The organism is Bradyrhizobium sp. USDA 4452 (genome assembly GCF_054063575.1).
In genome coordinates this window covers 3,327,215-3,382,859 of record NZ_JBSSGK010000001.1, presented here as the reverse complement: position 1 = coordinate 3,382,859, position 55,645 = coordinate 3,327,215, and the positions used below count along the sequence as shown (strand labels likewise).

The 55,645-nt window shown below is 65.1% G+C and carries 53 protein-coding genes, 2 tRNA genes and 4 pseudogenes (2 of these 59 cut by a window edge); 35 read left to right on the top strand and 24 right to left on the bottom strand.

From position 1 onward, the window contains the following. The 3 genes from ACVISU_RS16315 to ACVISU_RS16305 form a co-directional block, all read right to left on the bottom strand. Window positions 1–1,896: the 5' portion of a methyl-accepting chemotaxis protein gene (locus tag ACVISU_RS16315; RefSeq protein ID WP_456707596.1), read on the bottom strand. It extends 249 nt beyond the left edge of the window; only the first 1,896 of its 2,145 coding nucleotides appear in the window; the start codon lies at window positions 1,894–1,896; the stop codon falls past the left edge of the window. Between the two features lie 236 nt (window positions 1,897–2,132). Further along, window positions 2,133–2,879, bottom strand: a complete 747-nt coding sequence (locus tag ACVISU_RS16310) for an outer membrane protein (protein WP_456707595.1) — start codon at window positions 2,877–2,879, stop codon at window positions 2,133–2,135. Between the two features lie 227 nt (window positions 2,880–3,106). Further along, entirely contained in the window at window positions 3,107–3,427 is a 321-nt protein-coding gene (locus ACVISU_RS16305) for a hypothetical protein (RefSeq protein ID WP_456707594.1), read from the bottom strand. A 99-nt stretch (window positions 3,428–3,526) separates the two neighbouring features. Here ACVISU_RS16305 and ACVISU_RS16300 point away from each other — a divergent pair, with 99 nt between their 5' ends. Beyond that, a complete protein-coding gene (locus ACVISU_RS16300; RefSeq protein ID WP_456707593.1) occupies window positions 3,527–3,652 on the top strand; it encodes a hypothetical protein in 126 nt (41 codons plus the stop codon). Between the two features lie 175 nt (window positions 3,653–3,827). Here ACVISU_RS16300 and ACVISU_RS16295 read toward each other — a convergent pair whose 3' ends face one another. Together ACVISU_RS16295 and ACVISU_RS16290 are read right to left on the bottom strand one after the other, a co-directional pair. Next, the gene (locus tag ACVISU_RS16295; RefSeq protein WP_456707592.1) at window positions 3,828–5,021 is read right to left on the bottom strand and encodes a hypothetical protein; all 1,194 of its coding nucleotides are present in this window, start codon (window positions 5,019–5,021) and stop codon (window positions 3,828–3,830) included. Window positions 5,022–5,340: 319 nt separating this feature from the next. Further along, window positions 5,341–5,415 (bottom strand) — tRNA-Thr (locus tag ACVISU_RS16290). 663 nt (window positions 5,416–6,078) lie between these two features. Here ACVISU_RS16290 and ACVISU_RS16285 point away from each other — a divergent pair. The 14 genes from ACVISU_RS16285 (at window position 6,079) to ACVISU_RS16220 (ending at window position 17,436) form a co-directional block, all read left to right on the top strand. After that, window positions 6,079–7,773, top strand: coding sequence for an FAD-dependent oxidoreductase (locus ACVISU_RS16285; protein WP_456707591.1), 1,695 nt, complete (start codon window positions 6,079–6,081; stop codon window positions 7,771–7,773). Window positions 7,774–7,919: 146 nt separating this feature from the next. Beyond that, on the top strand, window positions 7,920–8,228 hold the full coding sequence (locus ACVISU_RS16280) for a UBP-type zinc finger domain-containing protein (RefSeq protein WP_456707590.1): 309 nt from the start codon (window positions 7,920–7,922) through the stop codon (window positions 8,226–8,228). A 170-nt stretch (window positions 8,229–8,398) separates the two neighbouring features. Continuing rightward, a complete protein-coding gene (locus ACVISU_RS16275; RefSeq protein WP_050403362.1) occupies window positions 8,399–8,899 on the top strand; it encodes a hypothetical protein in 501 nt (166 codons plus the stop codon). Window positions 8,900–9,008: 109 nt separating this feature from the next. Further along, the gene (locus ACVISU_RS16270; RefSeq protein WP_050403363.1) at window positions 9,009–9,833 is read left to right on the top strand and encodes an alpha/beta fold hydrolase; all 825 of its coding nucleotides are present in this window, start codon (window positions 9,009–9,011) and stop codon (window positions 9,831–9,833) included. Window positions 9,834–10,263: 430 nt separating this feature from the next. Beyond that, on the top strand, window positions 10,264–10,692 hold the full coding sequence (locus ACVISU_RS16265) for a DUF2948 family protein (protein WP_050403364.1): 429 nt from the start codon (window positions 10,264–10,266) through the stop codon (window positions 10,690–10,692). A 122-nt stretch (window positions 10,693–10,814) separates the two neighbouring features. Continuing rightward, the gene (gene hisD / locus ACVISU_RS16260) at window positions 10,815–12,110 is read left to right on the top strand and encodes a histidinol dehydrogenase (protein WP_456707589.1); all 1,296 of its coding nucleotides are present in this window, start codon (window positions 10,815–10,817) and stop codon (window positions 12,108–12,110) included. After that, complete coding sequence (locus ACVISU_RS16255) at window positions 12,107–12,613, top strand: UPF0262 family protein (RefSeq protein WP_456707588.1); 507 nt, start codon at window positions 12,107–12,109, stop codon at window positions 12,611–12,613. Before hisD ends, ACVISU_RS16255 begins: the two co-directional genes overlap by 4 nt. Window positions 12,614–12,724: 111 nt before the next feature. Next, on the top strand, window positions 12,725–13,189 hold the full coding sequence (locus ACVISU_RS16250) for an arsenate-mycothiol transferase ArsC (RefSeq protein WP_050403367.1): 465 nt from the start codon (window positions 12,725–12,727) through the stop codon (window positions 13,187–13,189). Window positions 13,190–13,385: 196 nt separating this feature from the next. Next, window positions 13,386–14,015, top strand: a complete 630-nt coding sequence (locus tag ACVISU_RS16245) for a Maf-like protein (RefSeq protein ID WP_456707587.1) — start codon at window positions 13,386–13,388, stop codon at window positions 14,013–14,015. Between the two features lie 200 nt (window positions 14,016–14,215). Next, on the top strand, window positions 14,216–14,398 hold the full coding sequence (yacG, locus tag ACVISU_RS16240) for a DNA gyrase inhibitor YacG (RefSeq protein WP_050403369.1): 183 nt from the start codon (window positions 14,216–14,218) through the stop codon (window positions 14,396–14,398). A gap of 140 nt (window positions 14,399–14,538) precedes the next feature. Then, window positions 14,539–14,614 (top strand) — tRNA-Phe (locus ACVISU_RS16235). Window positions 14,615–14,793: 179 nt separating this feature from the next. Next, window positions 14,794–15,837 carry a tyrosine-type recombinase/integrase gene (locus ACVISU_RS16230; protein ID WP_456707586.1) on the top strand — a complete coding sequence of 348 codons (1,044 nt, stop codon included), beginning with the start codon at window positions 14,794–14,796 and terminating at the stop codon, window positions 15,835–15,837. Then, window positions 15,758–16,762 (top strand): hypothetical protein, encoded by a 1,005-nt coding sequence (locus ACVISU_RS16225; protein WP_456707585.1) that lies wholly within the window; start codon window positions 15,758–15,760, stop codon window positions 16,760–16,762. Before ACVISU_RS16230 ends, ACVISU_RS16225 begins: the two co-directional genes overlap by 80 nt. 263 nt (window positions 16,763–17,025) lie before the next feature. After that, complete coding sequence (locus ACVISU_RS16220; protein WP_456707584.1) at window positions 17,026–17,436, top strand: response regulator; 411 nt, start codon at window positions 17,026–17,028, stop codon at window positions 17,434–17,436. A gap of 87 nt (window positions 17,437–17,523) precedes the next feature. On the opposite strand, the pseudogene ligD reads toward ACVISU_RS16220, so the two are convergent. Continuing rightward, window positions 17,524–18,450 (bottom strand): annotated as a pseudogene (ligD, locus tag ACVISU_RS16215) (non-homologous end-joining DNA ligase). 2 nt (window positions 18,451–18,452) lie between these two features. Continuing rightward, a complete protein-coding gene (locus ACVISU_RS16210; RefSeq protein ID WP_050403373.1) occupies window positions 18,453–18,797 on the bottom strand; it encodes a hypothetical protein in 345 nt (114 codons plus the stop codon). A gap of 133 nt (window positions 18,798–18,930) precedes the next feature. On the opposite strand from ACVISU_RS16210, the gene ACVISU_RS16205 reads away from it, so the two are divergent. Beyond that, window positions 18,931–19,224 (top strand): hypothetical protein, encoded by a 294-nt coding sequence (locus ACVISU_RS16205; protein WP_083992219.1) that lies wholly within the window; start codon window positions 18,931–18,933, stop codon window positions 19,222–19,224. 19 nt (window positions 19,225–19,243) lie between these two features. Here ACVISU_RS16205 and ACVISU_RS16200 read toward each other — a convergent pair whose 3' ends face one another. Together ACVISU_RS16200 and ACVISU_RS16195 are read right to left on the bottom strand one after the other, a co-directional pair. Then, the gene (locus ACVISU_RS16200) at window positions 19,244–19,915 is read right to left on the bottom strand and encodes an SOS response-associated peptidase (RefSeq protein WP_456707583.1); all 672 of its coding nucleotides are present in this window, start codon (window positions 19,913–19,915) and stop codon (window positions 19,244–19,246) included. 184 nt (window positions 19,916–20,099) lie between these two features. Next, window positions 20,100–20,684, bottom strand: coding sequence for a hypothetical protein (locus tag ACVISU_RS16195; RefSeq protein ID WP_456707582.1), 585 nt, complete (start codon window positions 20,682–20,684; stop codon window positions 20,100–20,102). A gap of 226 nt (window positions 20,685–20,910) precedes the next feature. Here ACVISU_RS16195 and ACVISU_RS16190 point away from each other — a divergent pair. Next, a pseudogene (locus ACVISU_RS16190) lies at window positions 20,911–21,411 on the top strand (DUF488 domain-containing protein); the annotation flags it as partial. 38 nt (window positions 21,412–21,449) lie between these two features. Here the strand turns inward: ACVISU_RS16190 and ACVISU_RS16185 are convergent. Beyond that, complete coding sequence (locus ACVISU_RS16185) at window positions 21,450–22,607, bottom strand: caspase family protein (protein ID WP_456707581.1); 1,158 nt, start codon at window positions 22,605–22,607, stop codon at window positions 21,450–21,452. 74 nt (window positions 22,608–22,681) lie between these two features. After that, window positions 22,682–23,521: a hypothetical protein gene (locus ACVISU_RS16180; protein ID WP_456707580.1), complete on the bottom strand. Its 840-nt coding sequence runs from the start codon at window positions 23,519–23,521 to the stop codon at window positions 22,682–22,684. Between the two features lie 67 nt (window positions 23,522–23,588). On the opposite strand from ACVISU_RS16180, the pseudogene ACVISU_RS16175 reads away from it, so the two are divergent. Continuing rightward, window positions 23,589–23,858: pseudogene (locus ACVISU_RS16175) on the top strand (UDP-galactopyranose mutase); the annotation flags it as partial. Window positions 23,859–23,923: 65 nt separating this feature from the next. After that, window positions 23,924–25,195 carry a serine hydrolase domain-containing protein gene (locus ACVISU_RS16170; protein WP_456707579.1) on the top strand — a complete coding sequence of 424 codons (1,272 nt, stop codon included), beginning with the start codon at window positions 23,924–23,926 and terminating at the stop codon, window positions 25,193–25,195. A gap of 92 nt (window positions 25,196–25,287) precedes the next feature. Here the strand turns inward: ACVISU_RS16170 and ACVISU_RS16165 are convergent, their stop codons facing one another. Beyond that, window positions 25,288–25,578, bottom strand: coding sequence for a hypothetical protein (locus tag ACVISU_RS16165; protein WP_050403379.1), 291 nt, complete (start codon window positions 25,576–25,578; stop codon window positions 25,288–25,290). Between the two features lie 457 nt (window positions 25,579–26,035). On the opposite strand from ACVISU_RS16165, the gene ACVISU_RS16160 reads away from it, so the two are divergent. Next, window positions 26,036–27,337 (top strand): PQQ-dependent sugar dehydrogenase, encoded by a 1,302-nt coding sequence (locus ACVISU_RS16160; RefSeq protein ID WP_456707578.1) that lies wholly within the window; start codon window positions 26,036–26,038, stop codon window positions 27,335–27,337. A gap of 38 nt (window positions 27,338–27,375) precedes the next feature. On the opposite strand, the gene ACVISU_RS16155 is transcribed toward ACVISU_RS16160, so the two are convergent. The 3 genes from ACVISU_RS16155 to ACVISU_RS16145 form a co-directional block, all read right to left on the bottom strand. Next, window positions 27,376–28,848, bottom strand: a complete 1,473-nt coding sequence (locus tag ACVISU_RS16155) for a cytochrome-c peroxidase (RefSeq protein WP_456707577.1) — start codon at window positions 28,846–28,848, stop codon at window positions 27,376–27,378. A 103-nt stretch (window positions 28,849–28,951) separates the two neighbouring features. Continuing rightward, window positions 28,952–29,293, bottom strand: coding sequence for a hypothetical protein (locus ACVISU_RS16150; protein ID WP_456707576.1), 342 nt, complete (start codon window positions 29,291–29,293; stop codon window positions 28,952–28,954). Between the two features lie 157 nt (window positions 29,294–29,450). Further along, a complete protein-coding gene (locus tag ACVISU_RS16145) occupies window positions 29,451–29,900 on the bottom strand; it encodes a tautomerase family protein (RefSeq protein WP_456707575.1) in 450 nt (149 codons plus the stop codon). 68 nt (window positions 29,901–29,968) lie between these two features. Here ACVISU_RS16145 and ACVISU_RS16140 point away from each other — a divergent pair, with 68 nt between their 5' ends. The 7 genes from ACVISU_RS16140 (at window position 29,969) to ACVISU_RS16110 (ending at window position 37,160) form a co-directional block, all read left to right on the top strand. After that, complete coding sequence (locus ACVISU_RS16140; RefSeq protein WP_456707574.1) at window positions 29,969–30,151, top strand: hypothetical protein; 183 nt, start codon at window positions 29,969–29,971, stop codon at window positions 30,149–30,151. Window positions 30,152–30,332: 181 nt separating this feature from the next. After that, on the top strand, window positions 30,333–30,692 hold the full coding sequence (locus ACVISU_RS16135; protein WP_456707573.1) for a hypothetical protein: 360 nt from the start codon (window positions 30,333–30,335) through the stop codon (window positions 30,690–30,692). Window positions 30,693–31,234: 542 nt separating this feature from the next. Next, a complete protein-coding gene (locus tag ACVISU_RS16130; protein ID WP_456707572.1) occupies window positions 31,235–32,698 on the top strand; it encodes a phenylacetate--CoA ligase family protein in 1,464 nt (487 codons plus the stop codon). 24 nt (window positions 32,699–32,722) lie between these two features. Next, window positions 32,723–33,520 carry an ABC transporter permease gene (locus tag ACVISU_RS16125; RefSeq protein ID WP_456707571.1) on the top strand — a complete coding sequence of 266 codons (798 nt, stop codon included), beginning with the start codon at window positions 32,723–32,725 and terminating at the stop codon, window positions 33,518–33,520. A 12-nt stretch (window positions 33,521–33,532) separates the two neighbouring features. Then, on the top strand, window positions 33,533–34,357 hold the full coding sequence (locus ACVISU_RS16120) for an ABC transporter ATP-binding protein (RefSeq protein WP_456707570.1): 825 nt from the start codon (window positions 33,533–33,535) through the stop codon (window positions 34,355–34,357). Then, window positions 34,357–34,950: a GNAT family N-acetyltransferase gene (locus ACVISU_RS16115; RefSeq protein WP_456707569.1), complete on the top strand. Its 594-nt coding sequence runs from the start codon at window positions 34,357–34,359 to the stop codon at window positions 34,948–34,950. Before ACVISU_RS16120 ends, ACVISU_RS16115 begins: the two co-directional genes overlap by 1 nt. Before the next feature lie 158 nt (window positions 34,951–35,108). Further along, a complete protein-coding gene (locus ACVISU_RS16110; RefSeq protein WP_456707568.1) occupies window positions 35,109–37,160 on the top strand; it encodes a DEAD/DEAH box helicase in 2,052 nt (683 codons plus the stop codon). A gap of 252 nt (window positions 37,161–37,412) precedes the next feature. Here the strand turns inward: ACVISU_RS16110 and ACVISU_RS16105 are convergent, their stop codons facing one another. Next, the gene (locus ACVISU_RS16105; RefSeq protein ID WP_456707567.1) at window positions 37,413–38,906 is read right to left on the bottom strand and encodes a sensor domain-containing diguanylate cyclase; all 1,494 of its coding nucleotides are present in this window, start codon (window positions 38,904–38,906) and stop codon (window positions 37,413–37,415) included. Between the two features lie 122 nt (window positions 38,907–39,028). Here ACVISU_RS16105 and ACVISU_RS16100 point away from each other — a divergent pair, with 122 nt between their 5' ends. Continuing rightward, window positions 39,029–39,286, top strand: coding sequence for a DUF7662 domain-containing protein (locus ACVISU_RS16100; RefSeq protein ID WP_050403451.1), 258 nt, complete (start codon window positions 39,029–39,031; stop codon window positions 39,284–39,286). Here ACVISU_RS16100 and ACVISU_RS16095 read toward each other — a convergent pair. The 3 genes from ACVISU_RS16095 to metG all read right to left on the bottom strand — a co-directional run bounded on the left by ACVISU_RS16095 (window position 39,283) and on the right by metG (window position 45,027). Then, complete coding sequence (locus ACVISU_RS16095; protein WP_050403389.1) at window positions 39,283–42,159, bottom strand: EAL domain-containing protein; 2,877 nt, start codon at window positions 42,157–42,159, stop codon at window positions 39,283–39,285. The two genes, ACVISU_RS16100 and ACVISU_RS16095, sit on opposite strands and share 4 nt — an antisense overlap. A gap of 120 nt (window positions 42,160–42,279) precedes the next feature. After that, a complete protein-coding gene (locus tag ACVISU_RS16090) occupies window positions 42,280–43,278 on the bottom strand; it encodes an NAD(P)H-quinone oxidoreductase (RefSeq protein ID WP_456707566.1) in 999 nt (332 codons plus the stop codon). Between the two features lie 69 nt (window positions 43,279–43,347). Further along, window positions 43,348–45,027, bottom strand: a complete 1,680-nt coding sequence (gene metG, locus ACVISU_RS16085; RefSeq protein ID WP_456707565.1) for a methionine--tRNA ligase — start codon at window positions 45,025–45,027, stop codon at window positions 43,348–43,350. Between the two features lie 257 nt (window positions 45,028–45,284). Here metG and ACVISU_RS16080 point away from each other — a divergent pair, with 257 nt between their 5' ends. After that, complete coding sequence (locus tag ACVISU_RS16080; protein WP_050403392.1) at window positions 45,285–45,476, top strand: DUF1192 domain-containing protein; 192 nt, start codon at window positions 45,285–45,287, stop codon at window positions 45,474–45,476. A 599-nt stretch (window positions 45,477–46,075) separates the two neighbouring features. After that, complete coding sequence (gene rcdA / locus ACVISU_RS16075; protein ID WP_050403393.1) at window positions 46,076–46,588, top strand: protease adaptor protein RcdA; 513 nt, start codon at window positions 46,076–46,078, stop codon at window positions 46,586–46,588. Between the two features lie 15 nt (window positions 46,589–46,603). On the opposite strand, the gene ACVISU_RS16070 is transcribed toward rcdA, so the two are convergent. After that, on the bottom strand, window positions 46,604–46,924 hold the full coding sequence (locus tag ACVISU_RS16070) for a hypothetical protein (protein ID WP_456707564.1): 321 nt from the start codon (window positions 46,922–46,924) through the stop codon (window positions 46,604–46,606). A 59-nt stretch (window positions 46,925–46,983) separates the two neighbouring features. Here ACVISU_RS16070 and ACVISU_RS16065 point away from each other — a divergent pair, with 59 nt between their 5' ends. Then, window positions 46,984–47,610 carry an FMN-binding negative transcriptional regulator gene (locus tag ACVISU_RS16065; RefSeq protein WP_456707563.1) on the top strand — a complete coding sequence of 209 codons (627 nt, stop codon included), beginning with the start codon at window positions 46,984–46,986 and terminating at the stop codon, window positions 47,608–47,610. A gap of 143 nt (window positions 47,611–47,753) precedes the next feature. Continuing rightward, complete coding sequence (locus ACVISU_RS16060; RefSeq protein WP_456707562.1) at window positions 47,754–48,371, top strand: LysE family translocator; 618 nt, start codon at window positions 47,754–47,756, stop codon at window positions 48,369–48,371. Window positions 48,372–48,457: 86 nt separating this feature from the next. Here the strand turns inward: ACVISU_RS16060 and rpmE are convergent, their stop codons facing one another. Beyond that, the gene (gene rpmE / locus ACVISU_RS16055; protein WP_016845230.1) at window positions 48,458–48,685 is read right to left on the bottom strand and encodes a 50S ribosomal protein L31; all 228 of its coding nucleotides are present in this window, start codon (window positions 48,683–48,685) and stop codon (window positions 48,458–48,460) included. 197 nt (window positions 48,686–48,882) lie between these two features. Between rpmE and ACVISU_RS16050 the strand changes: the two genes are divergently transcribed. Further along, entirely contained in the window at window positions 48,883–50,739 is a 1,857-nt protein-coding gene (locus ACVISU_RS16050) for an ABC transporter ATP-binding protein/permease (protein ID WP_456707561.1), read from the top strand. A 70-nt stretch (window positions 50,740–50,809) separates the two neighbouring features. Here ACVISU_RS16050 and ACVISU_RS16045 read toward each other — a convergent pair whose 3' ends face one another. Continuing rightward, the gene (locus tag ACVISU_RS16045) at window positions 50,810–51,355 is read right to left on the bottom strand and encodes a hypothetical protein (protein WP_456707560.1); all 546 of its coding nucleotides are present in this window, start codon (window positions 51,353–51,355) and stop codon (window positions 50,810–50,812) included. A gap of 7 nt (window positions 51,356–51,362) precedes the next feature. Here ACVISU_RS16045 and ACVISU_RS16040 point away from each other — a divergent pair. Continuing rightward, window positions 51,363–51,719: pseudogene (locus ACVISU_RS16040) on the top strand (aldo/keto reductase); the annotation flags it as partial. Window positions 51,720–52,059: 340 nt separating this feature from the next. Here the strand turns inward: ACVISU_RS16040 and ACVISU_RS16035 are convergent. Continuing rightward, the gene (locus tag ACVISU_RS16035) at window positions 52,060–53,088 is read right to left on the bottom strand and encodes a peptidoglycan -binding protein (protein ID WP_050405728.1); all 1,029 of its coding nucleotides are present in this window, start codon (window positions 53,086–53,088) and stop codon (window positions 52,060–52,062) included. Window positions 53,089–53,115: 27 nt separating this feature from the next. Next, window positions 53,116–54,111: a hypothetical protein gene (locus ACVISU_RS16030; protein ID WP_050405729.1), complete on the bottom strand. Its 996-nt coding sequence runs from the start codon at window positions 54,109–54,111 to the stop codon at window positions 53,116–53,118. A 532-nt stretch (window positions 54,112–54,643) separates the two neighbouring features. Here ACVISU_RS16030 and ACVISU_RS16025 point away from each other — a divergent pair. Continuing rightward, window positions 54,644–55,645, top strand: the 5' portion of a protein-coding gene (locus tag ACVISU_RS16025) for an efflux RND transporter periplasmic adaptor subunit (RefSeq protein WP_456707559.1). 201 nt of this gene lie beyond the right edge of the window; 1,002 of the gene's 1,203 nt are visible here — the first part of the coding sequence; its start codon is at window positions 54,644–54,646; its stop codon lies off the right edge, out of view.

Below are 55,645 nucleotides of genomic sequence, written 5' to 3'. Positions count from 1 at the left end.
GTCGTTGATCTCGCCGATCGTGCTCGAGATGTTGCGGATCGCGGTGACTGCCGTCGTCGTCACCTCCTGCATGCTGACGATCTGCTGGCGGATCTCCTCGGTCGCCTTGGCGGTCTGGCTCGCGAGGTTCTTCACCTCGGAGGCGACCACCGCAAAGCCGCGGCCGGCCTCGCCGGCGCGCGCCGCCTCGATGGTGGCGTTGAGCGCCAAGAGGTTGGTCTGCGAGGCGATGGTCTGGATCAGGTCGACCACGACGCTGATTCGCGCGGCGTTGTCGGCAAGGCCCTGCATGGTGCTGTCGGTGGCGCTGGCTTCCTCGACCGCCTTGCGGGCGATCTCGGCCGAGGTGACGACCTGGCGGCCGATCTCGGAGATCGACGACGACAGCTCCTCGGTGCCGGCCGACACCGTCTGCACGTTGACCGAGGTTTCCTCGGCGGCCGAGGCGACCGCATTGACCAATGCGCTCGACTGGTCGGCGGTCGCCGACATGCTCTGCGCGGTCGCCTGCATCGAGTTCGCCGCGGTCTGCAGGCTGCCGAGCGCGCTGCGGACATTGGACTCGAACGCGACGATCTGGGTTTCCATGCGCGAGGCGCGCTCCGCCTTGGCGGTGCGGTCCTTGTTCTGGTTTTCGGCGAGCTCGCGGCTTTCGATCATGCTCTCGCGGAACACCTGCAGCGCGTCGGCCATGACCGCGATCTCGTCGCGCTGGCGGCTCTGCGGGATCTCGGTGTCGAGGTCGCCGTCGGACAGCAGCTGCATCGAGCGCTGCAGGCCGCGGATGCGGCGCAGGATGTTGCGCCCGACATAGAGCCAGACGAACAGGAACGAGCCGACCAAGGTCAGCGCGCCCAATCCGATCATCACCGTGGTCGCGAGCGAGATCTGCTGCCGCGCCTGGAAGGTCGCCGCGTCGGTATCCTTCTGCACGGCGTCGACCAGCTGCTGGACGCTGATGCCGAGCCCGACATTGAGCTTGCGGGTCTCCTCCAGGATGGTCTGGCCGTAATCGATCGAGTCGAGCTCCTTCTGGCGGACCTTGAACACGCCGGTCTTGCCTTCGCCGAGCACGAGCAGCCTCGAGGCGGTATCGCGCACGGCAACGATCGCCGGATTGTTCGGCAGGTCCTCGAGGTTGGACTTGACGCGCTCGCGGCCTTTCTTGAACTCCGCCTCGATCGCATCGAGCGTCTCGCTGGAATTGGCCGACAGCGCCGCGGTCATGTCGGCGGCCATCAGATTGCCGGCGGCGAGCACGTTGCTGATCTGGCCCACGGTTCGGGCCGCCTCGGTGGCAGCGTCGGCGGAGACATCGGCCGCGCCGAGGATGGCGTTGAGCCGGGTCTGCGCGTCGAGCATCGCGGGACCGGCGGCGGAGACGAAGGCGTCCTGCGCCTTGCGCAGCGCGTTGTACTGCTTGTCGTGCAGCGCGCCGACCTCGAGCCGCTCATGCGCCGCCGAGATCAGGCTCTTGGTCGCCTCGTCGGTGTTCTTGACGTTCTCCTGCAGCGCGCCGACGACGGATTTGTCGGCGCCGAGTTCGATGATCTCGCCAAGCTTGGCATTGGTCTGCTGCGCGACCTCCTGCACCTTCCTGGTGCGGTCGTTCAGCGCATCCTCGCTCGAGACGGCGAGCAGGCCGGGCCCCTGGGCTGCGAGCGAGGCGCTCTGCGCGGCAAGCTGCAGGCTCGCGGCCAGCCGCGGAATGTCGCGGCCGGAGAGATCGCTCATCGTGCCGCCGAGCTGATGCAGCACGATGCCAGCGCCTGCGCTGATCACCAGCGCCATGCCTGCGATCACGGCGAACGCCGCGAACAGGCTGCCCCTGACGCCCATCTGCGGCAGGCGGATGCGCTTGAGATTTGGTTTGCCGAGTTTGAACCGAAACGCCATTGCCCCGTGCCCCCTGGCCATACCCTTGGCCACTACTCTTGGATGTTTCCCCGGCGCGGGAGTATCGGTGCGGCGGGTTAACAAAATCGGGAAAATTGCGGCGATCCGCAGGATTTTTGAGGGGTGTCGCGCGCCGCACTGTTTTGGTCCGCTGTGCGGAATCGATGCGCGCGATCGGACGCAAAAAGGCCGGCGCGAGCCGGCCTTTCCACTCCTGGTTGTGGTGGTCCGTAACCTCAGTAGCGGCCGTAAGCGGGGCCGCCGAGGTTGCCGAGATTGAAGCGGTAGTTGAGGCCGGCCTTCACCGTGTGCTCGTCATTGTGGAAGCTGCCGACCGGCACCAGCGCGCCGGGCGCGGTGAAGCGGCTGTCGCCGAAGTCGTAGTACTGGTACTCGACCTTGGCCGACCAGTTCGGTGCGAACATGTATTCGGCGCCGCCGCCGATGGTCCAGCCGTTGCTGTGGTTGTCGCTGAGTGCGAAGGGGACCTGCGCGCCGCCTGATGTCACCGTTTCGTTGTTGTCGGAATAGGCGTAACCGCCCTTCACATAGATCAGGCCCGGGCCCCAGGTGTAGCCGACGCGGCCGGTGATCGAGGCTATGCCGCGCTGGTTGTTGTTGTAGACGTAACCGCCCGGGAAGATCGCGTTGAGCTGGTGGCCGCCGACCCAGGAATACTGGCCTTCGAGGCCGATCACCCACATCGGCGACAGCTGCCAGTCGTAACCGCCCTGCACGCCGCCCATGAAGCGGGCGCTGGAGTCCGACAGCGCGAGGCCGTTGAACGTGCTGTTCTGCGAGAACACGCCGCCGAGATGGCCGCCGAGATAGAAGCCGGTCCAGTTGTAGAGCGGCGCGGCGTAAACAGGCGCGGGCGCCTTCTGGTAATAGCCACGGGAGCCGAGGTCGGCGGCCTGGGCGGTCGCGCCAAAGGCAGCGACGGTAACAGCTGCGGCTGCGGTTGCGAGCAGGAACTTCTTCATGGGGCAGTCTCCGGACAAGTCATGAGGCGCAGCGTGAATGGCGCCATCCATGGCGATGCGTTAGACCGCATTTGAATAAAATGCTGTCACCGAATGACGACTTGGCGCGTTAAGTCGCACCCTTTGCGGTGAAACGTTTTGTTGTGCCTAACGAACGCTTAAGGGGGAATGACCGAAGGCTTAACGCACCGTGCGCGACGCGCTTGTTCCGTTAACCAGGCCCCCTGCTAGTCGAGCCGCTTGCGCACGTCCTCGCGCATCTGCGCGCGGAACGCTTCGCGGCGTGCGGCCCGATCCCCGACCGGAACGTCGTGGCGATCGAACACGTCGAATTTCTCGAGGATGGGATAATGCTCGCTCGCCATCGCCAGCACGCGCAGCAGGCCCGCGACCTTCGCCGTCGGGCCGGTGACTTCCCACTTGCGGAGTTTTTCGGCGCCGCCGTCAGCCGGCAGCCCGCACAGCTTCGCCATATCCGCCGCCGTCAGCTTGCGGCCGAGTGCCTCGCCGAGATGGTCGCGCAATTTTCTTAGTTCTGGGCCGGTCACTCTTGGGTCCGCTCCGCGGTGGCAAATGTGAAGTGAGTCACATGACGTGCTCGAGGCGAGGTCTATACGCCGAGCATGCGACTTCTCAAGGAAATCATCATGCACGGCATCATCGAAAGCCTGAGCCCCAAACACGCACAGATCGATTGGAAATGGGTCGGCAGTGTGTTCTTGGTCTACGTCGCGCTGACGATCGGCGGCGTCGGCCTGCTGCTCGCGCATTGATTCGCGGAAAGGGCAGGCGAGGGCGAATGGCCATCGTGGTGGCGCGGTCGCATCGTCGCGCAGGCCGGCCACGGCTGCGGGAACCAGATGGTTGCTTTTCTTTGCGTTCCCCGAGAGCCGGAAGCGATATCCCGCCGGCGCCTGCGTCCGGCGCCGACAGGATGGATTCAGGCCGTCAGCGGGAGGCGAGAGCGCCGGCCAGCCGCGCTGACTTACCGGTCGGCTTCGGCGTCGACCGTGCTGCCACCACAGGTCCCGATGGTGTCGCATTCGTCGGCCAGGCATCGGGGAACGGCGGAGCAAAATGGTGCGCCTTCAGAGCCGCGATGTCCCAGGAGTTCAGGCAGGTTTTCCCGCCATAATCAGTCGAATTGTAGAAGGCGTGAAACCCGATACCGAGAGCCGACGCGAAACGGTCGCCTTTGGTCGCTCCGTCCACATAAGCCCTCAGCTTCGCGCAGAACTTGGGCAGGTTGGCCGACCAGGGAGCATCGACCGCATTCTGGGCATTGTTGAACTGGTTTTGAAGCTCGCCGTACCGCTCGGTAAACGCTCCGTCGACCCCCGACCAGCCGTTCAGGCCGTCAATATCCAACCCGCTGCCATGGACGATCTTGTCGATCGAGATGACGGTGGTTCGGCCGCTCCGGTAGCTGATGTTGCTGGCGGTTGATCTGATCTCGTACTGCTTGGGATCGGGCGATTTGGTTTCGGCAAACGACTCCATGATCGAGTTCACACCGCTATTGAGCGTGGCGATGGCGTTGCTGTTCTTCTGCAGATAGGAGACGACGGGGACGATCGTCGCCCCAATACCCCCGGTGCCCGTGGCCAGCGATCCCAACGCGACGGCACTCGCGCCGACTGTCGTAATGCCGCTCACGAACTTCGTCGGGTCATTGAATCGAATGGTGTCCGACTGCTTGTACTCGAAGTGCATCCTTATTTTTGCGTTGGCAGGAACGTCGGTGATGATGGTGCCTTCGCAGTTCTGAATTTGGGTGTCGCCGAAGTTGGCCTTCGCGATGATCGGCACCTTGACCTGCTTGGTCTCGTTGCTCTTGGCGTTCGGGAAGGTCACCACGGCCGCGAGGGCGACAGACTTGTCGCGAATATTGAATCCATCCTGAAACATGTTGCCGGTTCGCTTCGCTCCGACCCAACCCGAAGCCACATTGTTCAGGCTCTGCGCATCGTCGCAGAGATTGCGGACCTTGAGATCGTACTGGAAAACGTCCTTGGGGCCGTCGAAGGGTCTTATGACCGGCGGCGAGCCGGAAGCACGCTCGACATCTGTCAAGTCAAAGCCGAATGCGGACGACGATGCCAACAGCGCAACAGCCGTCGGCAGCAAAATCTTGATGCGCACGTGATATCTCCCAATTCAATGTGTACTGCGGAGCTTTGAAAATTCGACAAGTAACCCTAGCTCCATAGAAGTATGGCTCTGGCCGAAAATCAACCAAAAGTAGATTATGCGATCAGGGGAAAATCAGGCCTTGGTCCGGCCCGTGACGAGACCGGCGGATGAAGCAGCCCGCGCGTGAGGGGCCAGGGGCCTGACGGTCAGGGTCACCGGAGCAGTCGCGGGCACTCGACGGTCGTCACCTCTGACGCTTCGCGCGAGCCGGCGACTGAATTGGCGGGGATGGCTGGTGCTTGGTCCAGTCGCTGTGCGACGAAGATCCTGGTGCTGCCAGACAGGATTGAACTGTCGACCTCTCCATTACCAATGGAGTGCTCTACCACTGAGCTACGGCAGCGTGCCCGGGAAAAATTGAATCGGCCCCAAGGCCCGTCCAAGCGGGCGGTTCTTGCCACAGGCCTCCCGTTGGCGCAAGGGAAACAGCGCCCCCGTTGCCGACGAAATCGGCAGAAACTGACCTTCCTCGCCGCCGATTCTGCCCAATCCGGCCGATTTCGGTCTGATTGGGTTCCGATCGTGGCAGGAAGCCGGATTTTGCCCCGCCGCCGAATCACGCCGCCTGGCGCAACTGGCCGACCGGGCAGGGTGCGCGGGCGGCGGCCTTTGGCTATGTTCGCTCTCGCGGAAGGCGCGACGGCGGTTCGAGAGTTTTGCAATGACAGGCGAGCAGGACAGAGGCGGCGGGCAGGCCGGAGCCCGCGGGAAGGATTCACGACAGGATCGTCTCAAGCTGGCGCTGCGCGAAAACCTGAAGCGGCGGAAATCGCAGGCGCGCGGTCGCGAGGATGTGGCTTCCCAACCAGCCCAGGGGTCACTAGAGGACGGCTCGCGAGATGACGCCGGCGGAAATGGGCCGGGCCGCTAGAGCCTTTCCCGCCAGGTGGACATCAGGTCGTGCAGAAAATCTGGCAAAACGACAAGCCGGGCCTGGCGTCTGGCTCTAATGAAAATCGAAACGCCAGCCGGGTGGCGTGCGTTGCAACGAAAGTGGGTCGCTGAGATGGCTGTAGAGACGACGATCGACCGGCTGAACGCCTCCGCCTATGCCTTCCCGCGTCATGAGCAGACCTTTCCGACACTGACGGCGCATGAGATCGAGCGGATGCGCCGCTTCGGCGAGCCGCGTGCGTACAAGGACGGCGAGGCGCTGTTCGAGACGGGCAAGCCGGGGCCCGGCATGTTCGTGGTGCTGTCGGGCTGCGTGGCGATCTCCCAGCGCGACGGCCTCGGCCGCGTCACGCCGGTCATAGATCAGGGGCCGGGGCAATTCCTTGCCGAGATCGGTCAGCTCTCGGGGCGCGCCGCGCTGGTCGACGGCCATGCCGAGGGCCCCGTCGAGACATTGCTGCTGCCGCCCGAGCGGCTGCGCGCGCTGCTGGTCGCCGAGGCCGATCTCGGCGAGCGCATCATGCGCGCGCTGATCCTGCGCCGCGTCAGCCTGATCCAGGGCGGCGCCGGTGGCCCGGTGCTGATCGGCTCCGCTTCGGTCGGCAACATGGCGCCGCTGCAGAACTTCCTGGCGCGCAACGGCCAGCCGCATCACGTTCTCGATCCAGAGACCGACACGGATGCCGCCGATCTCGTCGCACGCTATTCGCCCACCCGTGCCGAGCTGCCGCTGGTGGTCACCCCGAACGGCACCGTGCTGCGCAATCCGTCCGAGACCGCGCTTGCGATGGCGCTCGGCATGATCGGCGACAGCGCGCAAGACAAGCTCTACGATGTCGCGGTGGTCGGCAGCGGTCCGGCCGGGCTCTCCACCGCGGTTTATGCGGCCTCCGAAGGCCTGTCGGTCGCAGTGTTCGATTCCCGCGCCTTCGGCGGCCAGGCCGGCGCCAGCATGCGGATCGAGAACTATCTGGGATTCCCGACCGGCATCACCGGCCAGGCGCTGGCCGGGCGCGCCTTCAACCAGGCGCAGAAATTCGGCGCCGAGATGCTGATCCCGGTCTCGATCAAATCGCTGGACTGCTCGAAGGCGTCGGGCGCGTTCACGCTCGCCACCGGGTGTGGGCACACGCTGCGCGCCAAGTCGGTGGTGGTCGCGAGCGGCGCGCGCTATCGCCGGCCGGCGATCGACAATCTCGAGAATTATGAAGGCCGCGGCGTCTGGTACTGGGCCTCGCCGATCGAGGCGCGGCTCTGCGCCCAGCAGGATGTCGTGCTGGTCGGCGGCGGCAACTCGGCAGGCCAGGCGGCGGTGTACCTGTCGGCGCATGCGCGCAAGGTCAACATGATGATCCGCGGCGGCGGGCTCGGGGCCAGCATGTCGCGCTATCTGATCGAGCGTATCGAGGCGACGCCGAACATCGAATTGATGTTCAACACCGAGGTGACCGGGCTCGAAGGCGTGGAGACGCTGGAGCGCGTGCGCTGGCGCAGCCGGCTTGCGCCCGACGAGTTCACGATGGATATCCGCAATCTATTTTTGTTCGTCGGCGCCGATCCGGCGACCGGCTGGCTCGAGGGCTGCGGCGTGCAGGTCGACCGCGGCGGCTTCGTGATGACCGGCGTGCAGAACGGCGAGGGCGCACGCGCCGTGCCACAGCTCGAGACCACGGTGCCCGGCGTGTTCGCTGTCGGCGACGTCCGCTCCGGATCGGTCAAGCGCGTCGGCGGCGCGATCGGCGAGGGCGCCCAGGTGGTTGCGGCCCTGCACGGCTATCTCGCCGACGACGGCAGCCCGTCGCTGTAGCTTTTCCTCCGTCATCCTTGGGCCCGCGAAGCGGCGTGTCGAAGGATGAATCGGCCACCATGCGGGCCGTGCATCCTTCGAGGCTCGCTCCGCTCGCACCTCAAGGATGACGGTTCAAAAGAGCTCATTTCAGATGCGAGGCGCAAATGACAAAAGGCTGCACCCACGTCGCGGGTATCCAGGATGTCACGCCGAGTGCGCTCGGCTGCGAGGAATGCCTGAAGAGCGGCAGCCGCTGGCTGCATTTGCGGATCTGCCGGACCTGCGGCCATGTCGGCTGTTGCGACGACTCGCCGAACCGGCACGCGACCGCGCATTTCCACGCCACCAGCCATCCCGTGATCGAGGGCTATGATCCGCCGGAAGGCTGGGGCTGGTGCTATGTCGACGAGGTGCTGTTCGACCTGTCGAAACGCAAGACGCCGCATAACGGGCCGATCCCGCGCTATTATTGATTCAATGTCTCACGGGGCGCACGGGCGTATGACACGCGTGCGACCACTTTCGGCAAGTGCCGGCGCCGACGAATTTTCATGAGATGTCAGCCGTCCTGCCATCGAACCATGTAGCAATTTTCAAAACCGCATCGTAACGTGGTGCGGGTTCTCAACGGGGAGTGCGCCACATGACGACGCTGGTGCTTGTGCACGTCATTATCAGCCTGATCGCCATCGTCGCCGGCGTGATCGTGATGTTCGGCCTGCTCGGCTCGCGCGCGATGCCCGGGCTGACCGCGATCTTCCTCATCCTCACGATCCTGACCAACGCCACCGGCTTCGTGATCCCGCCGCTGGTGACCGAAAAACTGCTGCCGTCGCACGTCATCGGCGGCCTCTCGCTGGTGCTGCTCGCGATCGCCTGCATCGCGCTGTATGCGATGCAGCTCAAGGGCGCCTGGCGCCCGATCTATATCGTGACCGCGATGGTCTCGCTTTATCTCAACGTCTTCGTGCTCGTGATCCAGAGCTTCCTCAAGGTGCCTGCGCTGCAGGCGCTAGCGCCGGCGGTGCCGCCGAACCCGCCGTCCGGGCCGGTGTTTGCCACGGTGCAGGGCATCGTGCTGGTGTTCTTCGCCGTGGTGATCATCGGCGCCTGGCGCCGGTTCAGGCCGGTCACGTTCGCCTGATCCAGGGCGGGTGACATCATTCTGGGGCGCCGCGCAGCATAGAAGGTGACGTGCGCTGACGCGCGTGAGGTGCGTTCGCGCCTGAATATTCAACAAGAGGAGCAAGCCAATGCCCACCATCACCACCAAAGACGGCGTCGATATCTTCTACAAGGATTGGGGTTCGGGCCAGCCGATCGTGTTCAGCCATGGCTGGCCGCTGTCGTCGGACGACTGGGACGCCCAGATGCTGTTCTTCGTGGGCCACGGCTTTCGCGTCGTCGCCCACGACCGCCGCGGCCACGGCCGCTCCGCCCAGGTCGCCGACGGCCATGACATGGACCACTATGCCGACGACCTCGCGGCCGTCACTGCGCATCTCGATCTGAAGAACGCCGTTCATGTCGGCCATTCCACCGGGGGCGGCGAGGTGGTGCATTACATCGCCCGTCACGGCGAGAGCCGGGTCGCGAAGGCCGCGATCCTGAGCGCGGTGCCGCCCCTGATGGTGCAGACGGCGGCCAACCCCGGCGGTTTGCCGAAGTCGGTATTCGACGGTCTGCAGGCCCAGCTCGCGGCCAACCGCTCGCAGTTCTACCGCGATCTGCCGGCGGGGCCGTTCTACGGCTACAACCGGCCCGGCGCAAAACCGTCGGAAGCGGTGATCCAGAACTGGTGGCGGCAGGGCATGATGGGCGGCGCGAAAGCGCATTACGACGGCATCGTCGCGTTCTCGCAGACCGACTTCACAGAGGACCTGAAGAAGATCAACGTGCCGGTGCTGGTGATGCATGGCGACGACGACCAGATCGTGCCCTACGCCGACTCCGCGCCGCTCTCGGCCAAACTCTTGAAGAACGGCACGCTGAAGACCTACAAGGGCTTTCCGCACGGCATGCCGACGACGGAGGCCGAGACCATCAACAAGGATCTGCTGGCGTTCATCAAGGGGTGAGGGCCGGGGCTGTGTGCTTCGCACTTCGCAACGCCATCCAATGCGGACTTGGCAGGCTGTTGCGTAAGGGAATCACCGGCGGAAGGGTTCCCTCCCCCCTTGCGGGGGAGGGTTAGGGAGAGGGGTGGCCCACACGGCGCGCGCTCTCGAAATGCATTCCAATCCGCGCAATCAAGGTTGCGAAGCCGATCGCTTCATCGATTACCTCGCCCGAGGCTTACCCTCTCCCCGCCCTCCCCCAACGCAAGTCGGACCTGCCCGACTTGCGCAAATTTACAATGCGCAACCGGGGATCGGGTCATGCCGCTGGCGCCAGCTCCTTTGCATGGGGTTGTTTTCGATATTTTGCTCGGCGCCGCCGGTTCCCTCGATCGGGATTTCCTAGCGGCCGCTGGTACATCCCGGGCCGCAAGGCGTTATAACCCCCGTCATGTCCCCACCTGCTCCCCTGAAACTGATCGCCCTCGATGCCGATGACCTGGCGGTGATCTCCGCCCATGTGCAGGACGCCCGCGTCCACCCTGCCGACATCATCTGGCGGCAGGACCAGAAGCGCCTCGTGGTCGGCCTGAACCGCCTGGACTGGGAGCAGACCTTGTCGGGCGGCACCTGCTCGCGCCGGCTGATCGCCGCGCTCCGGTTCGACCGGGTGCTGGCATGCAAGTCGCGCAATATCGACCTGGAGGCCCCGGAGGCCACTCTGGAACTGCTCGGGATCGAATTCCACGCCTCCGACCCGCCGGGCGGCAGCGCGCTCCTGATGTTCGGCGAGGGCGGGGCGCTGCGGCTCGATGTCGAGTGCCTGGAGTGCGAATTGACCGATCTCGGGGAAGACGACCTCGGGGTGGCGCCGGGGTAATCATGCCGTCGTCCCGGCCTTCGCCGGACGAGGGCTGTGAGGTTGCGTGGCTGCCAAGGGTTGACGGCCATTATCCGCCGCGCCATTGAGCAGGGACCCGAACTCCTCTTCAGAAAGCCGCCATGCCCGTTCGCCTGGACCGACAGAGCGCCGATTTCGACCAGCGTTTCCGCGAATTCCTGGCGGCCAAGCGCGAGGTATCGGCCGACGTCGAGCGCGCCACCCGCGCCATCGTCGATGACGTGGCGGCCCGCGGCGACGCGGCGCTGCTCGAGGCGACCAAGAAGTTCGACCGGCTCGACGTCGACGCCGCCGGCCTGCGCGTCACCGCTGCCGAGGTCGACGCTGCGGTTGCGGCCTCCGACCCCAAGACCGTCGAGGCGCTGACATTCGCGCGCGACCGGATCGAGACCTTTCACCGCCGCCAGCTGCCCAAGGACGAGCGCTTCACCGACGCCGCCGGCGTCGAGCTCGGCTGGCGCTGGAGCGCGGTCGATGCGGTCGGGCTTTACGTGCCCGGCGGCACCGCGGCCTATCCGTCCTCGGTGCTGATGAACGCGGTGCCGGCGCGGGTCGCCGGGGTGCCGCGGGTCGTGATGGTGGTGCCGGCGCCGGACGGCAAGCTCAACCCGCTGGTGCTGGCGGCCGCCCATCTCGGCGGCGTCTCGGAAATCTACCGCGTCGGCGGCGCCCAGGCGGTCGCGGCTTTGGCCTACGGCACGGCAACGATCGCGCCAGTGGCAAAAATCGTCGGCCCCGGCAATGCCTATGTCGCCGCGGCCAAGCGGCTGGTGTTCGGCAAGGTCGGCATCGACATGATCGCCGGCCCCTCCGAGGTGCTGGTCATTGCCGACGACACCGGCAATGCCGACTGGATCGCGGCCGATCTGCTGGCGCAGGCCGAGCATGACGTCAGCGCGCAGTCGATCCTGATCACCGACAGCCCGCGGCTCGCGGCCGATGTCGAGCGCGCGGTCGAGGCGCAGCTTGCGACGCTGCCGCGTGCGACGATTGCGCGCGCCTCGTGGGATGACTTCGGCGCCGTGATCATGGTGGCGAAGCTCGACGACGCGGTCGAGCTCGCCAATGCGATCGCCGCGGAGCATCTGGAGATCATGACCGCGGACGCCGAGGCCCTGTCGAAACAGGTCCGCAACGCCGGGGCAATCTTCCTCGGGCCCCATACACCGGAGGCGATCGGCGACTATGTGGGCGGCTCCAACCACGTGCTGCCGACCGCCCGCTCGGCGCGGTTCTCGTCGGGTCTCGGGGTGCTTGACTTCATGAAGCGAACCTCGATCCTGCGGTGCGGGCCGGATCAGCTTCGTGCGCTCGGGCGCGCCGCGATGACGCTCGGCCAGGCCGAGGGTCTCGATGCCCATTCACGTTCCGTCGGATTGCGCCTCAACCTCTCATGAACAAGCCGCCAGACGACGAGGATTCCAACAATCGCATCGTCGCGGTGACGCTCGACGAGGAATCGATCGGCCGTTCCGGGCCCGACATCGAGCATGAGCGGGCGATCGCCATCTACGACCTGGTCGAGCAGAACCTGTTCGCGCCCGAAGGCGCGGCCGCCCCGGGACCCTACACCCTGCACATCGCGATCACCGGCAACCGGCTGATGTTCGATATCAGGAAGGAGGACGGCACGCCTGTGGTGGCGCATCTGTTGTCGCTGACGCCGTTCCGCCGTGTCGTGAAGGACTACTTCATGATCTGCGACAGCTACTATCAGGCGATCCGTACCGCGACGCCGGACAAGATCGAGGCGATCGACATGGGCCGCCGCGGCATCCATGACGAAGGCTCGCGCACGCTGCAGGAGCGGCTCAAGGGCAAGGTGCGCGTCGATTTCGAGACCGCGCGGCGGCTGTTCACGCTGATCACTGTGCTGCACTGGAAGGGTGAGGGCGCATGATCCCGAAAAGTGGGTACCGGTTTTCGGATCAGATCATGCGCGAAAGTGAGAGGCGCATGATCCTCGACATGACTGACGGGGGCGTACCCCGGTCGAGAAAAGCCTGATCGCATGGAAGCGCCGCGCGCGCGCACCCCGCAGGCCGTGCTGTTCGCATGCGGCCACAACGCCGTGCGCTCGCCGATGGCCGAAAGCCTGCTGCAGCAGATGTTTCCGCAAGGCGTCTATGTCCGCTCCGCCGGCGTGAAGAAGGGCGAGCTCGATCCGTTCGCGGTCGCCGTGATGGCCGAGTTCGGCCAGGACATCTCCGGTCACAAGCCGCAGACCTTCGAGGAGCTCGAGGACTGGGAGGGGCTGAACTTCGACCTCATCATCACGCTGTCGCCCGAGGCGCACCACAAGGCGCTGGATCTGACCCGGACGCTCGCCGCCGATGTCGAATACTGGCCGACCCCTGATCCGACCGGCACCAGCGGCAATCGCGAGCAGAAGCTCGCCGCCTATCGCGAGGTCTGCGATGGGCTCTTGATGCGGATCCGCCGCCGCTTCACCAAGGCCGGCGTGGCGAACCTGTGAGGCTCCACGCAGGGGGCCCGCGTGTTCCGATTCGCAAGGTCTGCCCCTTGTCGCCAGACTGACAAACAGCTGTGCTTATGGGGCCTTGTCGCCCACGGGGAAGCGCGATTCGCGGCCGGTTCCAAGGTTGTGCATCGATGCCCCATCCGATAGGTTCCGCCCGCGTCCGTCCCCCCGATCCAGCCCCAAAGCCCGCATGCTAGGCCGTCCCAAATTCGTTCTTGCTTCCGGTTCGCCGCGGCGGCTGGCCCTGCTCAACCAGGCCGGCATCGAGCCCGACGCGCTGCGTCCGGCCGATGTCGACGAGACCCCGCGCCGGGGCGAGTTGCCGCGCGCCTGCGCCAATCGCCTGGCGCGTGCGAAAGCGGACGCGGCGCTGAAGTCGGTGCAACTCGACGACGATCTGCGCGGCTCCTTCATCATCGCCGCCGACACGGTGGTCGCAGTCGGCCGCCGCATCCTGCCCAAGGCCAATCTGGTCGACGAGGCCGCGCAGTGCCTGCGGCTATTGTCGGGCCGCAACCACCGCGTCTACACCGCGATCTGCGTGGTGACGCCGCGCGAGGCGTTCCGCCAGCGCCTGGTCGAGACCCGGGTGCGCTTCAAGCGGCTCAGCGACGACGACATCCAGGCCTATATCGGCTCCGGCGAATGGCGCGGCAAAGCCGGCGGCTATGCCGTGCAGGGCATCGCCGGATCCTTCGTGGTCAAGATGGTCGGCTCCTATACCAACGTCGTCGGCCTGCCGCTCTACGAGACCGTGACCCTGCTCGGCGGCGAAGGCTTTCCGGTCCGCCACGGCTGGCTCAACGCCGTCGCGGTGTGAGGTATCCGGTTTCGCGCGGCGACGGCAGTCGATGGCCGGACGCGATAGCCCGTCCCAGAGGGCGCGCTGCCAAAATATCGAAAACAACCCCATGCACAGTAGCCGTCAACTGCCGGCGCTCGAAGACGCATATGCGATCGCCCTACCGGCAGGCGGGGGGGGCGGACCATACGCCAGATGATGTAAACTCCGGCCCAGCCATGACCGACCAAGCCCGAACACCCCCGGCCGCCGCGCGCCCCTGTCCGATCTGCGGCAAGCCCGCCCAGCAGGCCTTCCGCCCGTTCTGCTCGCCGCGCTGCCGCGACGTCGACCTCAACCGCTGGCTGACCGGCCGCTATGTCGTTCCCGGCCGCGATGACGACGTCGAGGACCCGGAATAACCAATGTTTCCCAACAAGTTGGGGAAAGAATGCCGGGCGGGCCGCGCCCGGCGAAGCGTTTGGCGAAGGCGGGTGGACACGGCGCCCCGACCTCTCTATAAACCGCCCGCTCGCTCCGGCCTTTTCGGCCCCGCGGGTATGCCCAGGTAGCTCAGTTGGTAGAGCATGCGACTGAAAATCGCAGTGTCGGTGGTTCGATCCCGCCCCTGGGCACCATTAGCTCATTCCCCCGCTTCCGCTACCCTCCGCAAAAATGCTAGAAGTGCTTGATTTGCAGTACTTTCTAGTGCGCTGACATTCGCGACCCTCCGCCTCCGGCCGGTGAATTTGTTGGTATCGCTGTTGGTATCGTGTCGGTCGTCCGTTGGTAGATTTAGCCCCGGGGGACCTATTCGATGCCACTGTCCGATGCTGCTTGCCGCGCCGCCAAATCAGCAGAAAAACCTTACAAAATCAGCGACGGTGGAGGCCTTCATCTGCTCGTTGAGAAGAACGGGTCGCGCCTTTGGCGGCAGGCGTATCGTTTCGACGGAAAGCAATGGTTGATCGCGCTCGGGGCGTACCCCGCCGTGAGCCTCGGCGACGCGCGTACCGCGCGCTATGCAAACAAGGCGCTCCTGGCGAAGGGCGTCGATCCATCGGCGCAACGTAAACTGGACCGCAGCGCGGCGCGGATAGCGCGGACGAATACGTTCCGGATAGTTGCAGATGAACTGATCGCGAAGTTCGAGGCAGAAGGCGACGACCCCAAGACGATCGAAAAGAAGAATTGGCTCATCGGCCTGCTTGCCGGTGACGTCGGTGACCGTCCGATCGCAGAAATAGCCGCGTCCGAATTACTGGATGCGCTCCGCAAGATCGAACGACGCGGCCGCTATCATACCGCAAGGCGCGCACGCAGCCTCGCCGGCCGTGTCTTTCGGTACGCAATCGCGACTGGTCGTGCTGAACGCGATCCGTCTGGCGATCTGGCCGGAGCGCTCATTTCTCCGAAGGTCCAGCACCGAGCGGCCATCACGGAGCCCAAGGCGGTCGGAGCGCTGATGCGCGCGATAGACGACATCGATGGGCAGGTCACGACGCGCGCGGCGTTGCAGCTGATCGCCCTTACATTTGTCCGGCCGGGCGAACTGCGGCACGCGGAATGGACGGAGTTCGATCTGCAAGGCGCCGTGTGGAGCATTCCGAAGGAGAAGATGAAGATGCCGCGGCCCCATAAGGTGCCTTTGTCGCGGCAGGCGATTGCGATCATTAAGGGCCTTTGCGAAGTGACTGGTACGTCGCGCTATCTCTTTCCGCAAATCCGGTCTTGGCATCGGCCGATTTCCGACGGCACCTTGAACGCTGCGCTGCGCCGGCTTGGGTATCCTCGCGCGCGATTTCGGCGCCGAGCCGCGCCGCGACCTGAAATCCAGAACGGTCACGCTCTGGGTACGTGAAAGCGACGGCCAGATCATTGGCGATCAGGATCGTGTCGATAGCGCCGATGGTGTTACCGGCCAATTCTTCGTGCCGGGCACAACGTTCCAGTGGAAATGCGCGCGTCGCCTTAAACCTCTTGCGCATCTTGCGGAGGGCCGATCGCCCGCGCCGTCGCTGTCTCGCCGCTCCGTCGTCGCGACTATGCTGGCTGGCCTTGCGCCGGCCGCGGGAGCGGCGTTGATCGTGCCGGCCGCCGAAGGCGCGGCCGCTCCGCCTTCGGCCACCACAGCGGCCGCAGCGGCCGTGGAGGACCCGGCGCTGCTTGCGCTTGGCGCCGAACTGGACGAACGGCAGGCCGCCTACAGGACCGCTCTGGCGCGTCTGGAGGAGGCTAGGGCGACCGCTACCGAACTCTGGCCCGAACTGCCGACATCGATCGTCATCGCATCGGCGGCCGACCGGCGCGCGTTCCATGGCTGCTTCGAGCGGGCCACGCGCCTCGGGGGAGAGCCGCTGGATCGCGCCATATGGCCAGACGTTCTCAAGTCCAATCGTCTGCGGCCGCTCCTCGCCGAGGTCCGGAAGTACCCGGAGGATTGGGGAAGCAGGAAGGCACGGCAACGGCTCGAAGCAGACCTGACCGCGCGCATCAACGCGGCCGAGCGATACGAGACTGCCTGCGCCATCGCGATCGATACGTCGGGTATCGCCACTGCCAAGGATGCCGTGCGGGATCGGGCGCGAGAAATCCATTCGCTGTTGTCCAAAATTCGGAAGCATCCGCCGTGCACGGTGGCCGGCGTACTAATCCTTGCGCGCGCCGTGGCGCTCTTCGAAGAGGTTCAGCGGAGCAACTACGATGGGGGCGAACAGGGGCGGGGATTGCTGCTTGGCCGTGAACTTGCCGACGCGGTGCTTCGCGTCGCGAACGTGACGGCATAGCCTCAACAGGCGGGCGGCGGCCGACGCCGCCGCCTGCTCTGCAGCTTGCTCTGTTTGATACACGATCTCGCGAGCCGCCTGTCTGCGCCGGTCGTGTCGAGCCTTCGGGAAGCTTCCGCCTGACAAATTGGCCGCTATTATGAGCGCAACCTCGGCCCCCGCTGAGTATAAATCGGAACTTCAGAGGAACCGGGGTTTGCTTTGTCAGGAACGGAAGGCGCGCGGTCGCTTTGACTTAGCACAGGCCGATTGGAGGGTGGACCATGACCCACCACGCTGTACCTTCCGTGCGACCTTGCCGCGTTCTCATCATTGAGGACGAATATTTCCTTGGCGATGATCTTGCTAAAGCACTGCGGGCCCGCGGCGTCGATGTGATCGGTCCTTTTGCAGAGCTTCCCGACGCAATGACGATCAAACACGACGGCTTCGACGTTGCCGTGATCGACATCAACTTGCGAAATGTCGCAGCTTATCCGCTCGCGGACGAACTCATCCGCGTTGGTAAGCCCTTTCTCTTCGCGACCGGATACGACGCCAACGCTATCCCTGAGCGCTTCCGCCATGTGCAGCGACTAGAGAAGCCATGCGATGTTGGAGCGGTCGCAACTGCGGTCATCACATTATGCCCGACCGAAAGATTCACGCCCGTCGAGTACGATCTGTCTTTGTAAGGTTGCGCGATAGGGCTGCGCCGCAGACTATGACTATTTCGGCGCAGCCTTTGCGCCGCGCCGGACTTGACGGGCAGGGCTCGCGATTTACCGCAAATCCTCCCGCACGCCGCGAAAGAATGGGTGCCGCACTTTACCTTCCGCGGACTTCGCGCGGTACTCGATCTCGGCTAGTACCGTTGGCTCAACCCAGATTGCCCGGTGAGAGATGCGCTTGGAATAAGGCTGCTGTGTCTTTCGGATCAACGGCTCAAGGCGCTTGCGTAGATCGGCGATCGAAGCCTTGTCGAAGCCATGGTCGACCTTGCCAGCGTAGATCAAGTCGTGGCCTTTGCGCCGACCGACATAAATGCCGTCCCACTTGTCACCGTCGAGCACGAAACCTGCAATTGGCAGCGTTTCCCGCTGCGCGCATGTTCGCTTGACCCAATCAGGACTACGGCCCATGGGATAGGCACTGTCGCGAACCTTCGACACTACGCCTTCAAGGCCGATCTTGCAGGCGTGAGCAAACATCTCAGGCCCGTCAACATCGAAGCTCTCGCTGAATTGGATGTCTGTGCCAGCAACGATCTTCTTTAAGGTCGTTTTTCGTTCATGTAGCGGCAGTTTACGCAGATCGCAGCCGTTGAGGTACAGCAGATCGAACGCGACGAGTACAATGCGTTTGGACGTGCCTTTCAACTCGTTTTGCAACATAGAGAAGTCGGTCGTCCCGTCTGGGCCGGGCACAACGATTTCGCCGTCGATGATCGCTCAGGCTGCCGACACGTGCCAAGTATCGTCGGCAACCTTCTTGAAGCGCTTCGTCCAATCGTTACCGCGTCGCGTGAAAACGGTCACCCGCTCATTGGCGAGATGAACTTGTACGCGATAGTCGTCGAATTTGATCTCGTGCACCCAACGAGCGCCGCGGGGAACCTTATCAATCGGCGACGCAAGGGCAGGGGCGATGAAGCCCGGGAAGAGCGCCTTCTTGCCGATCGCTTCTGGCTTCTTTCGTTGAAAGCCCACCGTCAAACCAGGGTGAGTTGACGCAGGTCGCGGACAGCGTGGCGATCGACAAAAGATGCCAAGTGGGATGGGACGTCGGTCAGTTGCAGATCGCATCGACGCTGAATTTCTTGCGCGACGTCTTTGGAAACATCTTGCGACCAGCGCTCCGCGGTGTTGAAGGCCACGACCCGTATCGGATCGGAGTATTCGCCAGTGAGCAGGTCTTGGATGACCGTTTCGAGGTCGGTCGCCTCAATATCGGCCTCGCGCCAAGCCTTTCCGATCCGACCGAAATCATCGGCGACAAGATAGACGGTTTGATCGTCATTGGGGACAATCGAGGGCGTCCAATTCGATCGACGCATCACAAGAACTCCACGCAACTAACTGTCGTTCAAGTGTGGCGGCAAAATTTCGTTCCGCAGTCGCGCTGAGATTTGGAACAAGCGTTTGGTCAGGAAGGTTGCGTTGGAGCGTACTTATTTGCGGGAGACACCGATGAAGCGCATTTTTCCGGTTGCGGCCATTTTCCTGCTGACCGCCTGCGCCGCATCGGCGCAACCAGCGGGCAGCCCGAGTGGTCGGGGTGCGGTCACCGGCGATCCCGCCGCCAGCTCGATGACGCCGAGCCGTGACCCCCAAGGCAGTACCGGCATGTCGCACAGCACGACAAGTGGAAGTGGCACATCGACGTCCGGTGGAAAGGATGCCACAGGCGATCAAGGTCGCGATGCCATGCCCAATAGCAACAAGACAGTGCGTCCGGAAAGCCAGCAACCTCGTAGGCCGTGAGGGCAGCCCATACCAGAGGCTACAAGCTCGCATCCGTTGCCCGGTCTTCCTTATCTGGACCGCGCATGACGATCTTCAATGCATCATCAGTCAACGGCCGCTGTAATGCCTTCGCTTCATCCCACGGCGCCCGCATCCAGACGTCACGTTCTTCGTCGGTAGTCAGGATGACCGGCGTCGCTTTGGGATGGATCGGTTCGACGACGGCGTTCGGCGCCGTCGTCAAGAAGCCGTAGACGTTGTGAGGCCCGGCGATCGGCTTCGACTTCGTGCCGCGGTCGCCCTTGAACACGGTCCAGATGCCGGCAAACGCCGTTAGCGGCCGGTCGTCGTTCAACGCGAACCAAACGACGTCCTTTTTCTTCGTCTCGGGGTTCGGCTCTGGCGCGTATTCGGCGAAGCTATTGAAGGGCACAAGGCAACGGTTTTCCGGCTTCAGCCAGCCGCGCCAGTGCGGGGACGTCGTGTTTCGGATGTTGGTCACCGGCGGCCCGCTGGTCCGCGGCGGTGGCGGCATGCCCCAGCGCATCAACGTGAGTTCGGTCCCGGCGTCGGTGTTGCGAACAACGGCCGCTGGGTAGTCCGGGAATACGCCCGGCATCGCCGCAAGGTTGCCGACGTAGCGATTGACAACGCGGAACAGGTTGATGATCGCGGCTTGGTTGGTCGTGATGGAGTAGAGATTGCACATTGAACTTCACGGCTGTCGTCAAAAATCGGCGACAATTAGGTGGACGGCTGCCAGCGCGCCAAGCGCGCTACCTCTGTTACAAGTCTCCGCTAGCCGTTTAGCGCGGCCCGGATGAATGAGATTTCGAAAATTCTGCGCAAGCCGCGCCTGAGTTACCGTGTTCGGCTTGATCAGATTTCGAATTTCAGCGGGCCGTGATGTAGTCTTCCAAAAACCATTCATCTGGCGATGCTTTGATGTTTTTGCGCATCTTCGGAATTGGAGAGGTGATGCCTACATCCAGGATTTTCGACAACAATAGTGCCTCCATGGCAGACCCGCTAAGAACGGTCGCGGCTTTGAAGTCATTGCGATGCAATGCATTGGTTGCGCTATCGATGTCTAGACGAATGCTGTCTGCCAGTTGCCGATCCGAAATGAAGCTAAGTGCCGTTGTTTGCGGCGACGGATTTTGATCCGGGCATTTCGATAGGGCTTCGCGAACGAGATACACGGGACTTTTGCCTTCGTGAGTTCGGGGCGGATCATCACCTCCACGATGGTTCCAGCGATCAATGGCCGCCTGCATTGCCTCCAAGCCGAAAACATAGCTCGCATACTCGTCCCCGCTCATTGTGAGCAATTCGATTGGAAGGTCGTCGGCGAGATCAATGATGGCACCTAGAACAGGGCTGTCGGCTGAATACACGGACATATTGGGGTTGGATTTGGCTGTCGGATAAATTCTGTCAATGAATGAAACGATCTGCGATGGAACTACCTTCGTCATTAAATCAATCCCATTTATTTTGGCTTCTGTGCGACAAATACTTAACGCTCTTCCGGCCACCAAGTGGACCGCGGATCGTCTGTTGAAATCTTGGTCGCACGCAGCGCGATCAGATGGCTGCGCTTAAACGGATACCCGCCCGGCCTGCAACCGGCATGCTCTTGGCTTCCGTTTTTCCCGTCAAACTCCGCCAGCCTCCACGAATTGTTGGTATCGCCGTTGGTAGGAATTCGTCGGCCTCCTTACCGCGGCCAGGATCGAGCGAGTCGTCGACGTCCGAACGGTACCGCGGTCCCGCACCAATCCGCAGTTCAACAAGGATACGCTCCCCACATCGCTTGAGGCCGCGGGCATTTCCTATGAGCATCTGGCGGATCTCGGCGGGCTACGCGGCAGGGCGCGAGGAGTGCCGCCTGCGGTCAACGGCTTCTGGAGTAACGAGAGCTTTCATAACTACGCGGACTACGCCCTGTCGGCGCAGTTTCATGCCGCCCTGCAACAGCTGCGCGACGAAGGGCACCGGCAACGCTGCGCGATCATGTGCTCGGAAGCCGTTTGGTGGCGCTGCCACCGCCGCATCGTCGCCGATTATCTCATCGCCTCCCGCGAGACCGTCGTGCACATCATGGGGAAGGGGCGACTGGAGCCCGCCCGCCTTGCCGAAAGCGCCGTGATCCAGAGCGACCGAACGGTGGTGTATCCGGGCACGGAGCAATTGGATTTATGATGGCGGCGCCGCTTGCGCTGCTGCATCGCCCGCAGGCCTCACTCCACGCTGCGTTTCCAATATCCGGTGCCGAGCTTGCCGGTGATCACCGCGATGCTGTCGTGTACTTCGTAGGAGCCGGCATCATGATAATTCCGCAGTCCCCTCAGCGCGTGCAGTGTCCAGCGGCCGTTGGCGAAGCTGACGGTGCCTTCGTGCGATTGTGCCGAGCGGAACGGCTCGGCGTGGAATTTGTAGGTGCCGTCGGCCAGGATCTGCCAGATCCAGCGCGACTGGCCGCGGCCGCTGACCACCATGATCTCCCAGGTGCCGACCAACGCGGGATCGATGGCGCCGGTCGAAGCCACGGGCGCTGTCGACAATGCGGGAGCTGCGGCCATTGGCGCTGCGTTCGCCTGTTTCGCCGCCTCGGCCGGCGGCGCGCCCGCCAGATAGATCGCCTTGCGCGACAGCGAGCCGTAGACGAAGGGCTGCTGCTCATTGCGCGTTGCCTCCATCACGTCGTCGCGGACGTTGCGGAACATGAAGGTGACCTCGACGCCCGGCGACTCGATGTTGCGGAGAAGCGCCGCGGCGAACGGGCTGTTGCGGCCGTCGCCGTCGAGCGCGGTGGTGCCGTCGCGCGCGGCGTAGGCGACCAGCACGTTGCCGACCGGCTCGATGCGGCCGAGCCCGTTGCTCGCGGCGGCGCGGGTCGCGAGCGAGCGGCTCATCTTCGCCGCGAACGGATTGTTGCGGCAGGCATCGAGGATGACGAGGCCGAGGCTTCCGGTGCTGGAGACCTGCAGCATCACGCTCTGCAGGCTGATCGCTTCATTGGCGGCATCGGTGTCACGCTTCAGCTCGGCATCGACGGGGATCAGCCAGTTGTCGCCGTTGATCTCCATGCCGTGGCCGGCGAAATACACCGCGGCCATGTCGGCGCCGGCGGCGTTGCGTCCGAACGCGATCAGGCCGCGCCGCATCTCGTCGAAGCTGCCATTGGTGATGAGGGTGACGGCGAAGCCGAGGCGCTTCAGCGCCGCGGCGATATCGCCGGCATCGTTCGGCGGATTTGATAGCGCCGGCACGCTTCTGTAGGCGCCGTTGCCGATCACCAGCGCCACCCGCCTGCCGTCGGCCGCGGCCGGCACCGGGGCGAGGCCCGCGAGTGCCGCGGCGATGGCCAGTCCCGAAACAAACGCGCGGCGGTTCATACTGGACCCGATCGGAGGTGACTGGTCCACGGTAGCGCAGCCGGCGCGAGGCGGCCATCGAAATGGCGGTGCGATCAGGCTGCCTGCTTCGGCGTCCAGACGCCGGCCGGCACCGGCTCGGCCGGCAACAGACCGGCGCCAGCGGCACCCGCGATCGACATCGTGATCTCGTGGATGTCCTGCACCGACCGCTGCATCGAGAAGCGCGGATAGAGCTCGGTCATGGTAGTGGCGGTCGCCGCCTGCGCCGTCGCGGGATCGGCCAGCAGCGCCTCGACGGCGGCGGCGACGCTGGTCGTGTCCTGGCCGAAGCTGTAGCGGCTAAGATGCGGCATCTCCGCGGCCGTGAAGCGGTTGGCGTCGAACACCGGCACGGTGCCGGCGCCGAGCGCGAAGAACACCCGGTCGTGCACCGACAGGTCGATACTGGGATTGAGCGAGACCGCGGCGAGATAGCTGCCGAGGCCTTCGCGCATCGCGTCGAAAGTCATCGCGCCGAGCACGCGGGCCGGACGTCCACTGACGTCGAGATCGCTCCAGCCACCGCCGATGAAATCGACCGGATAGTCGGCCAGCACCGCGCCGACCTCGCGGGTGCGTACGCCTCTGGTGTAGTTGTCGAGCCGCGTCAGGATCACGTTGAACAGGTCGCCGCCCGGCTTCAGATAGACGAGATGCTGCTCGGCGACATCGACGATGATCTTTGGAAACGCGCCGCAGGTCTTGCCGCGCGCCTCGGCGATCGCGTCGAACAGCAGCGCGAACAGTTTTGGCGGCATCGTCTTGCGCCAGCCACGCTCGAGCGCCAGCGGATTCCAGCCGGACTTGGCGAAGATCAGCCGGCCGTTGCGCTTCTCCGGCGGCGGGCCGCCGAAGAAGCCGGGATCGGGGATGCCCATATGGGTGGCGAACACGCTGCCGTTGCATCCCGAGCGAGCGCATGCCGGGGTGCGGACCACGATCTAATGCGAATACTCCCGCTTCGCCGGCCGCGCCGACGGGCCGTATTATCCGATCAACACGGCCGCCGACCGCGCCATGCTGGCGTCCTATCATGCCATGACGGCATCGCGTCCGAACGTGATCTTCGGCGGCCGGCTCGGCTCCTACAAATATCTCGACATGCACCAGGCGATCGGCGCCGCGCTGAAGACCTTCGAGCACGAGGTCGAGCCGTTCTTCGCGCGCGGAGACATGCGCCCCGGTAGCACCGCCGCGCGCCGCGACGCCTTGTCGGCTCTGCCGGCGTGATCTAATCCTGCCGGCGCGGGCAGCGAACCACACAACAATCGCCCGCGGTCCCCGGTGAGGAAACAATGCGAAAGATCGCCATTGCCACGGCAGCCGCCGCCATGTGTCTTGCCTTCAACGTCGCTCATGCGGCGCCGCCGCTGCCGGAAGCTTCGGCGCACCAGGCCGGTTTCTCGGAGCAGGGGTTGACTCGGCTCGACGACTTCTTCGCGCGCGAGATCGCGGCCAAGCGCGTGCCCGGCGCCGTGGTGGCGATCGCGCGGGACGGCAAGCTCGTGCACTACAAGGCCTATGGTCAGCTCGACCCGGTCAAGGGCACGCCGATGCCGATCGATGCGGTGTTCGCGCTGGCGTCGATGACCAAGCCGATGGCGGCGGTCGCGGGGCTGACGCTGATGGAGCAGGGCCGCTTGCCGCTGCAGGCCAAGGTCGCCGAGTTCTATCCGGGGTTTGCCGACATGAAGGTCGGCGTGCAGCAGGCTGACGGCTCGCTGACGATGGAGCCGCAGGCCCGGCCGATCTTCATCCACGATCTCTATCGCCACACCTCCGGCCTGATGTATGGCGGCCGGCCCGACAGCTCGAGCGCACTGGCGCGGCTCTATCCCGACGGCACGGCGCCGGCGGTCGAAGGCGACACGGCGGCCTTCATCGACCGCATGACCAAGCTGCCGCTGGTGCATCAGCCCGGCACCGAGTTCGAATACGGCTTCTCGATCGACGTGCTCGGCGCGATTGTCGAGAAGGTGTCCGGCCAGCGGCTCGGCGACTATCTCTCGGCCAATGTATGGAAGCCGCTGGGCATGAAGGAAGCAACGTTCCATCCGGCCGACGCGCAGCGCGCGCGCCTGGCGCGTCCGTTCTCCAACGATCCGCTCACCGGCAAGCCGCAAGCCATCAAGCTGCTCGACACGCCGACCAAATTCGATTGCGGCGGCGCCTGCTCGTTCGCAACCGTCGGCGACTATGTCCGCTTCGGACAGATGCTGCTCAATGGCGGCGAGCTCGACGGCAAGCGCATCCTTAGCCCTCAGACCGTGCACCTCATGACGTCGAACCATCTCGGGCCCGAGATCAAGAACAACGTCGCCGCGGTCGAGCCACATCGCGGCGGGTTCGGCTTTGGGCTCGCGGTCGCGGTGCGGACCAGCGAAGGACTGGCGTCGGTGCCGGGCAATCCCGGCGAGTTCACCTGGAACGGCGCCTATGGCACGCAGTTCTTCTGCGATCCGAAGGAGCGCCTCGTCGTGGTGGTCGGAACCGCAGCGCCCGGCGAACTGCGCAAATATTATCGCGAGAATGTGCAGGACATCGTCTACGGCGCGATGGTGAAGTGAGCCGTATCGCTGCGGCGCCGGTCATCGCATCTGACGGAAGCAAAAAAGGCCCATCGCTCAAGCCGGGCGATGGGCCTTCAAATTTGCGCGGGCTACCACTGCCGATAGACACCGGTCAGCGTGCCGTTGTTGTTCCCTTCTGGACCGACGTCACCCTGGGTCGAGCTCGGTGCCGGATGGTTGGCGCCGTTCATCGGGCCGTAGCCATACCAGCCCGGTTCCGCCGGTTGGTACATCACGTACGGCTGGGCCCCGTAGCGCGGACCACCGTAATATCGCGTGCCGGGACTCCCATACGGATAGTAGCCCTGCGCGAACGCGCCTGCGGTCGTTGCAATCAGGGACACTGCCGCAAGGGTCAGTATCTTGGTGTTCCGTTGCATGCGTACACTCCTTGCTGGTGTCGCGACCAACGACCGCCGCGGACCAGCGTTCCTGATGGGCCATGCAACGCACGAAGGCGAAGCTGCGCAGAGCTGGGATCAGGATCTGGTGAGGTGGGCTTGCGGCCGCATAGACCGGCGCCGTCGTTCTGCCCGGTCGAATGCATCCAGCGCCGAGCCGCTATGCGTTCCCGGCTATAACGCCCCGCAGCCGGCCGCGCCCGCAGTGCTTCGACAGGCCGGGCGTTTCGTAAAAGGAAGCCCGCCGACCGGGCGGGCAAGGTCTCAGGGAGGAAAACGCTCTGACAAGGGAGCGTATCGCCAGTTTCCTCGATTCGATGACGGCTGCGAAGATCGTATAACTACTGTCATCAGGGCCGGCATTATGCGAATGCTGCTGAGCCGCGGCCGGCCGGCAAGGCGCAATGACAAGGCGCGAATATAACAGGGGAAGTTCATGAGCACGTCTGGAGTTTTTGCCCGTGTCGTCGCGGCGATCGGGGCCGGCGCCGTGGCGTGGCGGCGGATGCAGGGCGCACAGCCGGCGCCCGCCTGGGGCAGCGCGCCGCAGATTCCGGCCGCGAAATCGCAGGGCGCGATCCCGACGCTGAAGATGCCGACGGCGCGCGGTTGGGACAAGGGTCAGCTTCCGACCGCGGCACCAGGGCTCAAGGTCAACGCCTTTGCCGCCGGGCTCGATCATCCGCGCTGGATCAACGTGCTGCCCAATGGCGATGTGCTGATCGCGGAGGCGACGCAAATCGCCGGCACGCCGCGCAGCGTCTTCCACTATGCGATGCAGGCGACGATGCGCCGCGCCGCCGCGCTCGGCGTCAGCGCCAACCGCATCACGCTGCTGCGCGACCGCGATGGCGACGGCGTCGCCGAAAGCCGTGGGGCGTTCATGGAAGGGCTGCGCCAGCCGTTCGGCATGGCGCTGATCGGCGACACCTTCTATGTCGGCAACACCGACGGCGTGGTCGCGTTTCCCTACACCGCGGGTGCCGACCGCATCACGGCGGAGGGACGCAAGCTCGTCGCCTTCAAACCCGACGGACACTGGACGCGCAGCCTGCTGCCGAGCGCCGACGGCAAGAAGCTCTATGCCGGCGTCGGCTCGCTCAGCAACATCGCCGAGAACGGCATGGAGGTCGAGCAAGGCCGTGCCGCAATCTACGAGCTCGATCTCGCAGCCGGCACCAGCCGCATCTTCGCCGGCGGCCTGCGCAATCCGGTCGGGCTCGCATGGGAGCCGACCACCAATGTGCTGTGGACCGTGGTCAACGAGCGCGACGGCATCGGCGACGAGACGCCGCCAGACTATCTCACGTCGGTGCGCGACGGCGGCTTCTATGGCTGGCCCTATTGCTACTGGGGCAAGACGGTGGACGATCGCGTGCCGCAGGATCCGGCGATGGTCGCCAAGGCGATCCAGCCGGACTACGCGCTCGGCGGCCACACTGCGTCGCTCGGCCTGTGCTGGATGCCCGCGGGCACGCTGCCGGGTTTCCCCGACGGCATGGTGATCGGCCAGCACGGCTCGTGGAATCGCTCGACGCTGTCAGGCTACAAGGTGGTGTTCGTGCCGTTTGCGAACGGCCGTCCCTCGGGGCCCGCGCGCGACATCCTGTCGGGCTTTCTTGCGCCCGACGAGAAGGTGTCCTACGGCCGCCCGGTCGGCGTCGCGCTCGGGCCCGACGGTTCTCTGCTGGTTGCCGACGATGTCGGCAACGTGATCTGGCGCGTTACGGGAGCGTAGATCAGAACCGAAATGCTCCAGGTGGCAGGCGAGCTCGTCTAGTTCTTGGCCGGCGTGTAGCCGTCGGTCAGGGTTTGCATGAACGCGACCAGCGCGTCTTCCTCCTGATCGGTGAGGCCGAGATGGCCGGTCTTGCTGGTGTTCATGTTGTCGGTGGTTTCCGGCGCAGGCCAGCAGCCGGTGCCTTCGCGCGGGTCGTGCGCGACGCAGCGCGGCAGCACGTCGCGCGTGTTGTAGAAGTGGACGATCTCCTTCAGGCTCTTGAAGTAGCCGTTATGGCCGTAGGCCTTGACGAAATCGGGCGACGGACGCTTGTCGACGTTGCGCAGTGTCGGCACCTGGAATCGGCCGCGGGTCTGCGACGCCAGCGGCTTCCAGCGCGCGTCGACGGCCGAGGGCTGACTGAGCGGATGGCCGCTTGCGAGGAAGGCGCCGACCCCGCCATCGACGAACGCGTTACCCTCCTTGTTCGCGACGTAACCGCGATCGTCCGGCACATTCTCCGTGTAGTAAGGCAGCTCCGGGTTGGCCGGCGTTCCGATATTGCTGGCGGTGAAGTCGGTGAACAGCGGATCTTCTCCAGGGCCGCCGTCGCGATGACATTCGTTGCAGCGGCCCTGGCCGCGGAAGACTTCGTATCCCTGCTGCTCCAGCGGCGCGAAGGTGGCCTTGCCGGCTTGCACGGCATCGTATTTCGAGGAGAACGCCGTGACCTCGTGCGAAGCCTCGTAGCCCGCGATCGATTGCGCCATCTGATCGAAGGTGGCTGCGGCGCGGCCGCGATCCGAATCGCTGAGATGCACAGGGAGTGGATCGCCGGCTGATGCTGGTCCCGGCGTGCTGCAGACAGTCTCGACATCGGCCGGCCAACCGATCGCGAACGCCTGCACGCCCCACACGGCTTCGAACAGGTTGCGGTAAGGGCGCTGCGAGGCGCGATATACCGCGCAGGCGATATCGGGCAGGCCCATCTCGACCGGATTGGTCGGCGGTCCCTCGGCCTGCTCGGCGGCGGGATTGCCGAGGCGGCGTCCGGTCGCGCGCATGTCCCAGAAATTGCCGCCCACCAGATCGCCCTGGCCTTCGTTGTAGTGCAGGACCGGCGACAGCGGCGCGTAGGTGTGGGTCTGCGGCTTGCGCTCGCTGAAGCGGGTGCGGACCGAGCCGGGATAGGAGCCGGTGGTCCGGTTGATCTCCGAGATCGGTCCGGTGAATCCGGTCTCCGGCATGTGGCAGAAGGCGCAGGCTTCGTTGCGGTTTACCGACAGATGCTTGTCGAACAGCAGCAGCTTGCCGAGCAGCTCGATCTGCTGCACCTGATTGTCAGGAGCAGTCGCCAGACGCGCCAACGTTTCGGCTTCGATCCGGTCGATCTCGACTTCCACGCGGGCGATCTCGGCCAGCACGGCCGGCGACAGCGGCCCTGCGCCGTCGCGCGCGAGCAGGATCGGCATCGCCGAGCATGTGACTGCGATCGCGACGGCGACGCCGGCCAAAATCCGAAATCTCATCTCGTCCCCGGACGCGGTCTTGGCGTTGCAAGCTGCCCGCGCGGTCGGCGGCAGGCCGGCAGCGTACTAGTCGCGCCTGCCGCACTCAATGGGTCCTGATCGGTTACTCGTAGTCCGACCGGGTCAGGACGTATCTGCTGCGCATCTTTGCGAAAGTCTGATGAAGACAACCGGATGCGGTACAGAGCCTCGGCTGGTTGGCGCATTGCAGGGCCGAATAGTCGAGGTGGATGACGGTGGCACTGTTGGCGAAGGTCGCGAAATAGTGACCGGCCTCGGGTCCTGCTGCGCATCGCGCGTGGACGGCATCTTGAACTTCGGCAGGCAGCCGTGCGATGCGCCCGGTGCTCCAGACCGGGTCGACAGCGGCGACCGCCGTTGCGTTCGTCGCGGGGACGCCTCCGGCGAGGAGCGCGCCCATCGCCAATGCCGGTAATGCTCTCATGGACTCCTCTCAAGGCCTGTAACGGCGTCGCGCCACTTGAACGCGCTTTCGATCGAGGAGCTAGTTTGACGAGCTGCGGAAAATTGGTTGGCCAGGACTGGATAGACTTTCCAGTCCGGCTTGAAAGTGCGAGTCAACGACAACCCGTCGGCGCGCTTCAGCGCCGCCTGGCGATCGACTGCATGAAGTCGCGGTCCGCTTCCGGCAGCGCGTCGGTCCAGGCCGGCTCGTCGCCGGGTTCGGGCAGTACATGGCCGAACTCGATCATCTGCCGCGGCTGCAACTCGTTGAGATAGACCCAGACCGTGCGCCTGGTGTCGGCATCGGCGGCCGCTCCCACCGCGTCCGCCATCAGCTTGATCACGCGCGTCTTGTCGACTGCGGCACGGCCGGAACGGATGTGGCCGTAGACGAAGATGTGGTCATGCGCGACCGGGACGCCGCCCATGAACCAGTTGCCGGGCGCCACCTCGCTGAAGATCACCTGCGCGAAATAGCTCGGTGCGCCCGTCACCTCGGCGTGGATCCGGGTGATCTCGCCCGCGATCCGGCCCTTCTGCTCCGCGCTGAGGCGGCCTTGCGCACTGGTGCAGGTATAGGTTGGCATCGGCGGGACCTCGGCTGGTTGTGGATCCAGCCGAGCTTCGGTACGTGCCCCGGCGCCGTCAAGCTGGATTGCTCAACATTGGCGCAGACCAGCCAGGGGCTCAGGAATTCGCGGACGGCTTGCGCGATCTCGGCGGCATGGGTCTCCAGCGCGAAGTGGCCGGTGTCGGGTTCCAAGAAGATGGCGACAATTGCGACAATGCCGCCGATCAACTGATCCGGCGCTGCCCGCCGAAGGGTAATGATCGCTGACGGATTTCGTGGCGGAGTGGAGGCCCAAAACCCCTCGACGGCCCGATCGCTCGGAAGCGCATAAAACCGGAATGAAATCCATAGCGGTTCTCAACCATGCTCCTTGAGCCTTCCTCAACTTCCCCGGCCGATGCTCTGCCCGCCGCACAGGACCGACCGGGGATCGACAAGGAGCTTGAGCATGCCGGCCAAGGCACGAACGACTGGACGAGCGACCGCGAGCAACGTCACCGCGCAATCGCGCGAGGATATCCTGAACGCGCGGGCGATCAGCACGCTGGGCGCCGGCGTCGTCAACGCGATGAGCGCGGTCGGCGCCGCCGTGATCAAGAAGCACAAGCCGGCGCTCGGCAAGAGTCCGGATTGGTTCTGGCACATGTTCGCGAAATGCGAGGCCAAGGCCGCACGCGTCGCCGAGCAGGCCGCGCGCGATCCGGAGGCTTGCGGCGACGCCACCTTCATCGAGGTCTATGCCGCGCAATTGCCGAAGCTGATGGCATCCGCGCTCGATAGCCACGACAACACGCTCAAGGCGAAGTGACGCCGCGCGAGGAAGAAGCTGACAACGGCGATCGTGACGTTGTCGTTCCCCCGATCTGTCTGCTGCGTCGCGGCGCAAAGCAGCCATGCACCTGAAACCCCAACCCCTCGCCGTTCGTATTCGACAGGTGGCAGAAGTCCGCACCCGCGGGCTTTGGATTTTTCAATCCGGGACGGTTGATGGTGAAGCACCTTGTTTCCAATGAAGAGAAGTGTGACGCGTGCAACGGGACAGGCTTTCCGGCGGTGAAGCAGCCGCGCGAGCCGGGACGGAAGATCTATCCCGAGCCTTGCAAGAAATGCGGCGGCAAGGGACGTGTCAGGAAGGCGACGTGGGGCAAGTAGCCGCGTAAAGCAAGCAGTTCTGTAGGGCGGGTGAGGCGAAGCCATAACCCGCCGGTGCTCCATCACATGGCGTTGCGGCAACCCGCCCTGCGTAGCGGAGTACGACGCCATGTGACGCGCGTCACGGCGGCAGCCGGCGCAGCGAGCCATTGATAGCGCCATGAACGGGCGGTCCTCCCGTCAATCATGGAGCTGAAGATGACGTCTTCCCTTGCAATCAGTGTTTCCGATGACGGCGTTGCTCTGGTGCCGGAGCATGATCAAGCTGCCGCGTCGCTCGTTCCCGCCGATGCGGCCGGCGCGCCGCAGCGCCAGTTCTGGGAGACCGAGCACACCCGCCCGGATTTTCAGCCCTCCAACGAGGCCGCGCCCGAGCTGGTCGCGGCCACCCAAAACTATCTCGGCGAATGCATGCGGCATCCCTATTTGCCGGTGTCCGAAATTCGCGCGCGGCAGTTCGCCCGGATCAAGGAACTGGTCGAGCTCGCCTACCGCGACATTCCGGTCTACCGCGCCAAGTATGATGCGGCCGGCTTCAAGCCGGAGCATCTGCGCGACTATGACGACATCCAGAAGATCCCGGTCATCACCAAGCCCGAGCTCGTCGCGGCCTTTCCGGACCAGTGCGTCAACAAGAAGTACAAGCCGGAGGATTTGTTTCCGACGCGCTCGTCGGGCTCGTCCGGCCAGACCTTGCTGATCCGTGTCGACTATGACGCGGTCATCACCGACACCATCCAGGGCGTCCGCCAGTTCGCGATGCAGAGCGGCGGCAACTACCACGCCGAGGACTTGCTCGCCCACGTCTACACCGTGCCGTGGTGGTTCGATTCGATCGGCGGCGACTATCCGACCGCCTTCATCTCGAACCTGATCCCGCCGGCGCGCGTCGCCCAGCATCTGCGCTATCTCGGGCCGAAGATCCTGTCGCTCTATCCGTCGAGCCTTGATGCGCTGATGCCGCATGTCGACGAGTTCCGCTCCTCGCTCAATCTCGCGGTGACGCATTCGGAATACTCCTCGCGCGCTGCGCGTCAGGAATGGTCGCGCCAGCTCGGCGTTCCCGTGCTCGACGAATATTCCTCCGAGGAGGCGACGCGGATCGCGCTCGAGATGCCCGATGGCAAGTATCACGTCTGCGAGGACACCGTGCATCTCGACGTGCTCGACCCCATCACGATGGAGCCGCAGGCGGCCGGCCAGTCCCGCATCGCCGTGATCACCAACCTGCTCAACGAGGCGATGCCGTTCATCCGCTATGTGCAGGGCGACTACATCACCCAGCCGGCCAATCCGGCGCCGTCAGATATCAACTGGTCGCAGATCGCCAGCATCGACGGCCGGCTCAACGACGCCTTCGTCAACCGTGACGGCCGCAAGGTTCCGGCCGGCAGCATCCTCGACGCGACCTATCGCTGGATGTTCGACTGCAACCTGCATCTGGCGCAGTTCGAGATCGTGCAGCGCGGCGTCGACCTCGTCGAGGCGCGCGTCGTGCTCGGCCAGGATACGCCGCTGTGCCGGCTGCATGGCTCGGTCGCGCATCTGGAGGATCTGCTCAAAGCCTGTCTCGAGCATCCGGTCCGGGTGCAGGCCAACGCACTGCTCGCGTTTCCGCCCAAGGTCGGCAAGCGCCGCCCGATCCGCCGCGAGTTCGATTGATCGCAGCAAACGGGAGCGCGTGCCATGGACTCGTCACTGAACCGCATCGCCGCCATGACGGCGCGCTACTACTACATCCTGCGCTCATCGTGGCTCCGGCTGCTCGAGATCGTCTACTGGCCGGCGATGCAGATGCTGGTGTGGGGTTTCCTCTACACCTACCTCTATCAAAGCAAGTCGGCGATGGCCTCCACCGCCGGCCTGCTGCTCGGCGCCGTCCTGCTCTGGGACGTGCTGTTTCGCGGCCAGCTCGGCTTCACCTTCACCTTCCTGGAGGAGATCTGGTCGCGCAATCTCGCCAATTTGATGATGAGCCCGTTGCAGCCTTTCGAGCTTGCGGCCTCGCTGATGCTGATGAGCCTGATCCGGCTCGTGATCGGCACCTTGCCGGTGATGCTGCTGACGCTGCTGCTGTTCAGCTTCAATGTCTTTGCGATGGGGCCGGGATTGATCGCGTTCTTCCTCAACCTCGTGCTGACCAGCTGGGCGATCGGGCTCGTCGTCGCCGGCCTCGTGATCCGCCAGGGCCTCGGCGCCGAAAGCCTCGCCTATTCGATCATGATCGTACTGCTGCCGCTGAGCTGCGTCTACTACCCGGTCGAGGCGCTGCCGCTCTGGCTGCACCCGGTCGCCTGGTCGTTGACCCCGACCTATGTGTTCGAGGGCATGCGCGCCGTGCTGCTCGACGGCACCCTCCGCACCGACCTGATGATCGAATGCCTCGCGCTCAATGCCGTCTATCTCGGCATTGGCTTCACCACGTTCGTCGTCCTGTTGCAGAGCGCCCGCCACAAGGGCGGCCTGCTCACCATGGGCGAGTAAGGGGAGACATCCATGAGCCGCATCGAACGCCTTTTGCCCCGCCGACATCTGACACCGGTGTCGCCAAACGCCACGCCGCACGACAACGCGCCTGTCAGCCTCGGTCGCGACGAGGCGCCAGCCATCGCGGTCGAGGATCTCTGCAAGAAGTACCGCAGCCATTGGGCCGTCGACGACGTGAACTTCAACGTGCCGAAGGGCTGGACCGTCGGCCTGCTCGGCGGCAACGGCGCCGGCAAGACCACCACCATCGCCATGATCATGGGCCTCGTGGTGCCGAGCTTCGGCCGCGCCATGGTGCTGGGCCACGACATGGCGACCGAGCGCCACAAGGTGCTGAGCCGAATGAATTTCGAAAGTCCCTATGTCGCGTTGCCGGGGCGGCTCACCGTGCGGCAGAACCTGACGGTGTTCGGCCGGCTCTATGGCGTCGCCAATCTGAAGGCGCGGATCGAGGAACTGATCGAGGATTTCGAGCTCGGCGACGTGCTCGACCGCGTCACCGGGCGGCTCTCGGCCGGGCAGAAGACCCGCGTCGCGGTCGCCAAGGCGCTGATCAACGATCCGGACGTGCTGCTGCTCGACGAGCCGACGGCATCGCTCGACCCCGACCGTGCCGAGTGGGTGCGTAGCCGGTTGCGAGCCTATCAGAAACGCCGCGGCGCCACCATCCTGTTGTCCTCGCACAACATGACCGAGGTCGAGCAGCTCTGCGACTTCGTCGTGATCATGAGCCGCGGCCGCATCGTCGCGATGGGACGTCCGGGCGAACTCGCCGAGCGCTTCAAGTGCCGGGATCTCGATGAGGTCTTCATCTATCTGGCGAGGGTCGCGTGATGTCCTCATTTGGTTTTCCGAACGACAAGCCGGTTGCGATCCATCAGGAACGCCGTTCGGACGTGGCGGCGCGAGAGGGTCTGCTCGACGCTGCATTCGGTCCTGGCCGCCTGGCCAAGACCTCGGAGCGGCTGCGCGAGGGCCGCAAGCCTGCGCGCGGCCTCGCGTTTGTCGCGCGCCGTGGCGGCCACTTGGTCGGCACATTGCGGCTGTGGACCGTCGTGACCGGCACCGGTCATGCCGGCCTGCTGCTCGGCCCGCTCGCAGTGGCGGAGGAGGTTCGATGTCTCGGCATCGGCGCGGCGCTGATGCGGCAGGCGTTGCAGCGGGCCGACCTGCTCGGCCACCGCGCCGTCATCCTGGTCGGCGATGCCGCCTATTACAGCCGCTTCGGTTTCTCGGCAGCGCAGACCGGCGCGCTCCGGATGCCCGGTCCATATCAGCGCGACCGTCTTCTGGCCTGCGAGCTGGCGCCCGGCGCCCTGCGAGGGGCGGGCGGCCTGATTGTCGCAGCCGGCCCGCTATCGTCGCGGCTGTCCGGATTGATCGACCGGATCGCCGGCAGCCAGGCCCCGATCGGGCAACCGGCCTGATTTACGCCGCCCTTTTCCGCCATGGGGGCATGGCGGTTTGGTTGTTCTTGGCGTAAAGCAGCCCAAATCGTCATGCGGCTGTGCCGCCTGCCGGGTACGCAGCTTCAGGTCGTCCCGCTCGACGTTCCGCGCCCGGATCAATCAAGGTTTCCCATCTCGTGCCCTTTCCGACCACAAGTCCGCCGCTCGCCCGTGCCTTGGCTGAGCGCAACTACGATCAACCGACCCCCGTCCAGCTTGCCGTGCTCGCGGACGATGCCATTGGCCGCGATCTGCTCGTTTCGGCCCAAACCGGCTCCGGCAAGACCGTTGCCTACGGATTGGCCATGGCAAAGGATCTGCTCGACGGGGCCGAGCGGTTCGAGCCGGCGGCGGCACCGCTGGCGCTGATCGTCGCGCCGACCCGCGAGCTTGCCCTTCAGGTTCAGCGTGAGCTCGCGTGGCTCTATGAACATGCCGATGGCCGCGTCGTCTCTTGCGTCGGCGGTATGGATCCGCGCCGTGAGCAGCGCGAGCTTGCCGCAGGCGCCCACATCGTGGTCGGCACGCCTGGCCGGTTGTGCGACCATTTGCGGCGCGGCCGTCTCGACATTTCGGGATTGCGGGTCGTCGTGCTCGACGAGGCCGATGAGATGCTCAATCTCGGCTTCCGCGAGGACATGGAATTCATCCTCGAGACGACGCCGGACACCCGCCGCACCCTGCTGTTCTCGGCGACGTTTCCGCGCGGCATCGTCGCGCTGGCCAGGCAGTATCAGCAGCAGGCGTTCCGGATCGAGGTCGCGGGCGACGAGGGCGGCCATGCCGATATCGAGTACCGAGCAATCCGGGTCGCCGCCGACGATGTCGAGCACGCGGTCGTCAACCTGCTGCGCTTCCATGAGGCACCGAGCGCGCTGGTGTTCTGCAATACGCGAGAGGCCGTCAGGCATTTGCAGGCTGCGCTGCTGGAGCGCGGATTCTCGGTGGCCGCGCTGTCGGGCGAAATGACCCAGAACGAGCGTACCCAGGCGCTGCAGGCGTTGCGCGACGGACGCTCCCGGGTCTGCGTCGCGACCGACGTCGCGGCGCGCGGCATCGATCTGCCGAGCCTCGATCTCGTCATTCATGCCGATCTGCCCAAAGACCCCGAGGTCATGCAGCATCGCTCGGGCCGCACCGGCCGCGCCGGCCGCAAGGGCGTCAGCATCCTGCTGGTGCCGCCGGCCCGGCGCCGCCGCGCCGAGTTGCTGCTGGATCACGCCGGCATCGATGTCGCCTGGGGCTCCGCGCCGCAGGCGGACGAAATCCGCAAGCTCGATCATGACCGGCTGTTGCAGGATGCGGTGTTCTCCGAGGAGGTGACCGCCGAGGATCAGGTGCTCGCGCAAGCCTTGCTTGCCGAACGCGCGCCCGAAGCGATCGCTGCGGCGCTGGCCCGGTTCTATCGCGCGCGGCTGCCTGCGCCCGAAGACATTCTCGATCCCGGCGAGGGACGCGGTCGCGACCGCGGCGATCGCGCCGCGCGCCGCGAGGAGCGTGCCTCAGGGCCGGGATCGAAGACCGGCAAATCTCCGCGCCATGGCATGGAGGAGGCCACGGTCTGGTTCCGCGCCGCCATCGGGCGCCGCAAGAATGCCGAAGCGCGCTGGCTGCTGCCGATGATCTGCCGCCGCGGCGGCATCGACAAGCGCGACATCGGCGCCATCAAGATCTCGGATACGACCACCGAGTTCGAGATCGCCGCACGGGTAGCGGATTCCTTCGCCGCCAAGATCAAGCGTCCCGATAAGGAAGACAGCATCCGCATCGAGCCGCTGGCGGACGCGCCGCAGCGAGAGGCGTACGTGGAAAAGCCGCCGCGCAAGCCCAGGAACGAGCCCAGACAGGACTCTTGGCGCGATCGGGACGACGGCGGATACAGCGCTCCGCGTGGCGAAGAGCCGCGTGATCACGCGGCCGCAAAGCGGCGCGGCAAGCCGGGTCGCGAGACGAGAGCGTTTTCGAGCGAAGGCGCAAGCGGTTCGCGAGAGGACTATGCGCCAAGGCGAGAATCGAGAGGGCCGTCCCGATACGATCGCGAAGGCAAAGGCGCGAGGCCGGCATCCGGCGATGAGCCGAGGTTCGGCAAGAAAAAGAAGCACCAGGGCAAGGCCGGACTGACGCAATGGCCGGACGTGTCGGCGAAGCCGAAGTTCGGCAAGAAGCCGAAGAAGAAGCGGCGGGGCTAAGTTGCAGTCAGCGGCGCAGCCGCGCGTTCAGAATGTCGATGCAAGAGTCTCGACAGCGCAACAAACTTCGCGTCGTCCCGGCGAAGGCCGGGATCCATTACCCCGGATGCTCATTGTTGTGTAATACTGGGGCCACAGCTCGCTTCAACAACACAAGCTTGCGGTTATGGGTCCCGGCCTTCGCCGGGACGACGATGTGAAGCGAGCTCCGTGTCGAAACTCGATTGCGAGTAGTCGCGGCATTTTTTGCCGCTACGCCACCAGCGCGATCTTCGGCACGGTGGCGAGCACCGACTGGTTGCGGCCGTTGGCTTTCGCGGCGTAGAGCGCCTTGTCGGCGGCTTCGATCAGGTCGGACCATTGCTGGCCGGCGAGCGGCCGCATGCTGGCGACGCCGATGCTCACGGTCGTGATCAACTCGCCCTCGCACCATTGCTGGACCTTGCCGCGAATGGTCTCGGCCAGGTTGAAGGCCTCGAGCGCGGTCATGTTGGGCAGCAGCACGGCAAATTCCTCGCCGCCGAAGCGCGCCGGACAATCGCCGGCGCGGCGCACCGCGTCCGAAATGCAGATCGCTATCCCGACCAGCACCTGATCGCCGGCCTGATGTCCATAGGTGTCGTTATAGGCCTTGAAGTGATCGGCATCGATCATCAACAGCGCGACCGGCTGGCCGTGCCGGCCGGCACGGCGCCATTCGCGGTCGATCTCGGCATCGAACTTGCGCCGGTTCTTCAGGCCCGTGAGGGCATCGGTGGTCGCCAGTTCCTCGAGCTTGTCCTCGGCGTCGGCGCGGCGAACGATCTCGCGGGCAAGCACCAGCGTCGCGCTGAGCACGAACAGCACCAGAACGGCCATGATCGCGCCGATCCAGATCGCCTCGGTGCGCCAGAGACTGAAGACGGCTTCGAGCGTCTTGCCGACCACGACGTAAAGCGGCCCGCTGCTGCTGCGCCTGACATAGAGACGCGGCGTGTCGTCGACCGGGCCCTTGCCGGAGAACGAGCCGCCCACCTTCAGGTTCTCGGCTTTCCAGGCCTGCGCCTCCGCGAGGTTCTTGCCGATCATATCGAGATCGAACGGCGTCCGCATGATGATGGTGCGGTCGTTGCGCAGCACCGTGATGGTGTCGCCCGGCGTGAGGCTCAGCCGCCCGAACAGATCGTGGAAGTAGCTGAAGCGGATCGAGCCGACCACGACGCCGTGAAAGCGGCCGTCTTCGCCGGTGATACGCCGGCTCAGCACGATGGCATAGGCGCCGCGATGCAACATCGGCCGGCTGACATACAGCCCGGTATCGGGATGGTCGCGCTGGACCGTGAAATACTCCTCGTCGCTGCGGTTCTCCGGCTGCGGATCGAGGCTCGCCGCGTCGATGGTCAGATTACCCTTGGCGTCGAACACCTGGATCGCGCCGAAATGCTTTGCGGTCGCAGCGTGATCGAACAGGATCAGCTGGCGCAATTCCTTGCTGACGCTGCGGATCTCCGGCATTTCCAGGTTGCTGGCGACCGCGCGCAGCGACAGGTCGTAGAGTTCGATGTTGCGGCTGATGTCGGCCTCGATGCCTGACGCCAGATTCTCCAGGGTCCGGCGGGCCAGTTGCTCCTCGCCGCGGCGCATGTCGAACATCACGCCGGCGCACACTGCGGAGAAGCCGAGGATGGTCGCAACGGATGCCGCGATCAGCAGCTTTGCCGATAGCCGCCAGCGCCGCCTTGCCTCGTTTCCCCGTCGAAATGGCATGTCCCGCTCCAATGCGCCGTCATGCATCGGGAAATCTTGTTGTCGCCTTAAATGGCGACAGCGGCCGCCGAATGGGTTAACGGGTGGTTGCCGGGACCGGATTTTTTGTCATCGAGGATATTGTGAACGACTACGACGCGCTGCGGGACTATCTGAAGAAGCAGCATTTGCCTGAATTCGTGCTGACCTTCGACGAGATCGAGGCGATCATCGATGCGGCGCTGCCGCGCGCCGCGCACCGGGCGTCGTGGTGGGAAACCCTACGCAGCCCGCAGGAGAAGATGCCGCAACGCGAAGCCTGTCTCGAGGCCGGCTACATCGCCACGCGCCAGGCCGACGGCAAGAGCGTCAGGTTCAAGCGCATGCCGAAGCCGCGCTAGCTCGCGGCTTCCAGCCGTTCCTCGGTGAGCAGGCGCGTCGCGGCATCGGCATCCATCGGTTCGCCGAAGGCAAAGCCCTGCGCGTATTCGCAGCCGAGCTGGTAGAGCTCGACGGCGTCCGAATCCGTCTCGGCGCCCTCCGCGACCACTTCCATGCCGAGGTCGTGCGCCAGCGCGATGATCGATTTCAGGATTACCGGGCGGGTGCCGCGGCTCGTGGTGCGGACGAAGGACTGGTCGATCTTGATGGTGTCGAATGGGAAGCGCTGCAGATAGGACAGCGAGGAATGTCCGGTGCCGAAATCGTCGAGCGACAGCCCGGTGCCGAGCTCGCGGATCCGCGCCAGCATCTGGGCGGCGTGCTCCGGGTTCTCCATCACCAGCGATTCCGTCAGTTCCAGCTTCAGCGTGCCGCGCGCCACCGTGGAGCGCGACAGCACGGTGCGGATATCGTGGATCAGATCGTGACGCAGCAATTGCCGCGACGACACGTTGACCGACGCGAAGATCGGCTCGCGCGCGCGCATCGCGCGCTGCCACACCGCGAGCTGGCGCGCAGTCTGGTCCATCACGAACATGCCGAGATCGACGATCAGGCCAGTCTCCTCGGCGACGTTGATGAACTCCGACGGCGACATCCGGCCGAGCTTGGGATGGTCCCAGCGCGCCAGCGCCTCGAAGCCCGCAATCGCGCGATCCTCCAGCCGCACGATCGGCTGGTACAGGATCGTGATCTCCTGCCGCTCGATGGCACGGCGCAGGTCGCTCTCCAAGGTCAGGCGGTCGGTCTTCCGCGCCCGCATCGCCGGCTTGTAGACGTCGATGCGGTCGCCGCCGATCCGCTTGGAATGATACATCGCAAGCTCGGCGTCCTTGATGATCTCGTCGGTGAGCGGCGCGGCCGGGTCGGACAGCGCAAGGCCGATCGAGGCGGTCAGGAAGATCTCGCGGTCGTTGAACGCGATCGGGGCGCGGATGGTCTTGCGGATGGTCTCGGCGAAATTGGTGATCCGCGCCGGGTCCTGCTCGGACAGCAGAATCAGGCCGAACTGGTCACCGGCCATGCGCGCCAGCGTGTCCTGGGGTTTAAGGATGCGGGTCAGCCGCCGCGCCAGCGTCAGCAGGATGGAGTCGCCGACCGCAATGCCGACGGAATCGTTGACCTGCTTGAAGCGGTCGAGGTCGATCACCATCAAGGTCGGCCGCAGGTTCGGCATGGTCTTGGCGAGGTTCGCCACCGCGCCGAGGCGATCCATGAACAGCCTGCGGTTCGGCAGTCCGGTCAGATTGTCGTGCACCGAGTCATGCAGCATCCGCTCTTCCGAGTTCTTGAACTCGGTGACGTCGGTGAGCGTCCCGACCACGCGCGAGACCTCGCCGTCGGAGCCGACAACGGGGCGCGCCTTCAGCGCGAACCACATGAAATGGCCGTCGGGCGTGCGCAGCCGGAAATCCTGCACCAGGCGGCCGCGGCGCTGGTCGAGCACGCTGTCGAGCGCGGCGCGGAAGCGGTCCTGGTCGAGCGGGTGCAGCACCTCGAGCCACTTCGCGGCGGGACCCTCCAGCGTGCCGCGCTTGAGGCCGAGCAGGGCCTCGGTCTCGGGGCTGGTGAACACCTTGTCGGCCGACACGTCCCAGTCCCAGATCAGATCGCCGGAGCCGGTCAGCGCCAATGCGCGGCGCTCGACATCGGAGACCACACCGGTGGTGGCGCCGCCGCCGGCGAAGGCGTGCTGCATCACCGTGAATCCGATCAGCATCACGATCAACACGAGGCCGCCGAGCAGTGCCGGGCCGACGATGTCGTTGGTGACGGAACCTGCGACCGTCATGCCGGCCGCGACCACCCAGACCACCAGCAGGAACCAGGTCGGGATCAACAGCACCGCGCGGTCGAAGCCGTGGGTGGAGAGATAGACGATCAGCGCGAAGCCGGCGAAGGCGATCATCACCAGCGACATCCGCGCGATGCCGGAGGCGACCGCGGGATCGAACAGCGCCAGCGCCACCAGCGAGCCGAGGAAGACGAGCCAGCCGATCGTGATGTGCGAGTAGCGGACGTGCCATCGACTGAGATTGAGATAGGCAAACAGGAACACGAGCAATGTCGCCGCGAGGATCGCCTCGCCCGCCGCGCGCCAGACGCGCTCGGCGTTGTTCGACATGTCGAGCACCTTGCCCCAGAAGCCGAAGTCGACGCCGATATAGACCAGCACCGCCCAGGCCAGCGCCGCGGCGGCCGGGAACATGATGCTGCCCTTGACCACAAACAAAATCGTGAGCACAAGCGCGAGCAGGCCCGAGATGCCGATCACGATGCCCTGGTACAGCGTGAACGAGTTGACCTTGTCCTTGTAGGCGTCGGGTTCCCACAGATAGAGCTGCGGCAGCTTGTCGGTGCGCAGTTCCGCGACATAGGTGACGACGGCGCCGGGATCGAGGGTGATGCGGAACACGTCGGCGGTCGGACTCTCCTGTCGTTCGGGACGATCGCCGACCGACGGCGTGATGGTCGCGATGCGCGACAGGCCGAGATCGGGCCACAGCAGGCCCGACGACACGATGCGATAGTGCGGCGCGACGATCAGGCGGTCGAGCTGGTCGTCAGTGTTGTTGGCGAGCGCGAACACCACCCAGTTCTGGCCGCCTTCGCGGGCGCGAACTTCGATGCGGCGCACGATGCCGTCGGTTCCAGGTGCAGTGGAGACCTGGATGCGGTCGGTTTCGCTGCGTTGATGGTCGAGCACCGCGGTGAGGTCGATCGCCGGCGCGTCGCTGCGCACGCTGACCGCGTCGATCGCATACGCGGCAGGCGCAGCGGCAAACATCATGAGGCCCAGCGCGAGCAGCGCAAGGCACCTGATCAGACGCAATGTCAGTACTCCGCGATCGACAAACTGACCGGGCCCGGCGACCGGCCCGGAGGTGGCGCGATAAATGACACGAAAGCGAAGGGAATCAAAGGGTTTCCGCCCCTGCTTCCGCTGCGAGAGTTAGACCACCAACACAATTTTGCCAATATGTTCGCTGGTCTCCATGCGCCGGTGCGCATCGGCGGCCTTTTCCAGCGGGAATGTGCTGTCCATCAGCGGTTTGACGCGGCCTTCGCGCAATAGCGGCAGCACCTTTGCCTCGATCGCCGCGACCATCGCCGCCTTGTCCGCATTACTACGGGGGCGCAGGGTCGAGCCGGTGTGGTGCAGCCGCTTGACCATCAGCTTGGCGAAATTGGCCGTGGCCTTCGGTGTTCCCGACAGGAACGCGATCTGGACGATGCGACCCTCGACCGCGGCGGCGTCGTAGTTCCGGTCGATATAGTCGCCGCCCACCATGTCGAGGATGACGTCGGCGCCGGCACCGTCAGTGGCCTTCTTCACCGCCTCGACGAAATCCTCGGTCTTGTAGTTGACCGCGTAGTCGGCGCCGAGCTTGAGGCAGGCGTCGGCCTTGTCCTGCGAGCCGACAGTGACGATCACCTTGGCGCCGAACGCCTTGGCCAGCTGGATCGCCATCGTGCCGATGCCCGACGAGCCGCCGTGGATCAGCAGCGTCTCGCCGGCCTTGAGTGCGCCGCGCTCGAACACGTTGTGCCACACGGTCATCAGCGTTTCCGGGATGGCGCCGGCTTCCTGCATCGACAGTGAGGACGGCACGGTCATCGCCTGCGCGTCCTGCGCGATGCAATATTGCGCATAGCCGCCGCCGGCGACGAGCGACATCACCTTGTCGCCGATCTTGTGCTTGGCGCCTTCGCCGAGCGCGACCACTTCGCCCGCAATCTCGAGGCCGGGAAGGTCGCTGGCGCCGGGCGGCGGCGGATAGGAGCCGGAGCGCTGCGCGACGTCAGGGCGATTGACGCCGGCGGCCGCGACCTTGACCAGGATTTCGCCGGCCTTTGGCACCGGCACCGCACGGGTCTCCGACACCAGCACCTCCGGGCCACCTGGCTTGCTGATGGCAACGACGGTCATTTGCGCGGGCAGGTTTGGCATGGTTCGTCCCTGGTCAGTGAAGAGGATTGGCTGGTGGCATACCGCCTTTTGCAACGAAGCGAAACGCCATTAAGTCCCGAACCGCCTCGTCAGATGGTCGGCTTTTTCGAGGCTGATTTTCTCGACCGGCAGGCCGAGCCTTGCGACCGGCGTGCCGGCGCCGCGATCCAGCAGCGGGAGGAGTGGGCCATTGGGCCAGCGCGGGATCACATCGTCGCGACCGAGCGCGCCAAGCACGCGCGTCGCGAGATCGGGCACGATGCTCCACGCCAGTGTCGCGCCAAGCGCGACCAGATTGAGCCCCGTGCGGGTGACGACCGCCGCCCGTACCGGATCGGACTTGATCGCGGTCCATGGCGCGGTGTGTTGCAGGTAGGCGTTAGCGGTGTCCCAGATCGCGCGGGTCGCAGCGGCAGCCGCGCGAAACTCCAGAGCGATGTGATGGCGGTAGAGCGCTGCGATGCGCTGCTCCAGGTCAGCCGCGAGCTGCCGCTCGGTGTCACCCGGTGCACCGCCATCCGGGATGCAACCGTCGAAGACGAGATGCGCAAAGCTGATGATGCGGTTGACGAGGTTGCCGAAGATATCGGCGAGATCCTTGTTCACATCGGCGACGAATCTGGTGACGGCAAAATCGGTGTCAGCGCTTTCGGGCGCGTTGGCGATCAGCCACCAGCGCCAAAGATCGGCCGGTAGTTCCTCCAGTGCCGCGTCGGTGAAGATGCCGCGCTTCCTGCTGGTCGAGAACTTGCCGCCCTCGTAATTCAGCCAGTGGAATCCCTTGATCACGTCGGCGGTCTTCCAGGGCTCGCCGGAGCCGAGCAGCGTCGCCGGAAAGCTGACGGTGTGGAAAGGGATGTTGTCCTTGCCGAGAAACTGGATGTAGCTGATATCGTCGGCCTGACACCACCAATCCTGCCAGTCGCGACCGGGCGCCGCTGCCGCCCATTCCTGGGTCGCCGCGATGTAGCCGATCGGCGCATCGAACCAGACGTAGAACACCTTGCCGTCAAAACCCGCGCGCGGGACTGCGATGCCCCAGGCGAGATCGCGCGTGATGCAGCGGTCGCGCAGCTCGGCATTGAGCCAGCTCTTGGCGGTCGACACCACGAAGGGCGGCCATCCGGTGCGGCTGTCGATCCACGCGCCGATGCGGTCGACCAGCTGCGACTGACGCAGGAACAGATGGCGGCTGTCGCGGATCTCCAGCGTGCGGTCGCCTGATAGCGCCGAGCGTGGATCAATCAACTCCGGTGGGTCCAGCAGCGTGCCGCAATGGTCGCATTGATCGCCGCGCGCGTTGGGATCGCTGCAATGCGGGCAGGTGCCGAGCACGTAACGGTCGGGCAGGAAGCGCTGGTCGACGGGCGAGAACACCTGCCGCGAGGTGCGCGCCTCGATCAGTCCGGCTGCGTCGAGCCGGCGATAGAAGTGCTGCGTCAGCGCGTGGTTGTGCGGGGCGCTGGTGCGGCCGAAATGATCGAATGAGAGGCCAAAGCGCCGGTAGATGTCGGCCTGGACGGCGTGCTGCGCGTCGCAGTACGCGCGGACGTCCTGTCCTGCCTCGATCGCGCCGAGCTCGGCCGGCGTGCCGTGCTCGTCGGTCGCGCAGATGAACAGCACGTCGTCACCGGTCTGCCGGCGGAAGCGGGCATGGACGTCGGCCGGCAGCAGCGAGCCGATCAGGTTGCCGAGATGCTTGACGCCGTTCACATAGGGAAGGGCGCTGGTGATGAGAATTTTGGTCATGGGTCAGGGTCTTTCGCGTTCGGTGATGCCGACCCCGGAAAAATCAAAAAGCCCTCCCGCATGATCGGAAGGGCTTGGGGGCGGCTCATGCCTTGCGCGCAGGCGCACTATCCCGTCCGGTCAGACTCCTTGCGGTCGGGCCGGGGCATTCGCGTCAGATGTTGCGCGAACACGAAAGTCACTGCAAAATTCTCCTGCACGCAGATATCTAGCATCGCTGGACGCACGGCGCCAGATCACCATCGCGGGGAGGACGCATGCCGATCGAGGATGAGGACCGGCCGCGGAAGAAGATCACCCACGAGGTCGGACAGGATCTCTCGCTGCTGTCGGTCGAGGAATTGACCGAGCGCATCGCGCTGCTCAATGCCGAGGTCGATCGCCTGAAGGAAGCGATGACCAAGAAACGCGCGTCGAAGGACGCCGCGAACGCGTTCTTCAAGTCGTAACGCGCTGCATCATTCGATCCCCGAAGCCCGGATAGAGCGAAGCGCAATCTGGGGCCGCGCTATCCGGGGCTACGCTGCTCTCCACCTCCCCTTGAAAAGGGGAGGTCGCTTTGCTCGCCAGAGCAAAGCGGGTGGGGATCTGCCCTCTCCACTCGCAGCGTCGCCCGCGGCTGACCCCCATCCCGACCTTCCCCCTTCCAGGGGGAAGGAGAACATGCATCATGCCCGGACTTCGCTGCGCTCGATTCAGGTTGCGCATTCACATGCTGCGATCGCCTGTCCCAAACTAGGTCAATGGCCGACATGGCAAACAAAGCCTGAAGAAATCCGTTCATTTACGATCGGTTAAGCTTTCTCGATTATGACTGCATTGTCCTCGTTTGGACACCGAGTGGCTCCTGTCCACTCTGTTTGACGCCTCCCTGTTATCAACTTCAAAAGCCGCCGGAAACGGCGGCTCTTTTTTGTGCGTCCTATCCGTTGGAAACCATAAATCCGGTTGCGGCTGGACTCTGCCGCGCGCCCGCGCAATGATTTGTTCATCATAAGCTGGCGCGTCAGATGCCAGTGGGCGTTACGATGGTGTGAGGGCGTTAACCATGGCGGATCGTTCCCAGAACGAAGCCGGGCTTGTGCTGTTCAGTGAACGGCTGACCAATTCTGCGGCATTCGGCGTGCTGTTCCGGGAAGGCATGGACCTGGTCGAACAGACCGCCGCCTATCTCGACGGCGATGGGCGTGCCGAGGCCAAGGCGCTGGAACGGTCCGTCAGCCTGACCTATGCCACCGAAAGCATGCGCCTGACCACCCGGCTGATGCAGCTCGCCTCCTGGCTGCTGCTGCATCGCGCGGTCAAGGAAGGCGAGATGACGCTGACCCAGGCCAATCGCGAGAAGACCAAGGTGAAGCTGTCGGCTGCCGATCCCGGTCCGGTCGACATGATTGAGAAGTTGCCCGAGCAATTGCAGATTCTGATCGCGCGTTCGATGGATTTGCAGGCGCGCGTCCGCCGCCTCGACACCACGATCCACGCGCCGGCGCCGGATCGCTCGTCGATCGGCAACCCGCTGGTGCCGCAGCTCAACCGCCTCAAGGCCGCGTTCGAGCAGTAAGGCCGAACAGTCAACTCAGTGTGAAGCCTCTGTGCGACGTGGCTTGGCCCGCCGCTGTGACGTGTGCTGATCCATCACGCACCGCAGCCGGATCGCCGCTGCCTCCAACTCGTCCGGCTCGAAGCCACCAAAGCCGAGCATCGGCAGGCGCTGTCTTCGCCAGTTGCACGTCGTCAAAACCTTGCGCAGCCACAGCAAAAGGTGCGTGCCTTCGCTCGGCTGTAGTTTCACGTCATCAGAGATGCGACGCGAAAGCGATGCGATCAGCGTTGCGCGTCGCGCGGCGTAGACGATGCGGATGAGCCTGATATGCGTCTCGAACAATCCCTCGCGCATGTATGCCGCCAGCGCTATGGTACGAGCAGCAATTGACGAGGTCCGCCAAGAGGTCCGCGATGTACCTGCCGCCACACTTCAAGATCGAACAGCTCGGCCCGATCCATGCCGCGATGCGGGCCTCAAGGCTCGCGACGCTGGTCACCGCAACCGCCGACGGGCTGATCGGCACGCCGCTGCCGCTGATCCTCGATGAGAACGAAGGCGACTACGGCACGCTGTATGGTCACGTCGCGCGGCCCAACCCGCAATGGAAGCTGCCCGCCGTGGGCGAGGCGATGGCGATCTTCATGGGCCCGGACGCCTATGTGACGCCGTCCTGGTATGTGACCAAGGCCGAGCATGGCAAGGTGGTGCCGACCTGGAATTACGTTGCCGTGCACGCCTATGGCTCGGCCGAGTTCTTCGAGGATGCCGATCGTCTGCTCGAAGTCGTGACCCGGCTGACCGCGCTGCACGAGAGCGCACGCAAGGAGGTCTGGCAGGTCAGCGATGCGCCTGACGATTTCATCAAGGCGCAGCTGCGCGGCATCGTCGGCTTCCGGATGCCGATCACACGGATCGACGCCAAGAAGAAGATGAGCCAGAACCGCAAGCTCGAGGACCGCGCCGGCGTCATCGCGGGCCTTGGCGCCAGCGACAATCCTGTCGACCGTGAGGTCGCGGCGATGATCCCGGCGACGTGAGACTGTCATTGCGAGGAGCGATAGCGACGAAGCAATCCATCCATCGGCATATGTGGACAGATGGATTGCTTCGCTTCGCTCGCAATGACGGCAAGGAAAAAGCGCCTGCTCAACCCCCTATCGTCTAGAGATTGAGCCCTCGCATGGAATTGTACCTTGCCTTCGCAATCACGACCGCGACCTTCGCGCTGATCCCGGGGCCGGCCATGCTGTACGCCGCTGCCCGTACGCTCGCGGGCGGCCGGCGCGCGGGTCTGATGGCCTCGCTCGGCCTGCATCTCGGCGGCTATGTCCATGTCGTCGCCGCGGCCGCAAGCCTTGCGCTACTGTTTCATGCGGTGCCGCCGCTATTCACAGCGATGAAGCTTGTCGGCGCCGCCTATCTGGTCTGGCTCGGGCTGTCGTTGTTTCGTGCTCGCGACAACACCGAGCGCCCGCAGCTTGCGCCGCTGTCCGCGGAGCGCGCCTTCGCGCAAAGCATCGTCGTCGAGGTGCTCAATCCGAAGACCGCGATCTTCTTCCTGGCGTTCCTGCCGCAGTTCGTCGATACGTCGGCCGGCCCGCCGGTCTGGGCCCAACTGTTCCTGCTCGGCGCGGCCGTCAATCTGACGTTCTCGGCGGTCGATATCGTCTGCGTGTTCTTCGCCAGCGCAGTGATGACGAAGCTGCAGCGCTCGAAGAGATCGCAGCGGGCCATGCAGCGGATCGGCGGCAGCATCCTCGTCGCGCTCGGCGCGCGGCCGGCCTTTGGGGATCGGTAGGTCGCACGCTCGATCCCGGAGCGGCGCCTGCAAAACAAAAACGCCCCCGAAACGGGGGCGTTTTGCGTGCGATCCCGAAGCGGACTTTAGTCCTTCTTGAGGAAGCCCGAGAACTTCTTCTGGAAGCGCGAGACGCGGCCGCCGCGGTCCATCAGCTGCTGGGTACCGCCGGTCCAGGCCGGGTGCGACTTGGGATCGATGTCGAGGTTCAGCGTGTCGCCTTCCTTGCCCCAGGTCGAGCGGGTCAGGTACTCGGTGCCGTCGGTCATGACGACCTTAATCGTATGATAATTCGGATGAATATCGGCTTTCATGACAGTTCCTTCGGCGCGCCAGCGCCCGTCTCAAGATGTATTGGATACGGGATTTGGGCGGCTCTATAACCCATGGTGCCTGCCAAAACAAGCCAAGAAACCGGGCTCAAGCCCATCACCGGATTGGGACTTTACCGGATTTGCCAGCCGGGGCTCGGCGGGCCTATGTGGGGGGCGATAGAACCGGTCTAGATACAATGAGTGTAGCCGAACAGCTTGAGACCCCCCGCGGCACCCCCGAGCCGCCGCGCGACGCGTTGCTCGATGAGGGGGCTTTCATCGAGGGCCAGATCATGGAGCCGGCGAAGAGCCGTGCCCGCCTGCGGCCTCTGCTTGCGCTCGCGCCCTATGTGGCGCGCTACAAGGGGCGGGCGATCCTCGCGCTGATCTCGCTGACGATTGCGGCGATCACCACGCTGGTCGTGCCGGTCGCGGTGCGACGGATGATCGACATGGGCTTCACGCCCGAAGGCATCGCGATGATCAACAGCTATTTCAGCGTGATGATCGCGGTCGTCGCCGTGCTCGCCTGTGCCAGCGCCTCGCGCTACTACCTCGTCATGACGATCGGCGAGCGTATCGTCGCCGATCTCAGGCGCGACGTGTTCGCGCATCTGATTTCGCTGTCACCCTCGTTCTTCGATTCGGCACGAAGCGGCGAACTGGTGTCGCGCCTCACCGCCGACACCACCCAGATCAAGTCCGCGGTCGGCGCCTCGGTCTCGATCGCGCTGCGCAATGTGATGCTGTTCTGCGGCGCCGCCGCGATGATGGTGATCACCAGCCCGCGGCTCTCCGGCTTCGTGCTGCTCGCGATTCCGATCATCGTGATTCCCCTGGTCGCGTTCGGCCGCTGGGTGCGGCGGCTGTCGCGCACCGCCCAGGACACGCTGGCCGACGCCAGCGCCTATGCGAGCGAATTGGTCAATGCGATCCGCACCGTGCAGGCCTATACCGGCGAGAAGCTCGCCCGGACGCGCTTTGCCGGCGAGGTCGAGCAGGCCTATGAGGCCGCGCGCAGCTCGACCAAGGCGCGCGCGGTGCTGACCTTGATCGTGATCTTCATCGTGTTCGCCAGCGTCGTCGTGATCCTGTGGGTCGGCTCGCACGACGTGCTGATCGGCGCCATCAGCCCAGGCCGGCTCGGCCAGTTCATTCTCTACACGGCATTCGCCGCAAGCGGCCTCGGCCAGCTCAGCGAGGTCTGGGGCGAGGTTTCGGCCGCATCGGGCGCGGCGGAACGGCTGTTCGAGATCCTGCGTGTCAGGCCGCAGATCGCAGCGCCCGCGTCGCCGCGCGCGCTGCCGCAGCCGGCACGCGGCGATGTCGGCTTCGACAATGTCAGCTTCGCCTATCCGACCCGGCCCAATGCGCTGGCGGTCGATGGCGTGTCGCTGGCTGTGCGCTCGGGCGAGAAGGTCGCGATCGTCGGGCCGTCCGGCGCCGGCAAGAGCACGTTGTTCCATCTGCTGCTGCGCTTCTATGATCCGAAATCGGGTGCCATCTCGCTCGACGGCGTGCCGATCCGGCAGGCCGATCCGGCCGAGGTGCGCGCGCGGATCGCGCTGGTGCCGCAGGATTCCGTGGTGTTCGCCGCGAGCGCCCGCGACAACATCCGGTTCGGCCGGCCCGACGCCACCGACGCCGAGGTCGAGCGCGCCGCCGACCTCGCGCATGCCACCGAATTCCTGCGCCGGCTGCCCGACGGCTTCGATGCCCAGCTCGGCGAGCGCGGCGTGACGCTGTCCGGCGGCCAGCGCCAGCGCATTGCGATCGCGCGCGCGATCCTGCGCGATGCCCCGCTGCTGCTGCTGGATGAAGCGACCTCGGCGCTCGACGCCGAGAGCGAGACGCTGGTGCAGACCGCGCTGGAGGAATTGATGCGCCATCGCACGACACTGGTGATCGCGCATCGGCTGGCGACCGTGCTGTCCTGCGACCGCATCCTGGTCATGGACCAGGGCAGGATCGTCGAGCAGGGCACCCACGCCGAGCTGGTGGCGGCCAATGGTCTCTATGCGCGGCTGGCGCGGCTGCAATTCGAAGGGATTTGAGCGAATTGGAGCTCTGTGCGCTCCGCCTATGTGATTCCTATGCATTCGCCCGCGCGCTCCCCTCGAAAACCTATTCCCGCGCAAGGATAGTCGCACCGCGCCTGACCTCCCTCGACAACTGAGACGGAGCATCGGCGCGCGGGGTGTTCGACTGATGCGCGAGAATGCGGCCGAACCGGAGAGCAAGCTGCTCCGCGCCTGGCAGCTTGCCGTGCTGCGCTTTGCGGTGACGCTCGATGACGACGATCGGATGCACGCGCTCGGTGTGGCCGGCGAGGTCGACCGGCTGGGCGGCACGGCCGATGACGCCTTCCATTTCTTCCGCCGGACGACCGCGGAGCTGTGCGCGGCGATCTCCGGTCGGGGCGTGGATCAGGACGCAGTCATCGGGCGATTCCTGGCCCAGATCGACAACGTCAGGCTCAAGCGCGCGGTCGAAGCGGCGATCGCCAGGGACCGCATGCCGCCGAAACTCGTGGCGAGCCGCGTGAAGCCTGGCAACGATCTCTGGCGGGGTCGGCAGGCGAATGTTGATGCAGGCGTGCTGGGTCAGGTCCTGCGGCCGCTTCGGACGGTCTCGCCGCTTGAGATAGGACGGCGCACCGACCACGACCATGCGAAAATCCGGCGCGATCAGCGCGTCGACGACGTTCGCCAGCGACGACTTCCGCAACCTCGTGCCGCGTTTTTCGCCGGAAGCCCGCCGCGCCAATCAGGCGCTGGTCGATCAGCTAGGCAAGATCGCCGCCGGCAAGGGCGCGACGCCGGCCCAGATCGCGCTGGCCTGGCTGCTCGCGCAAAAGCCGTGGATCGTGCCGATCCCGGGCACCACGAAGCTCAATCGGCTCGAGGAAAACATCGGTGCCGCCCGGATCGAACTGAGCTCCGCCGATCTCGCCGATATCGCCAAGACCGTCGCAGCCGTCGAGGTGCAGGGCGAACGTTATCCGGAGCAATTGCTCGGGATGGTCGGCCGCTGAGGGGGTACGTTAATGCGAGCTCGTGTTTCACGAGCCTCGGAATTGCTGGTGAGGCGAGCACGCCTCTCAGGCTGCCTCTCCCCTTGCGGGAGAGGGTGGGGAGAGGGGTGGCCCCGGGCGAGATGATCGATGCGTGCGTCGCTCGCGCAACCTGTTCGCTTGTCGCCGTGACGATACGGAGAGGGACGTCGTGTGGCGCCCCTCCCCTGACCCTACCCGCAAGGGTCCTTGCGGGGGAGGGAACCCTGCCGCCAGCGGCTCCCTCGCGCGCGCGTGCCACTGCTGCGTCCTCATGCTCATCGTCGTCCCGGCCACAGCGAATCGCGAAGGCCCGTGCCGCCTAGCGTTCCGTCAGCTTCAGCTCGATGCGGCGGTTGCGCTTGTAGGCGTCTTCGGTCTGCGCGGTGTCGAGCGGCTGGAATTCGGCGAAGCCGGCGGCGACCAGGCGCTGCGCCGGCACGCCGAGCGAGACCAGATATTGCACCACCGAGATCGCGCGCGCGGAGGACAGTTCCCAGTTCGACTTGAACAGCGGGCTGTTGATCGGCCGCACGTCGGTGTGGCCGTCGACCCGCAGCACCCAGGCGATCTCGCTCGGAATCTGCTTGTCGAGATCGATCAGCGCGCTCGCCACGGTGTCGAGCTCGGTCTTGCCTTCCGGCAGCAGCGTCGCCTGGCCGGTATCGAAGAACACTTCGGACTGGAACACGAAGCGGTCGCCGACGATGCGGATATCGGGGCGGTTGCCGAGGATGGCGCGCAGCCGGCCGAAGAATTCCGAGCGATACTTCGACAATTCCTGCACCCGCTGCGCCAGCGCGACGTTGAGGCGCGAACCGAGATCGGCGATGCGGTTCTGCGATTCCTTGTCGCGCTTCTCGGAGGCGTCGAGCGCCTCCTCCAGTGCCGCGAGCTGGCGGCGCAGCGCGCTGATCTGCTGGTTCAGCACCTCGATCTGCGCCAGCGCGCGCGACGACACGCTCTTCTCGGACTCCAGCGCCTTGTTGAGCTCGTTGGCGCGTCCCTGCGCATCGTTGCCGGAATTGGCCAGCCCCTCATAGAGCCCCTTCATGCGGTCGCGCTCGCCCTCGGCAGAGGCGAGGCCGGCGCGCAGCTGCGCCACCTGGTCGTCGAGCGTCAGCTTGGAGAGCTTCTCCAGCGACAAGAGGTCGTTGAGCTGGGCGATCTTGGCGTTGAGCTGCTCCAGCGCCTTGTCCTTGCCGGTGACCTCCTGCGACAGGAAGAACTGCACGACCAGGAACACCGACAGCAGGAACACGATCGACAGCACCAGCGTCGACAGCGCGTCGACAAAGCCGGGCCAGTAGTTGAAGCCGGATTCGCTGCGGCGTGAGCGGGCGAGGGCCATGAGTTTCTCCCTGGGCTTGCCGCGCGGCTAGCTCTTCTCGGGCTGGCGCGCGAGGCGCTCGAGCAGCCGCTTGATCTCGCGGTTCTGCTCGCCCTGGCCGTCGGCCCATTCGCGGATCATCTGCTGCTCGGTGCGCATATGCGCAACCAGCCCCTGGATCGCCTCGGCAAGATTGGCCATCGCCGCTGTGGTGCTGCGGCCGCCGCCGGCGCCACCTTCCTCGAAGGTGGCACGCAGCCGGTCGATCGCGCCCTGCAGGTCGGCACCGCCGGCGCCGACACCGTCGCCGGAAATGCCGCGCACGGTGGTGGCGAGCCAGTCTTCGAGGTCGGTGTAGAAGCGGTTCTGGGCCTGGCTCGATTGCAAATCGAGGAAGCCGAGGATCAGCGAGCCGGCGAGGCCGAACAGCGAGGACGAGAACGAGATGCCCATGCCGCCGAGCGGGGCGGCGAGACCCTCCTTCAGCGTATCGAACAGCGCGCCGGCGTCGCCGCCGACCTTGAGCCCGTCGATCACCTTGCCGACGGAGCCCACCGTCTCGATCAGGCCCCAGAAGGTGCCGAGCAGGCCGAGGAACACCAACAGGCCGGTCATGTATCGCGAGATGTCGCGGGCTTCATCGAGGCGGGTTGCGATCGAATCGAGCAGATGCCGCATGGTCTGCTGCGAGATCGACATCCGCCCGGTGCGCTCGCCGCCGAGGATCGCGGCCATCGGGGCAAGCAATGTCGGGCGGCGCTCGATCGCAAGGCCGGGATCGGCGATGCGGAAATTATTGACCCAGGCGACCTCGGGATAGAGCCGGATCACCTGGCGGAACGCCAGGATGATGCCGATCAGCAGCACGGCGCCGATCAGGGCGTTCAGCCCGGGATTGGCGAAGAAGGCGGTGACGATCTGCTTGTACAGCACGACCCCGACCAGGCCGCAGAGCACCAGGAATACCAGCATCCGCACCAGGAAGATCCTGGGCGAGGACAGCTTGCTCAGTTCGATCTCCATGTCGGAGCGGGAAGGGGGCATTGCCGGGTCATCCGTTCGCAAAGGCCGCATCTGCCAGCAATATGGCACAGCGGCGTAGTGAGGAAAGCCGAATCCAGAGGCGGATGGCAGAACCCTGGGTAGAGACCTCGCAGAGTGTTGCCGCTTTGCGCAGCATTCCGTCGCTTCAGCGCAACAGCCTGTTCGGAAGGTGCCAATTCCACGCGCGGGTCGCGGGACGAGCGCTGGTCGCGCGCATCGCCGGGCGAGCCGCTGCGATCGGCGATTCGCGGGCCGCGCATGACGGCTTTGCAATCTGCGACATTCTGCGCAGGCAAGGGGCGGGTTCCCGCTCACGCAGTCCTAAACGCATTCCACAGCCTGCGATGGAACCCGCTCACAATCCGGTGAGTCGGCAAAACAGACCGCGAAATCAGTGCGATAGGTTTGTGTGACATTGAGCCGCCCGACAAATGCATTGCGTCGCAGCAAGCGAGATTTATTTTGCCGGCAGGCGCGGTGTCGGTGTGACGCCGCCGTTCGCTTATTCCAACCCACAGGGGCGATCATCTCAATGTCTGGACTTCGCGCGCAATCGGCATGCATTGCTCTGATGCTGGCCGTGACGGCGCCACTGCTTGCTGGCTGCGACGAACCGAATTCGGCAACCGCCGCCGTACAAGCACCCGAGCCGGACGTCAGTGTCGTCACCGTGAAGCAGCAGGCGCGCGCGATGGTGCGCGAGCTGCCGGGCCGCATCGCGCCGACCCGCGTCTCCGAGGTCCGCCCGCGCGTCTCGGGCATCGTCGTCAACCGCATGTTCCACCAGGGCAGCGAGGTGAAGGTCGGCGATCCCCTGTATCAGATCGATCCGCGCCCGTTCGAAGTCGAAGTGCAATCGACCGAGGCGGCGCTGGCGCGCGCCAAGGCCGTGCTGGAGCAGACCTCGCTGCAGGCGCGCCGTATCGCGACCCTTACCACCCAGCACGCGACCTCGGAGGCCGAGAACGAGAAGGCGATCGCCAACCTGAAGCAGGCCGAAGCCGACGTGCAGGGCCGCGAGGCCGACGTCGCGCGGGCCAGGCTCAATCTGGATTACGCCACCATTCGTGCGCCGATCGACGGCACGATCGGTGCTGCACTGGTCAGCGAAGGCGCGCTGGTCGTGCAGAACGACGCCACCAGCCTTGCGACCATCCAGCAGCTCGATCCGATCTATGCCGACTTCCAGCAGTCGGTCACCGAGATGAACCAGCTCCGCCGCGCCTTCGAGAACGGCGATCTCGACCGCATCGAGTCCGAGGCGATGAAGGTGCGTCTCGTGCTCGACGACGGCTCGATCTATCCGCTGCCGGGCAAGCTGTTGTTCTCCGACGCCAAGGTCGACGCCCATACCGGGCAGGTTACCCTGCGCGGTGAGTTCCCGAACCCGAAGCGAGTCCTGCTGCCGGGCATGTATGTCCGCGTGCAGATCGAGCAGGGCATCGACACCGATGCGATCGCCGTGCCGCAGCAGGCGATCCAGCGCAATGGCGGCGGCGGCAGCGAAGTGTTCGTCGTCAAGGACGACAATCAC

Excerpts from the sequence above, each read along its gene's own strand:
- ACVISU_RS16155 (WP_456707577.1), bottom strand. The coding sequence starts at position 28,848 with ATGAGATTTCGGATTTTGGCCGGCGTCGCCGTCGCGATCGCAGTCACA.
- ACVISU_RS16220 (WP_456707584.1), top strand. The coding sequence starts at position 17,026 with ATGACCCACCACGCTGTACCTTCCGTGCGACCTTGCCGCGTTCTCATC.
- ACVISU_RS16145 (WP_456707575.1), bottom strand. The coding sequence starts at position 29,900 with ATGCCAACCTATACCTGCACCAGTGCGCAAGGCCGCCTCAGCGCGGAG.
- ACVISU_RS16200 (WP_456707583.1), bottom strand. The coding sequence starts at position 19,915 with ATGTGCAATCTCTACTCCATCACGACCAACCAAGCCGCGATCATCAAC.
- ACVISU_RS16045 (WP_456707560.1), bottom strand. The coding sequence starts at position 51,355 with ATGGTCGTGGTCGGTGCGCCGTCCTATCTCAAGCGGCGAGACCGTCCG.
- yacG (WP_050403369.1), top strand. The coding sequence starts at position 14,216 with ATGACCGACCAAGCCCGAACACCCCCGGCCGCCGCGCGCCCCTGTCCG.
- ACVISU_RS16270 (WP_050403363.1), top strand. The coding sequence starts at position 9,009 with ATGCCCACCATCACCACCAAAGACGGCGTCGATATCTTCTACAAGGAT.
- ACVISU_RS16070 (WP_456707564.1), bottom strand. The coding sequence starts at position 46,924 with ATGCGCGAGGGATTGTTCGAGACGCATATCAGGCTCATCCGCATCGTC.
- ACVISU_RS16170 (WP_456707579.1), top strand. The coding sequence starts at position 23,924 with ATGCGAAAGATCGCCATTGCCACGGCAGCCGCCGCCATGTGTCTTGCC.
- ACVISU_RS16310 (WP_456707595.1), bottom strand. The coding sequence starts at position 2,879 with ATGAAGAAGTTCCTGCTCGCAACCGCAGCCGCAGCTGTTACCGTCGCT.
- ACVISU_RS16210 (WP_050403373.1), bottom strand. The coding sequence starts at position 18,797 with ATGCGTCGATCGAATTGGACGCCCTCGATTGTCCCCAATGACGATCAA.
- ACVISU_RS16115 (WP_456707569.1), top strand. The coding sequence starts at position 34,357 with ATGTCCTCATTTGGTTTTCCGAACGACAAGCCGGTTGCGATCCATCAG.
- ACVISU_RS16035 (WP_050405728.1), bottom strand. The coding sequence starts at position 53,088 with ATGGCCCTCGCCCGCTCACGCCGCAGCGAATCCGGCTTCAACTACTGG.
- ACVISU_RS16230 (WP_456707586.1), top strand. The coding sequence starts at position 14,794 with ATGCCACTGTCCGATGCTGCTTGCCGCGCCGCCAAATCAGCAGAAAAA.
- ACVISU_RS16080 (WP_050403392.1), top strand. The coding sequence starts at position 45,285 with ATGCCGATCGAGGATGAGGACCGGCCGCGGAAGAAGATCACCCACGAG.
- ACVISU_RS16285 (WP_456707591.1), top strand. The coding sequence starts at position 6,079 with ATGGCTGTAGAGACGACGATCGACCGGCTGAACGCCTCCGCCTATGCC.
- ACVISU_RS16245 (WP_456707587.1), top strand. The coding sequence starts at position 13,386 with ATGCTAGGCCGTCCCAAATTCGTTCTTGCTTCCGGTTCGCCGCGGCGG.
- ACVISU_RS16120 (WP_456707570.1), top strand. The coding sequence starts at position 33,533 with ATGAGCCGCATCGAACGCCTTTTGCCCCGCCGACATCTGACACCGGTG.
- hisD (WP_456707589.1), top strand. The coding sequence starts at position 10,815 with ATGCCCGTTCGCCTGGACCGACAGAGCGCCGATTTCGACCAGCGTTTC.
- ACVISU_RS16150 (WP_456707576.1), bottom strand. The coding sequence starts at position 29,293 with ATGAGAGCATTACCGGCATTGGCGATGGGCGCGCTCCTCGCCGGAGGC.
- ACVISU_RS16135 (WP_456707573.1), top strand. The coding sequence starts at position 30,333 with ATGCCGGCCAAGGCACGAACGACTGGACGAGCGACCGCGAGCAACGTC.
- ACVISU_RS16125 (WP_456707571.1), top strand. The coding sequence starts at position 32,723 with ATGGACTCGTCACTGAACCGCATCGCCGCCATGACGGCGCGCTACTAC.
- metG (WP_456707565.1), bottom strand. The coding sequence starts at position 45,027 with ATGACCAAAATTCTCATCACCAGCGCCCTTCCCTATGTGAACGGCGTC.
- ACVISU_RS16030 (WP_050405729.1), bottom strand. The coding sequence starts at position 54,111 with ATGCCCCCTTCCCGCTCCGACATGGAGATCGAACTGAGCAAGCTGTCC.
- ACVISU_RS16105 (WP_456707567.1), bottom strand. The coding sequence starts at position 38,906 with ATGCCATTTCGACGGGGAAACGAGGCAAGGCGGCGCTGGCGGCTATCG.
- rcdA (WP_050403393.1), top strand. The coding sequence starts at position 46,076 with ATGGCGGATCGTTCCCAGAACGAAGCCGGGCTTGTGCTGTTCAGTGAA.
- ACVISU_RS16275 (WP_050403362.1), top strand. The coding sequence starts at position 8,399 with ATGACGACGCTGGTGCTTGTGCACGTCATTATCAGCCTGATCGCCATC.
- rpmE (WP_016845230.1), bottom strand. The coding sequence starts at position 48,685 with ATGAAAGCCGATATTCATCCGAATTATCATACGATTAAGGTCGTCATG.
- ACVISU_RS16090 (WP_456707566.1), bottom strand. The coding sequence starts at position 43,278 with ATGCCAAACCTGCCCGCGCAAATGACCGTCGTTGCCATCAGCAAGCCA.
- ACVISU_RS16280 (WP_456707590.1), top strand. The coding sequence starts at position 7,920 with ATGACAAAAGGCTGCACCCACGTCGCGGGTATCCAGGATGTCACGCCG.
- ACVISU_RS16195 (WP_456707582.1), bottom strand. The coding sequence starts at position 20,684 with ATGACGAAGGTAGTTCCATCGCAGATCGTTTCATTCATTGACAGAATT.
- ACVISU_RS16300 (WP_456707593.1), top strand. The coding sequence starts at position 3,527 with ATGCACGGCATCATCGAAAGCCTGAGCCCCAAACACGCACAGATCGAT.
- ACVISU_RS16060 (WP_456707562.1), top strand. The coding sequence starts at position 47,754 with ATGGAATTGTACCTTGCCTTCGCAATCACGACCGCGACCTTCGCGCTG.
- ACVISU_RS16160 (WP_456707578.1), top strand. The coding sequence starts at position 26,036 with ATGAGCACGTCTGGAGTTTTTGCCCGTGTCGTCGCGGCGATCGGGGCC.
- ACVISU_RS16205 (WP_083992219.1), top strand. The coding sequence starts at position 18,931 with ATGAAGCGCATTTTTCCGGTTGCGGCCATTTTCCTGCTGACCGCCTGC.
- ACVISU_RS16050 (WP_456707561.1), top strand. The coding sequence starts at position 48,883 with ATGAGTGTAGCCGAACAGCTTGAGACCCCCCGCGGCACCCCCGAGCCG.
- ACVISU_RS16065 (WP_456707563.1), top strand. The coding sequence starts at position 46,984 with ATGTACCTGCCGCCACACTTCAAGATCGAACAGCTCGGCCCGATCCAT.
- ACVISU_RS16165 (WP_050403379.1), bottom strand. The coding sequence starts at position 25,578 with ATGCAACGGAACACCAAGATACTGACCCTTGCGGCAGTGTCCCTGATT.
- ACVISU_RS16255 (WP_456707588.1), top strand. The coding sequence starts at position 12,107 with ATGAACAAGCCGCCAGACGACGAGGATTCCAACAATCGCATCGTCGCG.
- ACVISU_RS16265 (WP_050403364.1), top strand. The coding sequence starts at position 10,264 with ATGTCCCCACCTGCTCCCCTGAAACTGATCGCCCTCGATGCCGATGAC.
- ACVISU_RS16250 (WP_050403367.1), top strand. The coding sequence starts at position 12,725 with ATGGAAGCGCCGCGCGCGCGCACCCCGCAGGCCGTGCTGTTCGCATGC.
- ACVISU_RS16185 (WP_456707581.1), bottom strand. The coding sequence starts at position 22,607 with ATGAACCGCCGCGCGTTTGTTTCGGGACTGGCCATCGCCGCGGCACTC.
- ACVISU_RS16130 (WP_456707572.1), top strand. The coding sequence starts at position 31,235 with ATGACGTCTTCCCTTGCAATCAGTGTTTCCGATGACGGCGTTGCTCTG.